At 44.7% G+C, this 57,671-nt stretch carries 49 protein-coding genes (1 of these 49 running past the window's edge); 37 read left to right on the top strand and 12 right to left on the bottom strand.

From position 1 onward, the window contains the following. From QUA44_RS06125 to QUA44_RS30645, 3 genes are all read left to right on the top strand, one after another. Positions 1–1,250 carry the 3' portion of a relaxase/mobilization nuclease domain-containing protein gene (locus tag QUA44_RS06125; protein ID WP_333249029.1) on the top strand. 460 nt of this gene lie to the left of the window's left edge, so the window shows 1,250 of its 1,710 coding nt (coding positions 461–1,710); the start codon falls outside the window, past its left edge; its stop codon occupies positions 1,248–1,250. A gap of 384 nt (positions 1,251–1,634) precedes the next feature. Further along, positions 1,635–1,997, top strand: coding sequence for a hypothetical protein (locus QUA44_RS06120; RefSeq protein ID WP_333249026.1), 363 nt, complete (start codon positions 1,635–1,637; stop codon positions 1,995–1,997). An 83-nt stretch (positions 1,998–2,080) separates the two neighbouring features. Then, positions 2,081–2,344, top strand: a complete 264-nt coding sequence (locus QUA44_RS30645) for a GIY-YIG nuclease family protein (protein ID WP_445243638.1) — start codon at positions 2,081–2,083, stop codon at positions 2,342–2,344. A 293-nt stretch (positions 2,345–2,637) separates the two neighbouring features. Here the strand turns inward: QUA44_RS30645 and QUA44_RS06115 are convergent, their stop codons facing one another. Both QUA44_RS06115 and QUA44_RS06110 read right to left on the bottom strand, forming a co-directional pair. Continuing rightward, on the bottom strand, positions 2,638–3,684 hold the full coding sequence (locus tag QUA44_RS06115; protein WP_333249024.1) for a Fic family protein: 1,047 nt from the start codon (positions 3,682–3,684) through the stop codon (positions 2,638–2,640). 74 nt (positions 3,685–3,758) lie between these two features. After that, positions 3,759–4,832, bottom strand: coding sequence for a hypothetical protein (locus QUA44_RS06110; RefSeq protein ID WP_333249021.1), 1,074 nt, complete (start codon positions 4,830–4,832; stop codon positions 3,759–3,761). Between the two features lie 241 nt (positions 4,833–5,073). On the opposite strand from QUA44_RS06110, the gene QUA44_RS06105 reads away from it, so the two are divergent. Next, positions 5,074–5,697: a siphovirus Gp157 family protein gene (locus tag QUA44_RS06105; protein ID WP_333249018.1), complete on the top strand. Its 624-nt coding sequence runs from the start codon at positions 5,074–5,076 to the stop codon at positions 5,695–5,697. Between the two features lie 235 nt (positions 5,698–5,932). Here the strand turns inward: QUA44_RS06105 and QUA44_RS06100 are convergent, their stop codons facing one another. Next, positions 5,933–6,151, bottom strand: a complete 219-nt coding sequence (locus QUA44_RS06100; RefSeq protein WP_333249015.1) for a hypothetical protein — start codon at positions 6,149–6,151, stop codon at positions 5,933–5,935. A gap of 189 nt (positions 6,152–6,340) precedes the next feature. Between QUA44_RS06100 and QUA44_RS06095 the strand changes: the two genes are divergently transcribed. From QUA44_RS06095 to QUA44_RS06085, 3 genes are all read left to right on the top strand, one after another. Next, the gene (locus QUA44_RS06095) at positions 6,341–9,877 is read left to right on the top strand and encodes a hypothetical protein (protein WP_333249013.1); all 3,537 of its coding nucleotides are present in this window, start codon (positions 6,341–6,343) and stop codon (positions 9,875–9,877) included. A gap of 415 nt (positions 9,878–10,292) precedes the next feature. After that, positions 10,293–12,695: a hypothetical protein gene (locus tag QUA44_RS06090; protein ID WP_333249010.1), complete on the top strand. Its 2,403-nt coding sequence runs from the start codon at positions 10,293–10,295 to the stop codon at positions 12,693–12,695. A 136-nt stretch (positions 12,696–12,831) separates the two neighbouring features. After that, a complete protein-coding gene (locus tag QUA44_RS06085) occupies positions 12,832–13,446 on the top strand; it encodes a hypothetical protein (RefSeq protein WP_333249009.1) in 615 nt (204 codons plus the stop codon). A 107-nt stretch (positions 13,447–13,553) separates the two neighbouring features. Here QUA44_RS06085 and QUA44_RS06080 read toward each other — a convergent pair whose 3' ends face one another. Further along, entirely contained in the window at positions 13,554–13,817 is a 264-nt protein-coding gene (locus QUA44_RS06080) for a four helix bundle protein (RefSeq protein WP_333249006.1), read from the bottom strand. 43 nt (positions 13,818–13,860) lie between these two features. Between QUA44_RS06080 and QUA44_RS06075 the strand changes: the two genes are divergently transcribed. The 9 genes from QUA44_RS06075 to QUA44_RS06035 all read left to right on the top strand — a co-directional run bounded on the left by QUA44_RS06075 (position 13,861) and on the right by QUA44_RS06035 (position 27,309). Continuing rightward, positions 13,861–17,064, top strand: coding sequence for a hypothetical protein (locus QUA44_RS06075; protein WP_333249004.1), 3,204 nt, complete (start codon positions 13,861–13,863; stop codon positions 17,062–17,064). Between the two features lie 119 nt (positions 17,065–17,183). Beyond that, the gene (locus QUA44_RS06070) at positions 17,184–18,179 is read left to right on the top strand and encodes a hypothetical protein (protein ID WP_333249001.1); all 996 of its coding nucleotides are present in this window, start codon (positions 17,184–17,186) and stop codon (positions 18,177–18,179) included. A 23-nt stretch (positions 18,180–18,202) separates the two neighbouring features. After that, positions 18,203–19,288: a hypothetical protein gene (locus QUA44_RS06065; RefSeq protein WP_333248998.1), complete on the top strand. Its 1,086-nt coding sequence runs from the start codon at positions 18,203–18,205 to the stop codon at positions 19,286–19,288. 146 nt (positions 19,289–19,434) lie between these two features. Further along, positions 19,435–19,794 (top strand): four helix bundle protein, encoded by a 360-nt coding sequence (locus QUA44_RS06060; RefSeq protein ID WP_194074431.1) that lies wholly within the window; start codon positions 19,435–19,437, stop codon positions 19,792–19,794. Between the two features lie 369 nt (positions 19,795–20,163). Further along, entirely contained in the window at positions 20,164–20,763 is a 600-nt protein-coding gene (locus QUA44_RS06055) for a hypothetical protein (protein WP_333309569.1), read from the top strand. Positions 20,764–20,932: 169 nt separating this feature from the next. Beyond that, positions 20,933–22,957, top strand: a complete 2,025-nt coding sequence (locus QUA44_RS06050) for a hypothetical protein (RefSeq protein WP_333248991.1) — start codon at positions 20,933–20,935, stop codon at positions 22,955–22,957. Positions 22,958–23,196: 239 nt separating this feature from the next. Next, positions 23,197–23,946 carry a hypothetical protein gene (locus tag QUA44_RS06045; RefSeq protein WP_333248989.1) on the top strand — a complete coding sequence of 250 codons (750 nt, stop codon included), beginning with the start codon at positions 23,197–23,199 and terminating at the stop codon, positions 23,944–23,946. 685 nt (positions 23,947–24,631) lie between these two features. Continuing rightward, the gene (locus QUA44_RS06040) at positions 24,632–27,019 is read left to right on the top strand and encodes an ATP-binding protein (protein WP_333248986.1); all 2,388 of its coding nucleotides are present in this window, start codon (positions 24,632–24,634) and stop codon (positions 27,017–27,019) included. A 92-nt stretch (positions 27,020–27,111) separates the two neighbouring features. After that, positions 27,112–27,309, top strand: coding sequence for a helix-turn-helix domain-containing protein (locus QUA44_RS06035; protein ID WP_333249307.1), 198 nt, complete (start codon positions 27,112–27,114; stop codon positions 27,307–27,309). 79 nt (positions 27,310–27,388) lie between these two features. On the opposite strand, the gene QUA44_RS06030 is transcribed toward QUA44_RS06035, so the two are convergent. The 3 genes from QUA44_RS06030 to QUA44_RS06020 all read right to left on the bottom strand — a co-directional run bounded on the left by QUA44_RS06030 (position 27,389) and on the right by QUA44_RS06020 (position 28,836). Then, positions 27,389–28,012, bottom strand: coding sequence for a hypothetical protein (locus tag QUA44_RS06030; protein ID WP_106331512.1), 624 nt, complete (start codon positions 28,010–28,012; stop codon positions 27,389–27,391). Between the two features lie 197 nt (positions 28,013–28,209). Continuing rightward, the gene (locus QUA44_RS06025; RefSeq protein WP_333248984.1) at positions 28,210–28,617 is read right to left on the bottom strand and encodes a hypothetical protein; all 408 of its coding nucleotides are present in this window, start codon (positions 28,615–28,617) and stop codon (positions 28,210–28,212) included. Positions 28,618–28,656: 39 nt separating this feature from the next. After that, the gene (locus QUA44_RS06020; RefSeq protein ID WP_333078137.1) at positions 28,657–28,836 is read right to left on the bottom strand and encodes a hypothetical protein; all 180 of its coding nucleotides are present in this window, start codon (positions 28,834–28,836) and stop codon (positions 28,657–28,659) included. Between the two features lie 367 nt (positions 28,837–29,203). On the opposite strand from QUA44_RS06020, the gene QUA44_RS06015 reads away from it, so the two are divergent. Next, positions 29,204–30,034 (top strand): ParA family protein, encoded by an 831-nt coding sequence (locus QUA44_RS06015; protein WP_333033761.1) that lies wholly within the window; start codon positions 29,204–29,206, stop codon positions 30,032–30,034. Positions 30,035–30,140: 106 nt separating this feature from the next. Next, positions 30,141–31,286: a ParB/RepB/Spo0J family partition protein gene (locus tag QUA44_RS06010; RefSeq protein WP_333248982.1), complete on the top strand. Its 1,146-nt coding sequence runs from the start codon at positions 30,141–30,143 to the stop codon at positions 31,284–31,286. A gap of 295 nt (positions 31,287–31,581) precedes the next feature. On the opposite strand, the gene QUA44_RS06005 is transcribed toward QUA44_RS06010, so the two are convergent. Then, positions 31,582–31,713, bottom strand: coding sequence for a hypothetical protein (locus QUA44_RS06005; RefSeq protein WP_333248979.1), 132 nt, complete (start codon positions 31,711–31,713; stop codon positions 31,582–31,584). A 2-nt stretch (positions 31,714–31,715) separates the two neighbouring features. Here QUA44_RS06005 and QUA44_RS06000 point away from each other — a divergent pair, with 2 nt between their 5' ends. From QUA44_RS06000 to QUA44_RS05975, 6 genes are all read left to right on the top strand, one after another. After that, entirely contained in the window at positions 31,716–32,657 is a 942-nt protein-coding gene (locus tag QUA44_RS06000) for a ParB/RepB/Spo0J family partition protein (RefSeq protein WP_333248977.1), read from the top strand. A gap of 38 nt (positions 32,658–32,695) precedes the next feature. Next, on the top strand, positions 32,696–33,676 hold the full coding sequence (locus tag QUA44_RS05995; protein WP_333248975.1) for a hypothetical protein: 981 nt from the start codon (positions 32,696–32,698) through the stop codon (positions 33,674–33,676). Beyond that, positions 33,673–34,428 carry an HIRAN domain-containing protein gene (locus QUA44_RS05990; RefSeq protein WP_333248973.1) on the top strand — a complete coding sequence of 252 codons (756 nt, stop codon included), beginning with the start codon at positions 33,673–33,675 and terminating at the stop codon, positions 34,426–34,428. Before QUA44_RS05995 ends, QUA44_RS05990 begins: the two co-directional genes overlap by 4 nt. A 91-nt stretch (positions 34,429–34,519) precedes the next feature. Continuing rightward, positions 34,520–34,792 carry a zinc ribbon domain-containing protein gene (locus QUA44_RS05985; RefSeq protein ID WP_333249305.1) on the top strand — a complete coding sequence of 91 codons (273 nt, stop codon included), beginning with the start codon at positions 34,520–34,522 and terminating at the stop codon, positions 34,790–34,792. A 483-nt stretch (positions 34,793–35,275) separates the two neighbouring features. Then, positions 35,276–36,682, top strand: coding sequence for an alpha/beta hydrolase (locus QUA44_RS05980; protein ID WP_333309566.1), 1,407 nt, complete (start codon positions 35,276–35,278; stop codon positions 36,680–36,682). A gap of 302 nt (positions 36,683–36,984) precedes the next feature. Then, complete coding sequence (locus tag QUA44_RS05975; RefSeq protein ID WP_333248967.1) at positions 36,985–38,856, top strand: helix-turn-helix transcriptional regulator; 1,872 nt, start codon at positions 36,985–36,987, stop codon at positions 38,854–38,856. Between the two features lie 1,073 nt (positions 38,857–39,929). Here QUA44_RS05975 and QUA44_RS05970 read toward each other — a convergent pair. Next, positions 39,930–40,097 (bottom strand): hypothetical protein, encoded by a 168-nt coding sequence (locus tag QUA44_RS05970; RefSeq protein ID WP_333257765.1) that lies wholly within the window; start codon positions 40,095–40,097, stop codon positions 39,930–39,932. Between the two features lie 29 nt (positions 40,098–40,126). Between QUA44_RS05970 and QUA44_RS05965 the strand changes: the two genes are divergently transcribed. Further along, positions 40,127–41,620, top strand: a complete 1,494-nt coding sequence (locus QUA44_RS05965; protein ID WP_333248963.1) for a hypothetical protein — start codon at positions 40,127–40,129, stop codon at positions 41,618–41,620. A gap of 116 nt (positions 41,621–41,736) precedes the next feature. Beyond that, complete coding sequence (dnaB, locus tag QUA44_RS05960) at positions 41,737–43,092, top strand: replicative DNA helicase (RefSeq protein WP_333248962.1); 1,356 nt, start codon at positions 41,737–41,739, stop codon at positions 43,090–43,092. A gap of 35 nt (positions 43,093–43,127) precedes the next feature. On the opposite strand, the gene QUA44_RS05955 is transcribed toward dnaB, so the two are convergent. Beyond that, the gene (locus QUA44_RS05955; RefSeq protein ID WP_333248959.1) at positions 43,128–43,673 is read right to left on the bottom strand and encodes a site-specific integrase; all 546 of its coding nucleotides are present in this window, start codon (positions 43,671–43,673) and stop codon (positions 43,128–43,130) included. A gap of 498 nt (positions 43,674–44,171) precedes the next feature. Here QUA44_RS05955 and QUA44_RS05950 point away from each other — a divergent pair, with 498 nt between their 5' ends. From QUA44_RS05950 to dnaN, 6 genes are all read left to right on the top strand, one after another. Then, positions 44,172–44,519 (top strand): hypothetical protein, encoded by a 348-nt coding sequence (locus QUA44_RS05950; RefSeq protein ID WP_333248957.1) that lies wholly within the window; start codon positions 44,172–44,174, stop codon positions 44,517–44,519. Next, positions 44,491–44,805 carry a helix-turn-helix domain-containing protein gene (locus QUA44_RS05945; RefSeq protein WP_333058391.1) on the top strand — a complete coding sequence of 105 codons (315 nt, stop codon included), beginning with the start codon at positions 44,491–44,493 and terminating at the stop codon, positions 44,803–44,805. The genes QUA44_RS05950 and QUA44_RS05945 overlap by 29 nt, the downstream gene beginning before the upstream one ends. An 89-nt stretch (positions 44,806–44,894) precedes the next feature. Next, positions 44,895–45,143 carry a hypothetical protein gene (locus tag QUA44_RS05940; RefSeq protein WP_333181480.1) on the top strand — a complete coding sequence of 83 codons (249 nt, stop codon included), beginning with the start codon at positions 44,895–44,897 and terminating at the stop codon, positions 45,141–45,143. A gap of 547 nt (positions 45,144–45,690) precedes the next feature. Beyond that, complete coding sequence (locus tag QUA44_RS05935) at positions 45,691–46,932, top strand: hypothetical protein (protein ID WP_333248954.1); 1,242 nt, start codon at positions 45,691–45,693, stop codon at positions 46,930–46,932. A gap of 209 nt (positions 46,933–47,141) precedes the next feature. Next, positions 47,142–48,569, top strand: coding sequence for a DEAD/DEAH box helicase (locus QUA44_RS05930; protein ID WP_333248952.1), 1,428 nt, complete (start codon positions 47,142–47,144; stop codon positions 48,567–48,569). A gap of 609 nt (positions 48,570–49,178) precedes the next feature. Beyond that, the gene (dnaN, locus tag QUA44_RS05925; protein WP_333248950.1) at positions 49,179–50,681 is read left to right on the top strand and encodes a DNA polymerase III subunit beta; all 1,503 of its coding nucleotides are present in this window, start codon (positions 49,179–49,181) and stop codon (positions 50,679–50,681) included. Positions 50,682–50,917: 236 nt separating this feature from the next. On the opposite strand, the gene QUA44_RS05920 is transcribed toward dnaN, so the two are convergent. Beyond that, positions 50,918–51,754 carry an SGNH/GDSL hydrolase family protein gene (locus tag QUA44_RS05920; protein WP_333309563.1) on the bottom strand — a complete coding sequence of 279 codons (837 nt, stop codon included), beginning with the start codon at positions 51,752–51,754 and terminating at the stop codon, positions 50,918–50,920. A 727-nt stretch (positions 51,755–52,481) separates the two neighbouring features. On the opposite strand from QUA44_RS05920, the gene dnaX reads away from it, so the two are divergent. The 5 genes from dnaX (at position 52,482) to QUA44_RS05890 (ending at position 56,548) form a co-directional block, all read left to right on the top strand. After that, on the top strand, positions 52,482–53,897 hold the full coding sequence (dnaX, locus tag QUA44_RS05915) for a DNA polymerase III subunit gamma/tau (protein WP_333248945.1): 1,416 nt from the start codon (positions 52,482–52,484) through the stop codon (positions 53,895–53,897). Further along, complete coding sequence (gene holA / locus QUA44_RS05910; RefSeq protein WP_333248942.1) at positions 53,894–54,850, top strand: DNA polymerase III subunit delta; 957 nt, start codon at positions 53,894–53,896, stop codon at positions 54,848–54,850. The genes dnaX and holA overlap by 4 nt, the downstream gene beginning before the upstream one ends. 720 nt (positions 54,851–55,570) lie before the next feature. Then, positions 55,571–55,750 (top strand): DUF6932 family protein, encoded by a 180-nt coding sequence (locus QUA44_RS05900; RefSeq protein ID WP_333248937.1) that lies wholly within the window; start codon positions 55,571–55,573, stop codon positions 55,748–55,750. Further along, positions 55,734–56,018: a DUF6932 family protein gene (locus tag QUA44_RS05895; protein ID WP_445243727.1), complete on the top strand. Its 285-nt coding sequence runs from the start codon at positions 55,734–55,736 to the stop codon at positions 56,016–56,018. The genes QUA44_RS05900 and QUA44_RS05895 overlap by 17 nt, the downstream gene beginning before the upstream one ends. Continuing rightward, positions 56,015–56,548 carry a helix-turn-helix transcriptional regulator gene (locus QUA44_RS05890; RefSeq protein WP_333248936.1) on the top strand — a complete coding sequence of 178 codons (534 nt, stop codon included), beginning with the start codon at positions 56,015–56,017 and terminating at the stop codon, positions 56,546–56,548. The genes QUA44_RS05895 and QUA44_RS05890 overlap by 4 nt, the downstream gene beginning before the upstream one ends. Positions 56,549–56,882: 334 nt before the next feature. Here the strand turns inward: QUA44_RS05890 and QUA44_RS05885 are convergent, their stop codons facing one another. After that, positions 56,883–57,485, bottom strand: coding sequence for a hypothetical protein (locus QUA44_RS05885; protein ID WP_333248934.1), 603 nt, complete (start codon positions 57,483–57,485; stop codon positions 56,883–56,885). Between the last annotated feature and the right edge of the window lie 186 nt (positions 57,486–57,671).

Below are 57,671 nucleotides of genomic sequence, written 5' to 3'. Positions count from 1 at the left end.
GGGAAACAGACAAGCGAGCTCAGACTACAGGAGAACACAGGCAATTAAAAAGCAAGGGAAACAAGAGTGTCAGGGTGCAATTGCAAGACCTAATTGATGAAGTTACCCAAGACAACCCAAGTATGCCAGAATTCGTTGAGCGGTTGCAGCAACAAGGCGTAGAGGTGCAAGTCGGATTGACTCGAACTGGCTTCAGTAAAGGCATTTCTTACAATTTAGATGGAGTCGCTTTAAGTGGTACTCAGTTGGGTAAAGCCTACACTTTTTGTGGATTGCAGAAGCATCGAGGCGTTAGCTATGACAAAGGGCGAGATAACGCCCTAATTGAGGCTTTAATGCAGCCACAACACTTAGCTATCGCCCCCAGCGAGGCACAGGAAAATGAGTTAGAGTCGTCACAATCCGAGTTAGTAGCAACCCTATCTGCAACAGCAAATGAGTTAGAGTTGCCACAATCTGAGCTAGAAACAACTACACCTGCAATTCCTGCAACACCAAATGAGTTAGAGTTGTCACAATCCGAGTTAGTAGCAAGCGCACCTGCAACTCCTGCAAGAGCAAATAAATTAGAGTTGTCACAATCTGAGCTAGAAACAACCGCACCTGCAATTCCTGCAACAGCAAATGAGTTAGAGTTACAACTGTCAATCCTGCCTGAAATGAATGAAACTCAGTGGCAAAAAGTCCGATCGCATCTAGCAGTCGAGTACAGTTTACCTTTAGAGTTACTCGATTTATTGCACTCTCATTCTTGGCTGTATGCCGCCTCTGAAAAGGCTGTCTTTACGGCACGGACGCTTGACGGGGAAGCCCGGTTCGCTTTTGTTCTCGATGAAAGAGGCAACTTTATTACAACCCATCCCCTATCATCTGAAGCTGCTTTCTGGGTAGCCACTACTGGAGAAATTGAGCGAGCTGTGATTGCCTGTAACCCAATCGAAGCCCTTTCAATTTTGCTTATTGAACAGGATAACTCTACAACAGCACCAGCGACACTTTACCTAGGAATTGAACGAGCTTCACAACTGCCGATACAATTTTTACAAGAACTCGATAGCGTTATTATAGCGATGGCAGAAGAGTCTCAGCTCGCTCGAAATGCGAGCGCGCTGCTACCGAATGCAAAACTTGTTAATCCACAGTCAAGTTGGAATGATATCTGGATACAATTAATTGAGCAAGAACAGCCAACTCACAAACAAAATAACCAACAGTATAAACGGCGCACCCAAGATATCGAACTGGATTAGTTATTGCCACTTAAAATTTTGACTTATATTAAATAAAAGCGCTAGCTAACAAATTTCATGGTTTCGACATAAATTCCTGGGTAGTTCTGCCATATCAGGGTTTTGATAACGGTGGGTCAACCGTTTTATCCCCCCAAGTATCCTTACTAGGTAGGACTACCAATTACTGATTACTGCCACTAATTATGACAGCTTTTTTAACGTATTTATCAACTATTTTGGCGTAACTATTAAGTAAATTGAGACGGTGCTTGCTCAAATAATTTGTGAGTCAACATGGGTAAAAATAAATTATTTATACATTTTATCGTACTCACTAACATTTACGAAAAAACAAATTTATGAGCGCTGTCGCGCCAAAAAATAAAGTATCGGAGATAAAAAATGGAAGTATCGCAAACCAACACCTACTACTTCAATAATTTAACCTTGGTCCACCAAACAGAAAACCAACTGTACATTATGGGAAGGCAAACAACACTGGTCTTAAATTTTCAACAAACAAGCTATCAAACGCTCGACAAAATAATCCACGCTCTACGACTTTTAAGAGACAAAAAAGTCCTAGACAGAAAGTCAATTATCGAGCAAGAGCTGCTGGCCTTAAACTTCCAATTCCCTCTCGAAAGCAGTAACCGTAGCAACAACGACACCAACAATGGTAGTAGCAATGGTAGCAGCAATGGTAGCAGCAATGGTAGCAGCAACGACAGCAACAAAAACTGCGAGCTAAAAATCGACTGGTAATTCAATTATGCCGGAGAGACAAGTTTGTTTCTCCGGCCGCCAATAGCAAACATTAAAACCACATTCAAAAATGGCAAACTTTCATGGCAGGATACGTGTATCTTCTGCACTTTGAAAAGCCGATATGTTCAACTCATCCAGCCCAACACTACGTCGGCTGGACAAAAGATTTGGACGAAAGGCTTTGGAAACATAAAAAAGGCAGAGGTGCTAAATTTTGCGCCGCTGCCCGAGAACGCGGAATAAACTTTGTCTTGGCAGAATGCTGGGTTGCAGACAAAAGTTTTGAAAGGAGAATCAAAAGGTCAAAAAATCACAAACGTTTTTGCCCTCTGTGCAAAAATTGAAAGGAAAAATCAGCTTTTTTGTAGGAAATGCAATCCCACTAGGACGAAATATAACAGTTTTCAAACATTGTGAGATACAGTTGACCGATTACCTTTTTCCCATTACCAAGAAGCCAATTTTCCGATCTACACCGCTTTCATGAGCTTGCATAAATAGTTGCAACTGGGTGTTAAGTTTCGTACTTAAACTCAACACCCAGTTGTTTGTGCGTAATTCCTGTATCTATTAGACATCTCCCATAACGGTGGAACAGGCCCAACGGCCTGTTCATAACTGTCTTTTTGGGAGATATCTATTGCTTTCGCCAATGCGCCTCCACCCCTCGTCCCCGACATTCCAAACGCCCAGCATCTCTCTCCCGGCGCAATAAACGCCGAATCAAATCAATTCCCACTGTCGGACACCTTTCCTGCAACTCTCTAATTGAAAATTCTTGAGGCAAATTGTTAATCGCATCAAATACAATCGCCGTTTTAGTTCCTTTTGCGGATGTAACATATCCCACCCGCTGCTCAAACTCCCGATAAGCTGATAGCAGCATGACTCCCAAGAAATACTCCCACCAAGGTAACAGGTTGTGCTGCCCTTCATGCCATCCTTGGGAAGATTGGTAAAGCGTATCGTAATAGCTTTCCTTAGTTCTCTCCACAATCCGTTCCAAACTAATAAATCGCCCCACCTCATAACCGGCTTTGTAAAGCAGCAACAAAGTGAGCAACCTTGCCATCCGCCCGTTTCCATCTAAAAATGGATGAATGCACAAGAAATCTAAAATATAAGTTGGAATCAGCAATAAAGGTTCTATCTCGCCCGATTCCCAGAGGCGATTAAACCGTTCTTGCAGGCGTTCCATTGCCGCAGGAGTAGCATAAGCGGGAGTAGGTTGAAACCTCACCACTTTAGTCCCGTCAGGATAAGTAGCGCTAATTTCATTATCCACTGTTTTCCAGCGGCCGCCTGTATTAACAGCAAATTGGTAAAGGTCGCGGTGCAGTTGTAAAATGACACCTGTACTAAAAGGAATGTGGTTATAACTGGTGTGAATTGTAGTTAGCACGTCCCGATAACCCGCAATTTCTTGTTCTGAACGATCGCGCGGCGTTGTTTTTTCAGTTACTAATTTCTTAATCCGTTCTAGCGGCACAGTAATGCCTTCAATGCGGTTAGAAGATTCGGTACTCTGAATAACCGCAGCTTGGCGCAAAGTGCCTAAAACTTGTGGGGCTTGTTGTTTGAATAACTCCTGCTTTCCCTTGTATTCTCCAACTAAGCGAATCGTTTGCAGAAGTCTTTGGTTGAGCTGTTGACTTTCAATGAACCCCTCTTCAAATGACAGCATATCTATTTTATCTCCTTTGTATTAATTATAAACATTTATTGCAGTCAATAAGTCGGATATTGCGTGCGCTCGCATCAAAACTTTGAAACCAGATCGCAAGCAGAACCGACACCAAATCCAGGTAAATAAGTAAGGCGATAGTTGCTTTTAGCCATAACCCTTGCCTCTCTTGTTGTCCAAGGTTTGACGCTTAGCAAATCGGGCTCAGTTTCCAGTTGCTTTAAATAAGAGCGATCGCCCGTTACAAAGGCGATCGCAATCGCCAAGAACTTGCAACAGCTCAAAGGAGCCTGAACCACCTGCTTTTCAGTAAACCTAACCACAATCCAATTCCACTCTAAGAATAATTGATTGCGGCGCATATCCCTGTCAGCATCGCAGCAGTGAGTGGGCTTCTTAGATTTGCCAGCATAAGGTTCATCAATCTCGACATCAATTCCGAGTCCAGATGGAGTGTGAATTACAGTAAAATCTGCTGAATAGCTCCTCTGAGATAACGGAATTTTAAACTCTGCTGCTTGGACAACTTCCTCGAAATATTGCTGTAAGTATTGCAAAAAGCGTTGTTCACTCACTCCTTGCCGAGCTTGAGATGTGCCATTAGGACTAACGCGAAGTGACATCAAATCCTTGAGCAATCGATTTCTGGAATCTAACTCAAGTTTTGCGCTTTTTAAACCTGTCTGCAACCCTTCTTTTTCCACCTTAAAATTAGAAAATTCTTGCTGTTTATTCGAGGATAAATGTTGATGGAATAATATATTTTGTTGCTTGTACTCAAGAATTTGCTGTTTATACCTGGATAGCAGTTTTTGACGGCAACCAAACACATAACTATAAGCAGCCACAATTAAACATGAATAAGCAGCTACTACCAACAGCATTTCCCACCACAGCCAACCCCAAGAAATAGCTAATAGCGGAAGTGCGATCGCACCATAGAGCCAAAACACCCAAATTAACCACAGCAACTTGACAGGTAACACCACAGGTGGTTGAGGCGGAGTCAGCAAAACAACAGGTTGCTCGAATTGTTGAGTTTCTTGAAGTTGGGATGAGGTGGCACAACTAGAACTTGCCTCTGGCAAAGGATATTGATGGCAGAATTGCATTACCACTTTTGGGTAAAAAACTATAGGATAATTCATAACTTTAAATACTCCTTTTTTTAAGAGCGCGGTCGCGCTATTTTTAAGAAATTTTTTTGAATTGTATGCAAAAAATCACCCAGTCAAGCTCACAAAATTTAACTCATTCTCAACCAGGTAGCCAGATTCAAAAGGACCCACAAATCTCTCTTAAATCCGACGCGGCAACAATAGCTGCGCTTACTCAACTCGAAGAACGCCGCGATTATTATCACACCTGCATCAACGGAGGATACTAAGCATGAATTTAGCCACAGCGACGCTTGCTCAAAGTTCAATAACTGCGGCTCAAGTTTGGCATCAACTAGAATCAGCAGAAAGCTCAGAAGAAATTGACCAACTGCTGCAATCCCTTTGGCAAACCCAAGAAACCCAGGAACTTGCTGTTGATGCCCATGCCGACTTAGCCGACCAAATTGATGCCGAGATTGCAGGAATTACAGCCCGGATGCAGTATTTGATAGAACTGCATTCAAGAGCTCTCCACAAACTCCAGGGGTGGAGAGAGCGGTTAGACAAAACCGTTCTCTACTTCAACGAGTGCGGCGTGTTAACTTCAGAAGTTATCGGCAAACACCGCCGCATTACTGTTAAGGAAAATCCGCCTACCTGTGAAATTTTGATTGACCCATCTCAACTGCCAGAACCCTATCGCCGAGTCGAAACCAAAACCGTAATTTCTGCCGACAAAAAGGCGATTTCAGACGCTTGGAAACAAGGAATGCCTGTAGATGGCACTAGGGTTTTCCGCAAGCGCAAAGTGGTTTACAGCTTGCTTCCCGGTAACAATTTACACTCTCTTCAAGCCAACCAGACGCTTGAGAGTCGTTCTTCGGATAAAACGCAGTCCAAAAAACGGCGTTAGCCATCTTTTTAGGTGTCAGGAATACCTTGGTCTGACACCTAAATTATTAGACATATCCGAATTAGACACCTCCGAATTATACCATTTCTGAAAAGTCATGCAACAGTAGCAACAGTAGGTTGATTTCGTGAAATAAACCCAACGATGCAAATTGTAGCAAGACTTTTTAGAAATGGTATTACAATGTGACACGTTTGTTTTGTAAGAGCGAAGACTTAATTTCGGTCGGTATCTCTTATAAATCAATCCAGTATTGAGGGTTCTCCACTTGTTCTTCGGTGACGTTGAACAACGTTGATGCTCTACCTTTAATAACCCCGTCAGCATCAAAACTCAAACCGCCAAACTGCTGACTGTTTTCACCTTCTCCAAAAGCAACGCGGGCAAGTGCATCGCTATCAGAGAAATAATCCCGTTGGCTTTTCATAGCCGTAGTTGTGCGAACTACTTTCATTTTTTTTCTCCACATTGGGATTGTCATTCTGATTGTAACACGCTACTTCTTTCTTCTAAACCCCTCCAATTGGAGGGGGTGAATATCACTCAGTAGCAGGAATTTGTGAAGGAACAACCTTGTCAAAATCTGGACTATTGCTGTGCGTAAGTCCTAACAATGTAAAAACTCTAATTCAGGAGCTAATCAATGAGTAGAAGAAAACTTACCCCAGAATATCGCTCCACAGAATGGGTAGCTGGGGAAGGACTAAAAATCCCAGTCTTTGATATGTCCTTGACTGACGGTAGAGTAAAGGGGCGGTACCAAGCTGAATCAGAAGTGCTGCGTAACTCCCTGCTTGAACTGCTTTTTGAACCTGAAGAATTAGCATCCCTAACCATCGTTAAACCCGACCAAAATGATAGCAGCTTCGACCCTCTCAAAAACATCGATTTCGGAGATGGTATTACCAGAAGAGTGGCTTTCAGCTCCGGCAAAAATGTGTACTTTGCAGACATTGAACTCTCAACCAAACTGTTGAGCGTATTCAAAACCCAACCCGACCACGCCTGTCGTTACGGCTCACTGTTAGTTAGCAGTTGCAACCAAGGAGCCAAATTGTTAGATAGCTCCCTTGACGGCGAAACCTTGCGACTCAAAATTGTTGATTCTCAAAGCGATGACCAAAGTGAAAAAGCGAAAGCTCATAAGTGGCAAACCGGAGACTGTCACGGTAAAATTTCACCGGCACTAGCCCAACAATTAGGAGGGAATTACAACCGACCTTTTCAATTCAGATTTGCCTGGATGCAGGAATGGGGACAAGAAGACTGCCACACTCCAGAAATTAGCTTTCTTGCCAAAGGAACGCTGTTGCCTGATGCTAATTTAACCTCCGACTTGGGTTATGATATCATCATGGATCGCTCCTCTATCAAAGGAGTTGCTAAAGAGCAATTAGCTGAACTTATCCCCTGTGGCGACTACGAATTTCCCAAAGCTATACTGGGAAATCGAGGCAACGCCAAAGTAACTGAATACGAAAATTCCTGGCAATTTTCGATTTGGTATTCCGAAGCAGCTATTCAGGCTGACATCGCCACACCAACTAAAGCTGAAGCCCAAAAGCTAGCTGACTTGCAAAACAATCGGCTGCAACTTGCCAAATACTTAGTGGAGCAGCACGACAAAAAAGCTGCTTTTCAATCTAGCCTTCACGAAGACAGCAGCGGATTAGAAGACGAAACAGATGAAAAAGCCCAGCGCAACGAATCCCGGCTAATTTCAATTTTGAGGAACGACAAACTCGGTCAACTCCTCGACTTTCCCAAAGTCGTCGATTTCATGCAAGAACAACTGGCTAAAAAGTGGAAAGACTTAGCAATTAAGGGAGCAATTCATCACGGTTCAGCAATGGCTCAACCTTGTGAAAGCCTCAAGCCCGGTACAATTGTTGCCCCCCACTTGCGACACGGCACAGAAGTCATCGTTACCCGATACCCAATTGTCAGTAAAGATAACATCCGCCGCTACACAGTAGACAACAAAAGCCATGCTGAATTAACGCAGTACAAAGGGTGTGTTTTCATTCGCTCTGACCAAGCCATGCAGCATCATCAATGCGATTTTGACGGCGATCAATTAGTGATTACGCCTGCTTCCCGAATGCCCAACATCGCCTCTGAAACCAGGCACGCTAATCAAGAGAATGAGTACGATGCTGTTGAGAAGCGAGAGAAAGTTGACTACACTAAAGCTACCGATAGTGATGGCGATCGCAAGTATACCAAATTGCGGCAAATTGCCGTAGCGATCGCCCAAAATAAAATCGGCTGGGTGGCTACCTTAATCGGGAGAGTGCAATCGTCAGCAGCAGAACCGGGACAGCCAGAAAGTTTATTCAATCAACAGAAGCGGCAGCTTCTTGGAAAGCTATTTGATGCCCTGCAAATTGAAGTGGACAGCCCCAAAAGTGCTACTCGTACCGAAGACCACCACCCCACCTTATTGTCCAAGGCTAAGCAGTGGTCAGAACAGCACCCAAGCTACCTATTTGATTACAAAGACGACCCCAGGCTTTACAAAACGGTGCCATTACCTATAGGAGACGGCACCGCTATCAATTGCATTGCTAGGGAGGCTGTTAATCCAGAGTGGGAACCGACTCGTCTAAAAAGCCGCCACCGCGACGAGTTTCGCTACTTGTTTGAGTCTCCTTCTGACTTAGATGAGCGAGAAAAATGGGAGAAACATTATGTCAGGTGGGCGCAAGATATTAAGGAACGCTATCGAGAAAGGATGGGTGAAATTCACTTGGAGTGCGGCGGCGATTCTAAGGCAATTAAAGAAGCCGTCAGCAAGTTATACGAGAGCTTAAGAGCCGATGTGACCGAAGCTTTTCCCAACGCTGAAGAAAGGTTTTTAGCTGCTAGTGCTATGTGGCACGTCGAAACCGCAAATCCCAACTTAGAAGTTCCTCGCAAAGCTTGTAAGGAACTTTCTCGCCAACTGCTGATTGAATTCAACCTTGAACCTGAGTACGAGCGACTGCACGAAGCAATGCCAAAAGATACTTACGTTTTGAGCGTCCCTTTCGAGGAATTTGAACGGGACGGCAGCAATAAGACTGTCAGGGATAAGAAGCGACACCCAGTTGGCAAAGACTTAGCTGGACATTGGAAAGAATTGTTAGACAGCAAAGGCATTAAATATGAAGCAACTTTGCATTCGAGCCTGCCAATGGTCAATTTTGCCTTAATTGAACCCAGCGACAAACTGGTGGGAATTCTTGAGAAGAAGTTTTGCGAAAATGTCAACGACATCGACAGTTTAGACTTAACTTACCGCGATGGTCTTGGTCGCACCAAAGATGTGAGTTCACGTATTGTAGCTCCTGCTGATTATACTTGGCTTGAGTCCCAAAACCAAACACCTAAAGCAGCATTGGTTCTCAATTTGTTTACAGATGAAATTTGCCAGCAGTTGCAAACCTTTCAGTTTGACAGAGCTGAACTGATTGGACAGAAGTACAATGACTTGAAAGATGTTGACTTTAGCGCTCCAAAATGGAGGCAGAAAACATTGACTTTTGAGGTGGGTTCTGTTAGCGGTACCGATTCAAGGCGCGACGGCAGCCCTATTGTCCTCCTTGACGGACAAGAATTAGCTATGTTCTCTGCTAATTCACCTAAATTGCCGATCGGCACTACCTTTGAGGCCACTATTGAACCCTCGCCTAAAGGCAGCGCTCTGATCTTAAACATCAACCCTAGTTCCGTGCGACTAATTGAATTAGTTGAGGAACTTGCAGAAGTCGCGCCAACCCCTTGTCAAGGGCGATCGCAATCCGTATCCCCAACCCCTTGTCAAGAGCGATCGCAATCCGTATCGCCAACCCCTTGTCAAAACAAACCGCCGTCTCAATCCCAAGACATTGCTGCCAGCCCCGCCTACCTCTCACAATTGCTGAAAGATGCGATTTGTGAAGCATATAACCAAACTGGAGAAACTACAATTCCTGTGGGAAACTGGACAGCTTTTATTAGCAAATCTCGCAATAATGTTAGGTGTTTAGTCAGAGATGAAACTGATAATCCGGTCTTAGCTGCTGACTTGAAAACAGGTCAAATTATTAAGAAGCTTTCGGAAAATAGCAGCGCTCACTTTCTCAAATATCTCTTAAAAGTCGATGCTGAATTAGCTTCGGAATCTTCAAAATTTAGAGTTGCCGACGCACAACTTTAACGTAATTTCGGAAGTCATATTATGTCCGCTAACTAGACCGTAATTGCAATTCTATTACTTTGCTATGGCGAATTGACAAATACCGGCTCATGCAAATCATAGAAAAAGCGCAAACCTTTTCAATGCGTGTTGCCTAAATGTATCTTGCTTATCGGAGGTCAAAGTCGAATGAGGCAAGAAAAGACACATTCGACTTTGACCTCCCTTGAGGACATTTGTACAACACACATTGAAGCTTGCGGTTTTATAGGTATTTTGACGGACATGATATGACACTTCTTTTGCTCCCGCTTAACCTTCCCCCTCCGATTGGAGGGGGTCACTTTAACTCTCCAAAACCGCTCTTTAGAGTGAAGTCACTAGCCACACTGCTCGAATTTCATGGGAAATATCCACTCACCCCGCCACAAAGATTATGCCCACAAAAACAGCATCCCGAAGCCGAAGCCAGGGAAATTACATCACCCCTAACACAGCGGAGGGCAAGAAAATCCTCAACTATCTAAGAAATCGCTGCGAGAAAGCTTTAGATTACTGCCAGGAAAATGGACTCACCAGCGTAGAAGATTTTGCCGATGCAATTGAAGAACTAACGGAAGCCGACGGCAAACCTGGCATTAGCGTGGAGGTCAAGCACAACGGACTCGTCCTCAGTTTGAGCGATCGACCTGAGTACGGCTCTACCACAGGAAAATACATGATGGAACACTTGGGAGAGCCGGACGACAACCGATTTACTAAAACAGGAATTGAAGCATTACTCGATTCGCCTCGAACTAAAACAAGGTCTAAAAAAGACAATTTACTAGATGAATTGGATGATGAGCAACCCTCCCCCAAGTCTAAATCTAAAGCTGCAACTAAGTCTAAAAAAGACGATTTACTAGATGACTTAGAGGATGAGCAACCCTCGCGTCGATCGAAATCTCAAACGGCAAACAAGTCTAAAAAAGACGATTTGCTAGATGACTTAGAAGATGATGAACCATCGCACAGATCGAAATCTAAAACCAATATCAAATCCCAAAAAGATGAAATAGAAAATTCGGATGACGACGAGCCATCACCCAACTCTCAAACCAAAAGAAGATCCCGAAAAGATGACGTAGAGGAGTTGGAGTCGGAAGAACCACTGGTTAAATCTAAAGCCTTAAGCCGCTCTCCGAGAGATGAACTAAGTGAGTTAGATGAGTTTGAACTCGAAGCACCTAAACCCAAAGCTAAGTCTCAAACTAAAAGCCACATTCAAAACTCTGAGCGAGAAGATTTGGAAGAAGAAGAATTATCAGCTAAATCCCAAACCAAAAGAAAACTTCAGACAGATGAACCGGTAGAAATTGCTGAATCCTTAGCAGTCACACCTTCCAAAACCAGAACTAGCCAACAGCGACCTCAAGGCAAAAAATCAAACGACCAGAACATCGATAGTATCCTCGATGCTGCTGTACAAGTCAGTGGTAGAACAGCCATTTCTGGAAGTGAGGTAGAAGGTACAACTGTCAGCGGCATGAGTGCTCAAGTTGCGGTTCTCGCTACTCTGATTGGCAAAAAAGCAGCTTCTCAAATTATAGAAGCTGCTCTTGGGGCTGGAAAAGAGCGCCAAGTTGCCGATATTGTCAAAAGGCTCAAAGCTCAAAGCCAACGGGCTGACTCCCTCTCCCAGCGAGTTACCAACTTGGTTGAAGCGGATTCAATTGCAGATGCAACGGTTGAATCAGAAGCTTTACCAATAGCTGAACCGGAGCCCGAACCGGAACAAAACATCTTACCTGAACCCGATGCCGAACTTGTGTCAACACCCGGTATGCTCTTAGCTAAAGCTGTTAACAAAGTCCACGGAAAAGTTGATAAAATTTCCGGCAGTGTGAGAGACAACAATTCTGAAAAAACGGCTTCTATTAAAATTGACACAGAGGCGAGTTTTGAAGAACAACTCGTACAAATAAATGAAGCACTCAACCGACTTGAAAAGCGACTCGATACCCTAGAAGAGCGAATAGAAGCTTTAGAGAACAAACTTTCTCTTCAAAGCGAGACAGGCGTTCAAGCTGCGGATGCAAAAGTAGAACCGCCCGACAGCTCGACTCCATCCCTCAGCGACCAATTCGTACAAAACGCAACAGAAATAGGTGAAACAATTTCATTAGAATCAACAATCCCAGCTAGCAGCGCTAACGCTACTGCTAAAAAAATCACTGTGACAGCCCAAAATCTTACTCAGGACTCCCAACTTGCAGCAACACTGGCAAAAATTTACAGCTTAGCTGAAGAAGAAGCAAATGCGGAAGGCATTGGATTAGAAGATGGGGTTGATTTGGGAGAAGCCAAACTTTATGTAACAAATTTTGACTCCTCTACCGCTATCAGCTTAAAAACGAAAGAAGGCGAGGAAATGTTCTCAGCAGTACAGGATAAAACTGGAGAGTGGAAAGTGACAAACGACTTCTTGAAACCTGAAGAAAAAGAAGAACTCGACCGCTTAAAAATTTTTCAACAAGCTGTCAACCAAGAACGTTTAGCTGAAATGGTAAAGAGAAGCAATCAAGATGAAGTGAGCTTTACCGATTCCCAGGGCTCGCGCCTCGACTTTGAAGTCGAATTCAGCGATAAATCCAAGTCGAAGGGTACTGTCAAAGGCTTTAATTCTCACAGCGAGATAGTTTTTGAGGCCAGCCTCCAAAAAGGTAATGTTGAGGTACTTTTGTGCGACATTCCACCAGAAGTAGTAGAAAATCTCCTATCCCAACAGCAACTTGCTCAAAACCAGAACTCCAACAAGCAGGAAGCGAGAAAAACTGAGGCCGAGATGGAAATTTGAAATAACTTATTTCACTTGCACCCTCCAAATGGAGGGGGTCATTGTCACTCTCAAGAATCACCGTAATTGGTGATTTTGCGGGCATTAGATGCAACTAAAATTGGCATTAAAGCACTAATTTAATCGAGATAGTGACATGGCTACTTACTTAGAGCAGACAAGAACTGAACGAAATCGCAACTCATTATTACGCTGGTTAAAACAACAGAAAATTCAAGTGGGCGACATTCCCTTCCTCGGCATTTGCCTAGCCTCACTCATCTACTTCAGCCTTCACGACCCGCTCCTAATAACAACTTTAGGCTGCTCCAGCATAGTCTTTTTGAGTTGGTGGCACACCGCTAAAGCAATCCCAATTGTAGAGCGATATATCGGCTGCAAAATTCGATTTTGGCACATTACCACTGCCATCATCACCTCCACTGCACTGTGCTCCGTGCTCGATTCCCCCGCCAACGCCATCTTCCTCTCCGGCTTAGAAGAATTTATGACAGAGCTAGCAGAAGGAGCCTCTTCAGCGGGAGGCGAAGCCATTGATGCCGAGGTCATCGAACTGATTTTTAACCTCATTCGCGGAGCATTTCTTTTATTAGTAGCATCCGCGTCTCTTTTTGCTTACAACCAAGCGCAACAAGGCAATGACTGGCGACCAATTGTCACCCAAGTCGCCTTAGCTTTTGCCATTGTAATTGCCATTGATGTAATAACTTTCCTCTTCGTTGGCAATGGCGGTGGCGGAGGTGGAGCTTAGGGAAGAGTGGGAGAGGGGGAGAGGAGGAGAGGGGGAGAAGTTTGAAAACTTGCAACAACCCGATAAAAACTAGAGGGCTTCAACATCAGCTTCAGCTTCAGAATCACTTAATTTGGATACAAAGCTCCTTCATAACGCCGTTTACGCCATGCCTCAGACAAATTGGCACAAACAGAACGCGAAGACCGACGAATTTGATCGGTCAATGAATATCGTTTCTCAACAGGAAACTTTTTAGAGAGTTCAAAAATCTGCATAGCCACATCTAATGCAAGTTGATACACTTCTAAATTTCGGTGGGATTGAATTGGTTTTCTGTTCATTTCAAACTCTAATTTCTTAACTCCACTTTCTATTATCCCCTCTCCCAATCACCCCCTCTCCCTCTCCCCCACTCTCCCCTCCCCTATTACCATGCTTAAAGACCCAGATAAAGACTTTATTTCAGTCAACAAAATTATTGGCAAACAAGCCAGCATCGGTATTATTCCATCGGAACAGCTAATTCCGTGGATGCTAATCACCGTAATTTCCTACATCCTCACCAACGGCTTACTCAGCTTAGGAATGCCTTGGTTTTTCACCACTACTTTCTGGCTAATTGTAAGCTGGTGGCTCCTGACAGGTAACAAACCTCACCTTTTTGTAGACAGGTTTAGACCTCCGCCGGGGAACGAGTGGTACAACGGCAATCTTTTATACCTTTCTCCCCTTCCCCAACACCGACCAAACCCGATTCGCCACCGAATCAGCGATTCACAAGTCCGAGTCAAACTTAAACCCAAACTTGCTCCCAATCAACAAGGAGGTAACAGCCGACTTATGCCCTTCCAAAACTACCAAAACCTCCTGTGTTTAGTCACTATCAAAAAGGATGGTCGAGAAGTTTCTGGTTACTTACTGAATGAAGGCAGCCAATACCAAATTGTATTCGGATTCGAGACGGCTGGCTTTCACAACATCCTGTACCGCCATGAAGTAAACAACGCAGCTACCGCTTTAGAAGAGGGACTAAAAGACATTCCCCTAGGCGAAAAAATGACCTTTCACACCGGCTGCTACAGCAGCGATTGCCTTCGTCAGCAACAGTTAACTGAATTGGCTGACAACTGTCACCTCAAACCCATTTCTGTACTCGTTAGGAACGAACAGAAACGCATTCAAGAACTAAACTTAGCAGGCTCCAGACAAATGTGGAACCAAACTATTTTCTGCACTTGGACATTCGACGCTCAATCTGGCTCCAAATCCAATGACCCTCTGAGTAAATTCATCAATGGAATTATCAACACAGCCAACAGCATTGCTGCACAATTTACAGGCAACCAACGCATCTACTCTGAACGCTTTTACAAACAACTGCTGCTCGACGCTTTCGAGCAAGGCTACATCCGGTGGGAACTCTTGCTAAACACCAAAATCGGACTGGAAATTCAACCCATGAATGCCAAAACACTGTGGGGGTGGCTGTGGCAAAAATTCAACAGCGCACCCGTACCCCCTATCCCCCAACTTCTCACCTTAAAAGAAACCGCGTCGGACTACAAACTAACCGAAACCATCAACAGTCACAAACACGCCTGCACCATTTTAATTGAAGGTATGAGCGGCCGTTCGAGCTGCCCGGAACACAGAAAAGCTAGCTCACGCATTTTGCTCCCCGGCAGAAACGCAGAATGCGGCGTGCTAACAATGGAAGAGGGCCCCGGCGGCTGGCTCAATACCAGAGAGCAACTGCAATGGCTCTGGAAAATTATGAGTAACAGCTACGTCCGCGACACTGAAGCCGTTGTCGAAATTAGCGCCGCTCCCAACTTTATTATTCAAGACAACTTAGCAAGGCAAGCTAAACAATCTAAAAGTGCCAAAAAACGCGCTTTAGAAAAAGGTCAAGGTCGCGATGTAGGAGCAGAAGTCAAACAGGAAGAATCCTTTGAAGCCCAGAAAAAAATGTACAAAGGTGCAAGAGCAATTCACGCTGCTGTCACCTTCTTAGTCTACCGACCAACGCCGGAGCAACTAACACACGCTTGCCAAATGCTCTCCCACAGCTTCGGCTCTGCCAAGGTATTAAGAGAGCGCAACATTGCTTGGCAACTGTGGCTAGAAACTTTGCCCATTACTGTAAGCTGGCTGTTGCACAGCAGTTCGCTAATTAACGAACGCCGCCTCACCTTAGACACCGAAACTGTCCCCGGTATTTTGCCCTTAACTGCTGTTAGAGATATCGACTCAAAAGGAGTTGAATTCATCACCAAAGGCGGCAAACCCGTGTACGTTGACCTCATGCACAACCAAACCAGCCGCGCCGTTATAACAGGTGAATCCGGTTGCGGTAAAAGCGTTGTAGGATGGCGATTTGCGGTCGATGCTTTAGCCGCTAATATCCCAGTAGTGGGTATGGACATCTCAGCAGGAAGCGGCAGCACCTTTGAGACAGCAGTGAAACTGTTAGGCGACGACGGTGCGTACTACGACATCACCTCTGGCAGCTCGAATCTACTCGAAATACCCGATTTGAGGCGTTTTGACAGAGAAGAGCGATCGCGCCGATTAGACCAATGGAAAGAGTTTATCAGAAAAGCGCTAACTATTATCAGCATGGGCAAAGTCCACGACCCCAAACTAGCGCAGCGAGTCGATGCCATTTTGCTCCTCACTCTGAAAAAGTTTTTGGAAGACCCAGAAATTATCGAACGCTACAATACTGCCTTTGAAAAAGGCTGGAAATCTCCCGAATGGCAAGAAATGCCAACCCTTACAAACCTCCTAAAGTTCTGCACAAAAGAGCAACTCAATCTGCAAAACTTTACCGACTTAGACCGCATTGCCATCAACCAAATTATCACTCAATCGAAGGCTTTACTCGCCTCACCTTTAGGGAAAGCCATTGGCAGACCCAGTACATTTTCACCCGAACCCGCTGTTAAGTTTTTTGCCCTTAGCGGCCTGGGCAACGAACAAGACCAATACTTGATGGCAATTAACGCCCATGCTGCTTGCATCCGCAACGCACTTTCTCACCCTAAAAGCCTATTTATCGGAGACGAACTTTCGATTTTGTTTAAGAAAGACGGATTTGCTGAAGTAGTAGGCGAACTCTGTGCAGTGGGTAGAAAGAATGGCATTTCAGTGCTCTTGCTATCCCAAGATATCGACAGTATTTGCGACTGTAGTGCGGGAACTATGATTATGCAAAACATGGTGTATCGAATTACCGGAAGATTGACATCAAACGGAGCCACTTCTTGGATCAAAAATTTGGGATATCCGGCTGAAATTATTAGCCAAAATGCCACAGAAGCTTTCCTTCCCAGAGCTGCCGACCTTTATTCAAATTGGCTAATTGAAAAAGGAGGTCGTTTCTGGCAAAGCCGATACTATCCAGGCGAAATGATATTAGCAAGTGTGGCTAACAATCAAGCTGAATTGATGGCTCGTGCGCGAGTTATGGCTCAATATCCCAATACGCTAAAAGGGCAATTGCTAGCACTAAAACAATTTGCCTCTGAATATGTACAAGCCGTTAAAGAAGGACGTTCATTAGCCAATATTGGCAAGAATGCAGTCACCGATATCAAGGAACACAAATCCCATCAAGACCTCATGGCTAGCTAGAACGTTTGGGGGATTGAGAAGTAAGTTGATTTTTGCCATATAAATTATGTAGGAATTGGTTGAATTAAAGTGATGACAATTTTTGCTCAAATCACTGCAAGCATAACGGAGAAAAACCGATGAAATCACCGAAATTTATTGTCAAACTTGCCCTCGGCATTCCTGCAATTTGGCTGAGCTTAATACTAAATTCTGTTGAAGCAAAAGCTCAAACCTCTGACAGCAATCCGACTGCTACACAGCTTCCAAGCTTAAGCAATCCTAACAGCAGCACTTTCAACCGCTCCAGCTTCACAATTCCCAATCAACAAATAGAAAGCCAAATCCAACAATCAGCTAATAACTTCTTGAGCAACCCGAAAGAAATAGGAGGTATAGAAAACACAATTAGCGACATAACAGGCGAAATTTCAGATACCATCTCCACCATCTCCGACAGCATCTCAGGCATCTGGGACAATTTGTTAAATAAAGTCGAAAAATTTAGCAGTGAAATAGAGTCAACCCTCTCTTCATTCCTAGGAGAATTGAAAGTTCCAGACCTAAAAGAAGCAGTTAAAAGCATAATGGACGGCAACACCTCCGAAAGCGAAGGGACAAAACTATCTGCTGCTTTAGAGAAGAGACCGCAAGATTCTTACAGCCTCAAAGAGAATACCGCAGAACTCGCAGAAAGAGAAAGTGCTGTCAGTGAAGCCAATAAAGCCACTCTCAGTAAAGAGGCTCAACAAAAACAAGCTCAGATGAAAGAAATTGTCCAGCAAAACGTAGAGCAAACTAATCGCGAGAGCCAAAATTCAATGGAATTGGGTGCTGATTCCGAAGGTCAAGATGTCACCCAGAACATTATGAGAAACATATCTCAACAAAGTGCGATCGCAGCTAAGCAAGCAGCCTTATCAGCAGAAAATCAAAGTGCCTTAGTCATGCAGGGCCAGCAAGCTCAAATTGATCGCAGTTTTGCCAACATTCTCAACGCTCAACAAGCTGAAGAACTCAACGAAATTAACACAGCCCAGAGACGGCAGGATGCTGCGGCTGCTACCGCTTCTTCTACTCAAGCCGGACTGTTTCAAATGCCGGGAGGCATCACCCTGGGGGCAAGCGAAGACTGAAATCACAACAAGGAGACACCGCGATGCTGACACAACTAATCGCCCAAACTAGCACAGCAGGACAAGCCCTGGACACTCTATCTGATGCCATAGAAGTCTCTCAAAAAACCGTCGAATCGTGGAATTTAGTTTGGTTTAACACCTTCAACACTCAAGAATCCTCTCTCTGGATTGCCTTAGTTAAGCTCGGACTAATTCTGGCGGGAATATCTGTTACTTACCTCGCTGTCACCAGTGGCAAAGAAATCATCGAAAAACAGTCTTGGTCAGAGCTAGTAGCCATGTTTATCTGGCCACTCGTAATTGTAGTATTTCTCAGCAACAACGGTAAAGTCTTAGCTGAGAGCATCAAATTCATCAAAGCTGTAGGCAGCACTCAAGTGCAAGAAATTATGAAGATTCAAGTCGGAGAAATGACCTTCAGAACTGCCCTGAGCGACGTTAACCTTACCAGTGCTGGCAAAGAAGAGATTGAAAAACTCTACAGCGAATGTCAGGGCAAAGTTGGATCAGCTTTAGTGGAATGTTGGAACAGCAAAAAACAGCCAGCTCAACAAATCCTCCAGGCAGCCGAACAGCAAAATGGAGGACCTCTCAAAAGCTTGCAGCGATTTGTCGAAAACTTAGGCAATGTTGCCAATCTTCAGGATATAGGAAATGGCGATTTTGCAGGGCAAGTTTTTAGGTCTACTGTCTTGCCCATCATTCGCTTAATTCTTAGATCGGTACAGTGGGCATTTGTCAACATTTTAGAAGCAGCATTGTTGCTAACAGCTCTATTCGGACCGATTGCAATGGGCTTGTCGCTATTGCCGCTGCAAGGAAAACCAATCTGGGCTTGGCTAATAGGATTTATGTCATTATTTGGAGTGCAATTGGGGTACAACATCGTCGTTGGATTAGTCGCTGTAGTGATTGTCAAGTCCGATGCAGAGTTAGTTACAGATATCGCCTTTTTATTCTTTTTAGCTGTGTTTTCTCCCATTCTTGCCGTGTTAATAGCCAAGGGTGGAGGAACTGCTTTGTACAGTGCGATCGCCAATAGCACCAAACAACTTACAGATATTGCCAGTAACGCGATCGGCGTTATTGCTGGAAAACTGATCTAGGGGAAGGGGAAGGGGAAGGGGAAGGGGAAGGGGAAGGGGAAGGAAATTGTGATAGATTTTTCTGGGCTTAGATTATCATAAAATTTGTAAAAACTTCTAGCCTTTGATTCCTCAACTCTCTACCCTTTAATTTAAGGAGATTAATTATGTCATCACATCGCGAACAATTTATTTGGCAAAGAACAGCCAAGTTAGCTGTGAAGTGTTACGAGATTACCAAAAAATTTCCCAAGGAGGAACTGTATGGTCTTACTAATCAGCTTCGTCGAGCTGCGGTTTCTGTACCTGCCAACATTGCTGAAGGCTATGGACGCAATACAACAACTGATTATGTCCGATTTTTACACATAGCTGAAGGCTCATTGCGAGAAGTTGATACCCATGTATGGATAGCCACTGAGCTTGGCTATATCAATCAACAAGATAGTGATGTCCTCTGCCAAGAAATTGACGAGTGCCTTCGCCTTCTTTTGTCTGCTGCTAGAAAATTAGCATCTCGTACTTAATAAGGGGAGGGGGGAAGGGGAAGGGGAAGGAAAGATAAATAAACTGAATACTGATAGCTAATAATCTCCTCTGTTTTTCCTTCCCCTTACTCAACTCCGAAACTAGCACTAATTAGTAGCAAGTAAAGCTAATAATAACCTAGTTTTTCCTTCCCCCTCCCCTGTTTTCCCTCCCCTCTCTCCCTCTCCTTCCCCTTCCCCTTCCCCCTCCCCTTCTCTTAACCTTCCCCTTCCCCTTCCCCTTCCCCTTCCCATAAAACTATGAAATTTCCACAATCACAACCCTTACTCCCTGAATCTAAAAACACCTTAGCCTTGTGCTTTGTCCTGCTAACAAGCTTTGTTTTCCTCCTGACAATTGCTGTTTTAGTGAATACAGTCAGTTTGAGAGCCTTATCTCAAAGAAAAGTTACCTTTGTCCAGTTAAAAGACGGAACCGCAGCCCGAATTGCAGAACAAGATGAACTGTACAGAGAGCCGAAAATCATCCAAACTTTCGTATCCAGTTGGGTAAATTTAACCTGGGCTTGGTCAGGCAAAATTCCCGGCACAAATGACCCCGACCCCGGCATTAAAGTTAAAGGCAGTGCCAAAGTTCCTACAACTGCTTGGATGGGTTCCTTGATGATGGAATCAGAGTTTGGTAAAGCTTCCCTTGTCGAACTCGCCAAACTCGTTCCCAACACCATCTATTCAGGAAAAACCCGCTCGGGAGTCTATATCTCTCACATCTCAGAACCCAGAGAAATAAAAAGAGGAGTTTGGGAAATAGATGTAATTGCTACTCGCGTAGTGCTAGAGCAAGGCATTGGAGAAAGCCGAGAACAGTTTAATCGAACTTTCACCGTCAAAGCCGTAGAAATTCCCAAATCCCCTCTCAAAGAAAACGCTAATGAATTAGAGAAGACTATTCACTCTTTGAGAGCAGCCGGATTAGAAATTTCCCGAATTGTCGAATTCAAACCATAGAAGAGGAAAGAGACATGGAAAGAGGACGAACCGGCAAGTGGGTAAATTTAAAAACCTACCGTAACAACTAAATAATTTAAACACTTAGTATGTTTCATCCCTTTGCTTGAAGTCTTCTCTCTTTGCTTTTTTATGTACAGTTAAACACAACACATTCAACTCTAAAGCCATGACTAACAAAAGAAATGGATTAACCGAAAATCCAATTAATGCCACTCCTGATAATAGTACCACTACAGCCAATATGAATCATACAACTGCATCAAGTGAATATACCCCTAATAATGATGACGATAACATCAATTCCCCTATTTCCCCTTCTCCAAACCCTTCCCCTTCTGACGATGATATTGATGAAAACTTCATTGCTAATTTCGACCCCAATGCACCCCTAACACTTGAAACTCAATATCAACTCGCTCAAGATGAGGAAAGACCACTGCCGCCGCCTGTTTCCGAAAGAGGCGTTCCTAGAGCAGTGACAATACTGCTATTGACTGGTGGAATACTATTGCTAGGACTGCTGATTTGGCAATTTATCAAGCCTAAATCACCTCGCGAAGCTATCGCACAATCAACACCAAAAGAAAGCTCTTCTCCCACCATTAAAGATGAAAAACCGGAGTTGCTGGCTAAATTAGCTTACCAAGACCAACAAAAACTGTTAGCCGAAAAACCGCAAAAAACCGCAAAACCCAAAACAGAACCGTCGCCCAAACCGTCAAGAACCCCGCGAACTCCTCGAACTCCGCGTCTAGTCGCTACCCGGAGCGCTGCACCGCTACCTACTCCTCTACGCGAACCCCTACCCGTACCCAGAACAGTAGTGCGGACGGTAACACTACCCGCACCCATACCTCAAAGAGTACCCTCAAGAACACCCGCACCGGCCCCCATACCCAAACCGTTACTACCCCCACCTTTAATTCCAACTCCAACAGAAGAAAAAATCGACCCGTTTGAGCGGTGGAACCAACTCGCCCAACTCGGACAAATTAGGGGAAATTTTGACCCTAACCGAATAGCGAATGCCGTGAGTGCAACACCAAGCACTCCAGCGACAACAAGTGCTACCGCCGCCGCTAGTACGAACCCAACTCCAACAAGTGAATTCCTAACAGTCAATATCGGCAACCAAAAGTTGCAACCCTCATACGTTTCTTTGGAACAAATCCCACAAGAATTTTATAACCGCCCAAATAACGCCACCGGGGAAAGGCTACACCCGGAGTTTCCCCCAGCAGAGGACAGCCTCGAAACCACCGACAACTCCCAAAACTCGACTAACCAATTAACTCCGGCTGCCCTTTCTCCCCAAACAAGTTCCGATTCTACCGATAGCCCAATCGAGACTGCGGCTCGACTGAGCGCGAGCCGAACATCCTTGCCTGATACAGAATTTCAAACCCTTTCCCCAGAAACTGCTCCAGAAGCAGAAGCCTTAACAAATTCCCCAACTCTGGAACAAGTCAACTCTCCAGGGGTAAAAGGCATTCTCAACCGCACGCCCCAAACGGGCTCAACCTCCCAAACAGCTCAGGTTCCCCTGGGCACCACAGCCAACGGCGTAGTTTCGATTCCCCTGCTGTGGGATGAAAGCTCAAACAAACAGCAGGGAGACAAATTTGCCGTCACCCTCACAGACAACGTAACGGCAACTAACGGCTTTATTGCTTTTCCTGCGGGCACGGTTGTCATTGCCAAAGCCAACACCGTCAGCAAAACCAATCGCATGGTACAAGCTACTGCTGTGGCACTCGTCTACTCTGATAGAAACGGTCAGATTAAACAGCAGCCCATTCCAGAAGGCGCAATTTTGATTGCAGGAGAGGGCGGAGGGCCGTTGATTGCTTCAGGCTACTTCGACCCAGGGAACGATATTGCCGGACAGGATATCCTCACCGCAGTGCTGTCGGGAGTTGGACGAGTCGGTCAAGTGTTCGCAGAGCCTAAAGTCAGGAGCTCTAGCAGTATTAGCGGTAGGTATGTCCGCAGTACAACCACCGTTGAAAGTCGAGACCCCCAAATTTGGTCAGCCGTCCTCGATGGCTTCTTCAGCCCCCTAGCAAAACGGATGGAAAGCCGCTCAGATAGAGCAACTGAAGAACTTTTAAACCGCCCCAATGTAGCTGTGGTTAACAAGGGAACCCCGGTTTCTATTACTGTTAACAGCTTTCTCAACATTTACCGATAACGGAGCCGTCGTGAGCGGGGGAGTGGGGAGTGGGGAGTGGGGAGTAGGGAGTAGGGAGTGGGTGGTTTTACTCAGCCCGCTCAGGAGTGTAATCAATGCACGATATCAAATCCGTTACCATCGGAATTCTAAAGTTGAGGTCAATGATTCTCCATCATTCCCAACTCCCCATTCCCCATTCCCATCATTCCGGTGCAACCAAAATTGAATAGCTTTGTCAATATCTGCCGATAACAATTATGAATGCTACAATGCTTTTCCCAAGAATTAAAACTCTCAGTTTGTCAATCCTTGCAGCAGTGTTCGCTACTGCAAGCTACCCCGACTGTGCTTTTGCTCAATCAAGAGCAACAGGCTATCAAACTGTGGGTCGAGATATTGCCGTCAATAGTGCGATCGATATTTTAGTCTATCCCGGTCGCGCAAGTGCGATCGACTTCAGCTCAACCGACGAAGCTCTCGCCTACGTTTTAATTGCCGACCCCTCAAAAATAGTTTTCAGCACCGACGCACAGTTGGCAAGTGGCAAAGCCAAAACTGTTTTCTTGCGTCCCATTCAAGCGCTCAATTTTCCGGGAGCTACCACAGCTACCATCACTAACCTTTCAATCAAAACTGTAGATTCAAAAGGGAAACAGCGACTTTACAACTTCAACATCGTTCCTACCAACAAAGAACCAGAACACTTAGGAATTCGCATCGCTCCCCTAAACCCTAGAATGGAGCCGACTTTGAACGTTGATAGAGGTCGTGCACCCACAGCATCAGATGTCGAAAAAGGATTGCTAATTGCCATTCAGAAAGGCTACACAGCAGCCAACGACCCAGTAGTCTACAGCGTGCGACAATTTTTAGCGTTAGTAAAAAATCAGAATCTATCGGCGGCCGATGCTGCTGCACGAGCCGGAGTAGACTTGTCTGTGATTGTCGAGCTAGCCAAAATAGCTTTTGAATCAAACTACCGCTCACACAAACCTACTCATATCTAACCAATATTAGACAGAGTTAGGCAAGTGCATTCGTTCCGGGGTCAACCACAGAGCGGGATCAACGGCAATCCATCAATTTAAAATCTCAAATCTCAAATCTCAAATTGTTCCAATTACCCATTACCCATTACCAGTCTAGAGCGGTTTTAAGCACGCAACTTGGGTTAGTTGAGATGCAAATCCTCTCCTCAATACTGCCAAGCTGAGTCAGGCGGGAGCCAGTGTCGCTAACCGCTCGCTCTGAGAACTTATGGCTTTTGACTGATTCAGATTGGTTTGAGGCTGCACTATTAATAGGAATTAGTCAAACAGCATAACGAGACCGAGCGGGGATGTTAAACAGTTGACAGTTGACAGTTGACAGTTGACAGCGAAGTGATAAAAACAGAGATTTAAACTCCGTTCTTATCACAATCTGCCTAAAGGCAGGGGCTTCAAACCCATGCTATTTGGTGAGTGAGAAGAGGAGAACTCTTCTACTTCTGGTGTTACTCCCCTCTGAAGAAGAACGTTTTTTTCCTCATTTCCCACTCCTTTTTTTTAACCAATGTTCCGCCCAAAAAGCTCAGTTCAAAAAAAGTCTGCCCTCCCGCTGCGCGTTGTGCTTACAGTCCCCAACGCTCTCCTGATTTCGACTTTACTATGTCTGACGGGATGGCTTTCTTTTCAAACAGGGCGGCAGACAATGAATGACTTAGTTGCACAGCTATTGGGAGAAGCAACGAGCCGCATCTCTGACCGCCTTGACAACTACTTAAAAGAAGGGGTTGGGGTTGGGAAAGGAGAAGGGACTTATAAAAAAATGCAAACTGGTTCGGTAAACCAACTTCCCCCAAGTCAAACAGCCGGAGTCACAATCAAATCAAATGGGGAAAGAAATGGGTCCGACTCTCCAAAAACAATATTCCGTCAACAAAAAACAAATTCTGCTTTTCCCACCCCAACCTCAACATTCAACTTGCGCGATTTCCACATCAGCCCTAACTGTCAAGTCTTTATCTTAGACCGAGAGGGACGCTCTGTTGCTTGGAACGAGGTAACTGAACCAAAACCGTCTATTTCTGTTGACTCCCAGCAGCGAATTCGCACCCAAGCTCTGCAACAACAAGTAATCCAGCTTTCCACAGAGTATTTGCTTAAACATTATGGCAGCCTCGCTGCTATTAACAGCAGCCAAAATCTTAACTTTACCGCCAGCAACTCTAGATACTTACTGCAAGTCAGACCTTTTGAAAACTCTTCAAGCTTAAACTGGCTGATTGTAGCAGTTGTCCCTGAAACCGATTTTACGGACAAAGTTCAGGCCAATACTCGCAACACTATTTTGCTCGTACTGCTGGCTTTGATTCTTTCTATCTGCCTTTTGCTGTCCATTTCCCTAAGAATAGAACAGCGGCTGCTGCGGTTAATTTCGGCAACAGAGGCGATAGCTGGCGGCGACTTCGACTCAACAGTTTCAGGTAGCGGCGTTGCCGAACTCGAAGCCCTAGCTTGTGCTTTCAAGCGCATGAATTCCCAGTTAAAAGCATCTCGCCAGCGGCTAGAAGAATATTCCGGCGATTTAAAGCGGCAAGTTGCACTGAAAACAAAGGAACTAAAACAAGCTAAAATTGCAGCCGAAAGTGCCAATCGCGCTAAAAGTACCTTTCTGGCTAATATGAGCCACGAACTGAGAACGCCTCTGAATGCGATTATCGGTTTTGCTCACTTGCTTGTGAACTCTAAAAAAACTGCACCGGAACAGCAGTCGAGTTTAGATATTATCAATCGCAGCGGCGAGCATTTGTTGAAATTAATCAATGATGTTTTGTCGCTGTCTAAGATTGAAGCTGGTCAAATTACCCTCGAATCAAATGCTTTTGATTTGTACGGTTTGCTTGATGACATCGAAGGGATGTTCCAACTCAAAGCTCAGTCATCGGGATTGCAGCTTGTTTTTGAACGCAGTTCAGATGTACCGCAATACGTCCGAACTGATGAAAGCAAGCTGCGCCAAGTTTTGATTAATCTGTTGGGTAATGCTGTTAAATTTACTGAGACGGGTAGGGTGAAGCTGACTGTAAAATGCCTTCAGCCTCTGGCAAAAAAACCGCTATCCAAGTTCTTTCTTCTGTTCTCTGTGAAGGATACAGGCCCAGGCATTGCTCCTGACGAGGTTAGCCGTTTGTTCAAGCCGTTCGTGCAAACTGAAGCTGGCCGGAAATCGCAAACGGGAACGGGCTTGGGATTGCCAATCAGTAACTCTTTCGTCAAGCTGATGGGTGGCGAGATTAAGGTCAAAAGTTCTGTGGGGAAAGGAACGGTTTTTAGTTTTTACGTTAAAGTCAGTCATGCTACTGAGAGCGAAGTTTATGACAGACTGCCGCAAAAACGAGTGAAGGGGTTGGCATCGAACCAACAAATATATCGCATTTTGGTAGCGGACGATGAGTCGGCAAATCGGTTGCTGTTAACTCAGATATTGAAGTCGGCTGGTTTTGTTGTGTGGTTTGCGAATAACGGAATTGAGGCTGTTAAGTTGTGGCGAAAGTACAAGCCGCATTTAATTTGGATGGATTTGAGGATGCCTGTTTTAGACGGTTTTAAAGCTGTTCAACAAATTCGAGCTCTGCCTGACGGTTCTAAGACTAAGATTATTGCTTTGAGCGCTAATGCTTTTGTTAAAACCCAGGAACTTGCCTTGTCGAATGGCTTTGATGATTTTGTTGCCAAACCGTTCCGAGAAACAGTAATTTTTGAGAAGATGGCGCTTCATTTGGGTGTTCGCTATATCTATGAAGAGGAGTCGCCGAGGAAGTCCGAACAGGATGAGCCTGTTATGCAACTGACTTCTGAGTCGCTGTCTGTGTTGCCGAGGAAGTCGATTAAGAAGCTTTATAAAGCAGCCGCTTGTGGAGACGAGCAAGCGGTAAGGCTGTTGATTGAGCGAATTCCGCTGTCGCAGAAGCAAATTGCTCTGGCTCTGACTAAATTAGTTGACAATATGAGCTTAGATATTATCAGCGATTTGACTCTGAAGTGCTTTTCGGCAGATTGTACGATCGCCAAATCCCAAGACAGTTCTCAAAGTTAACTCCCTGTTTAGAACCCGTACCTCAGATATCGATATATGAAGTTCGTTAGTCTACGATCGCGCGTATCAGAGTAGCGCGCTACTAAGCTAAGATACTACTGTCACTAACCCACATCTACAGAATTAAGCCATCCACTGAGCAAATCGCCATTATGGAAACTTGGTTAGAGATGCTGCGCCGACATTTTAACTACGCACTTGGTCAAAGGCTTGACTGGTTGCGTAGAACCGACTGTCAAATTGATAGATGTGGGTTAGTTTCAGAACCGATCGATCGAACGTTTGAATAGTGCTGCACTGACCAGCACGTTAGAGTCAATCACGAATCCGAGCTCACTCATTGAGAATAGACTGTAAAATTTCTGGAGTTTATAGACACGGAAGGGTGGGGCGAGTCAACTGAACAATTTGCATTAAAATACCTAGAATGAGTTGAATATTTTCAATAAAATGCTCTGTTGTTTCAATATAAACCGTACTTTTTTCGAGTTTCATAAACTTCCAAATACTGCCGGTTGTAACGGCACCATAAACACAAGAAATACTGTTGTTTTTTTGAAGATTAAACATCTGGGCTGCCAACATTTCAGCAATGCACTGGGCAATTCCAGATTTGATATTGTCATTCTTGGCTTCGACAAGTGTAAACACAGGGGCGTTTAAAGATAATTGTTCTGGTGAATGGCTAATCATAAAGTCACAGACACCGTTGAGTCCTTTGACTCGATCGATATTGAATTCCGTACCGGAAAAGAGGCTGATTTGACGATCGCAGCGCCTGCGGAGTTCAATCAATACCGGAGCGACAATCATCTCAGAGCGCGCTTTTTCCGTGTCGATTCCCAAGGCTAAGGGAATATTTTCTGCTAAGGTTTCCTTTAAAAGCTGACTGGGTTCGATCGGTTCTACAGCCGTAATAACTTCAGAGACTTCTCGAATTGTCAATCCGAGTTTATTTTTAATATCATCTAGGGAAAATTCGCTATAAGACATAGTTCCACCTTTCACTCCGTCGTTCTAACTTTATACTTAGATTTAGATAAACACATTGCCATTTACCTGAATTTTCTCAGTCAGTGTTTTAACCTAAGAGCGTTTTTTAGGAGTGCAAGCATCCTGCTCGCTTGCATTTCTATCTCGCGAAAGAGAACTCCGGCTCGCACTCCTGTTTTTACTAAATTGGGATAATCCTAACAGATACAACAATAATAACCTTTGTTCCCCCTCCCAGTTCGCTCTGAATCTCCAACTGAGCGCCAATCTACTCTGTCCGCTGCCACATTCCACCCAAACTCAATCCGCTCACTTGCTGCTGCGGATCGAAGCAGCAAGTGAGCGGAGAGTCGTAAAGATAGATGCAGACTTGAAAAATCCAGCTTTAGCTGTTGGGTGATATCGAAGAAATTTTCTAGAATATTAATCAGATCGCAACCCGATCCTTCCCCAAGAAATTGCAGGGTGGTGTTGACCGCTTCATCGAAGTTTTCCAAAGTTAGTGAGGCGTTGACAGCTTTTGCCGTAGCTTCTTGTTCGGCGATCGCGATTCTCCAATAAACGGTTTTGCGCTTCTTGTTCGGCGACTCGTTCTTGTTAGGCACTCCCGGATTGCTGCTTGGGTACGATCGCGTTCAATAACACTACCAATACAAACAGTCGCCGTTTTCACGCATCGCCAGTTCAGCCAAACCTTGATGCTTTGCTTTCCGGCAGTCGTCAAAAGCCACCATCCCCCAAAATTGACCTTCGACAAAAATTGGAACAGCGTGTAAAGCTTTCAAACCAATAGCTGCTTGCCCACTGCGAAACGGTTCTGGCATCTGCTAGCATCTCTTCCCAGAAAGTTGGATCGTGCTCGCTTAGCTCAGATATTGATATATGAAGTTTGAGTGCATTTCGGTAGATTGTACAAGCATCATCCCAAGATGGTTTTCAAAGTTAACTCGGCGGTTATAACGTAGCTCAGATATTGATATATGAAGTTCGTTTCAATCGAGCGATCGAACTCACATCCTTTTCAACTGTCTTGTCTGGTACTAAACTTGACGAGATTCTGCTCGCTCGACTAAATATTAACTTGCTGTTTCAACGGGGGCCAACGGTAGTTTACCACGAGGCTCTCATATATCGATATGTGATGCCTGCTCTCGATATATCATACTTAAATCATCTACTTAATTCAAAACCATGCAAATTCGACTAGCAGTCATCAGCAATGCTGGCGGCACTGGCAAAACCACACTTTCAGTTCACCTCGCCTACGAACTGGGGTTAAGGGGTTTAAAAGTAGCCATTATGGATCTCGACCCCCAAGGCTCCCTGACCCTTTTTTGCGGTCTAAATCCGCCAGAGCCAGAACACACACTGTCCGCCATAATGCGAGAAAGCTTCAATGGCTCTTGGCCTCTTACTCCTAGCTGGAGTTCCCACACCAATAATATAACCGTTTGTCAAGGCGGAATGACGCTGACGCAAACAGCAGACGAGTTAGTTCTGCACAAGCGTGGCGCTTATCTTCTAGGCGATTGCCTGAGCGACTATCCAATGGATCACGACCTAATTATCTTCGACTGCCCCGCTACCCTCGGCCCCTTGCCCTTGATGGCACTAACTGCTTGCACTCATATAATAGTGCCCGTACAGCTCGAACCAAAATCAATTCAAGGAGCAGCTCACCTGCTGGAGTGGTACTACCACCATTGCAAACAATTACGCCTCAAGCCGCAACCAGAAATCTTAGGGTTTGTACCCAACCAATACGATACGAAACGAGCCGTCCACCGACAACTTTTAGAGTCCTTGCCAGCCCAGCTAGAGCAGATGAATATCCGCGTTTTTCCACCTATTCGGGACAGTGCAGAATTTGTCAATGCCAGCGGTCAAGGGTTGCCATTACACCTTTATCGCCCGCTTCACCCAGCTTTAGGCGACTTCAAAGAAATTGTTAAGCACCTGGCTACTTTAATGGGAAATGGAGTTGCTCCGGCTATTGCCAAAAAAGGAAAAAAAAAGAAATAGTGTTGATTCACAATCACAACTTGCTTAGCGAAAACGAATCCTTCGTTTTTGGCTTATAGCCCTGAACTGACTTCTTCCAATCCCCAATTTAAAATCTAAAATCGCTATGGCCACCCGTAAAGCTCCCGACTTGGGAAATTATTTTTCATCCGCCAAGCAGTCAATGCACCTCTCTGAAGCTGAATCCGAGATTCAAGAACTCAAAGCAGAAATTGAAGAACTGCGAAAATCGGGTTCAACGGAATTGGAATCTCAATTGACTGCCCTGCGAGAACAATTAGAGTCAGCAAGCGGTATCCTCTCCATTTCGCTCGATCAAATTGTGCCCAATCCAGAGCAACCCAGACAGACTTTTTTGCCAGAAAGTATCGAGTCCATGTCCCGTTCCCTCGCTAGTGACGGACAACTGCAACCCATTATCTTAATTCAACGGGGGGATTTGGTGATATTCGATGGAGAGCGGCGCTGGCGCAGCGCTAAAAATCTGGGCTGGGAAACTTTACAAGCTGTGATCGTTCCAGAACCCGCGGCTTTGCACCGCAAAGCACTGCTGACTTCCCTGCACCGGGAAGATCTCAATCCCCTCGATAAAGCAGAAGCTATTGTGCGGGAGTTGTCTGAAAATACGGGTTTGGAAGCTGCAACTATCCCCCGCATTCTCTCGACAGTGGTGCGACGCTTGAACGCGCAAAAACGGATGAACTTGGTTTCCGAGTTGGTGACGGTGGCACCTGACGAGCAGCAACAGGGTTTGGCCGCTTTGGGTTTGGATGAACAAGAGTTGGCCGTTTTGCAGACACTGTTGGATTTGCAGCTCAATCCCGCTTCTATCGATGCCAACATTTTCCCGATGCTGTCTTTGGCTGATGACCTTAAGACTGCTATCAGGCAATTAGGACTTAAAGGGGTTCATGCAATGGCTCTGTCTAAACTCTCTGCGAAAAATTTAGTCTTGCCAGAGGAAGAAGCGCAGCCGATTAGAGTTCAAGCAACCGATCGAGTTATTGCCGAGAAATTGTCGGTGACTCAAACTCGTAAATTGGTGCAAGAAATTATCAATTCTAATCTGGATGATTTCCCAGGGGCAGCCCGCCAATTCAAGCAGGTTAAGTTGGCAGCCGGGAATTTGAAAAAGCTCTCACCTCAAGTGTTGGAGCAAGCTGAGGTTGACCAACTTGTGGAGTTGCAGGAGGTTTTGCGCCAAAAGCTGGCGGAAATTGAGGCGGTTTTAAAGCAAAATACTGAGAAATAACGGCAAAGTTTCGATCGGTCTGCTTGCTAAAATCGATCGAGTGGAAACACTCGCCGTTTTCATCGCTCCGTATGCCTCTAACTAAATCGATTACTACCAAATTTAAGGGTATTTCTGTAATGGCGAGTTCGCCAATAGGTTCGCTGAAAATGCCGTTATAGGCCCGAGTGGGAAACGCCAAGGTTTTTTCTTCTGGCATTTGCTAATTCCTTCGCTTTCTTCCTCTTCTTCTTCGTAGTCGAGGATGAATTCACAGTCGGTGGGGATGTCTGTCCAACCGTAGGCGTTTAATGTTTTATGATACGGCTCGATCGCATTCTTGATGCAGTTGGCGCAGTTTTATTATATCCGGGTGGCGTTCGTCCGGGTTGTGGAAGCGGTTGTAAGTGTCGGTGAGTCCCTGGTTGGGAGCTCTACGGGGGAACATCGATGAATCAAAAACGCGACAATCAGCCTTATCAAATCAAAGGGGTTGAGGCTCTGTTAGGAACCAGCGACAGCGAAGATGTCGCATCCTCCCTTGTCTCAATACACAAAATTGTCCTGCCACCGCAGCAACCGCGCCGCTATTTCGAGCCGACAGCTATGCAAGAACTGGTGGAGTCAGTCAAGCAGCTAGGGATTCTGCAACCGCTCCTGGTACGCCCCATAGATGGCAACAAGTACGAATTGGTAGCGGGAGAACGGCGCTATCGAGCCGCGTCGTCGTTAGGCTTGACTGAGATTCCTGTTGTGATTCGGGAACTGACAGACGCAGAGGCCCTGCAAATTGCACTGCTGGAGAACTTGCAGCGGGAAGATTTGAATGCGATTGAGGAAACCGAGGGGATTTTGCAATTGCTGGCAATGAAATTAAACTCTACCTCTTCGTCAGTTATTGCTTTGCTCGGAGCGGCCGCGCACCCGGAACGCACGGGTGTGGATAACGTTATCCACAGCTCGGACTGGCAAATAGTAATCGATATATTTGCACTCGTCGGGAAGTACACTCCAGAGAGTTTCCGAACCAATCGCCTCCCGTTGCTGAACCTGCCAGATGATGTGATTGGAGCGCTGCGGAAAGGACAGATTGAGTATACCAAAGCCAGAGCGATCGCCCGAGTTAAGGATAGCTCAGAGCGCTCCCAATTACTAGAGGAGGCGAGCGATCTCGACCTCTCTCTGACCCAAATCAAACAGCGCATTGCCGATTTAAAAGCCCAAAATACAGGGGAGGCGACTGCACCGGATCGCTCGCTTAAAAGTCGCGTAGATGCAGCTTTGCAGCGAGTGAAAAAGTCTAAGGTTTGGGATGACCCCAAAAAGCAAAAGAAACTAGAGAAGCTGTTAGCTGAACTGGAAGCATTGGTGGGTGAGGGATTGGAAAAATGAAGCGGATCTTAACTAAAAAGAAATAGGTTCTCCAATTTATGTCCGATGAATTCCCCATAATTATTGTCACCCCTCAAGCTTACGAACTCTCTAATCAGGAAGCAATGGGGAGCAAGTATAAGTTTTGGTTTGAACACCCAAAACTCGGCCGCTGCCTGTACAAACAAGCAAGACTTGATTTAGGCGAAGATTGGGCAGAAAAAGTGGCCTCCGAATTGTGCGAATTACTGGGAATTCCTCATGCTAATTATGAACTGGCCGCCACGAGTGAGGGGAATCTCGGTGTAGTCTCTTCTTACTTTTTGCCTAACGGTGGCACCCTCGTTCATGGTAACGAACTTCTTACTCCCATCGTGCCAAATTACCCCACCTTTGCAACCTACAACCTGTCACAACATACAATTGATCTAGTGTTGAAAATTATCTCTGATGAATCTGTGAATTTACCTATTGGTTGCACAGTACCCAGTGGCATCCAAAAAGCTGTAGAGGTGTTTGTCGGCTATCTCCTGTTAGATGCGTGGATAGGCAATGGCGATCGCCACCACGAAAACTGGGGTGTCGTCCGAAATAAGGCAGTGCCTACTACATCCGAAACAGTAAATCTAGCACCCACTGCATCTGAAACAGTAAATCTAGCGTCCCCTACATCCAAAACAGCACACCTAGCACCCAGTTACGATCATGCTTCCAGTCTGGGGCGCGACCTCTCAGATGAACAAAGGCACAAACGCTCAGTAGACGCTTATGCTAACAAATGTTTCTCAGCGTTTTATGGCAACGTTGATGACAAAAAGCCCCTCAAAACTCTTGATGTATTTGACTGCGCTGCACGTTGTTATCCGAATGCAGCGCATATATGGATTGAGCGAATTGAAAGTATCTCAAAGGTGAATCTACTAGATATTTTTAATCGAATTCCTAACACTCGTATCTCACCGATTGCAGCCGAGTTTGCCCAAAAAATTCTTGAATTCAATCAACACAGACTGCTTAACTTGAGGAAAACGCTACCGTGAAAACACACTCAACGCTTTTTTTGGCTTGGCAAGATCCAAACAGCCGTTCCTGGTTTCCCATTGGCAGGCTAACATTTGACGGAACGAACTACCAATTTACCTACACGCAAGGCGTTTTAGAAGCTCAACAGAAGTGCGGTTTTGAACCCTTGCCCTCGTTTCCGCGCTTAGGTGAAGTATATACATCAACCTACTTATTTTCCGTATTTGTTAATCGGCTGATGCCGAAAAATCGCCCCGATTACCCAAGTTTTATTCACTGGCTAAATCTGACTCAAGATGAAAGCGATCCAATTGCCATGCTAGCCCGCAGCGGTGGGCGGCGAGAAACAGATACTCTAACTGTTTTTCTCATTCCTGAACCAGATTCTGAAGGGCGGTATCGCCTTCACTTTTTCTTGCACGGACTGCGCTACTTGCCACAATGTGCGATTGAGCGAATTAACTGTTTAGAACCTGGAGAAAAGTTGTGGTTGGCTCACGAATTTCAAAATGATTATGATTCTAAAGCATTGACTTTAAATACAGAAGACCACCATATTGTCGGGTATTGTCCGCGATATTTGAATAGTGAGATTTTTGAAGTTCTATTGAGGAATCCCAGTTTAGTAGAGGTGCGCGTAGAGCAAGTCAATCTACCGCCGACACCACTCCAGTTTCGCCTGCTGTGTAATATAACTGCTCAATGCTATAATGACTTTCGCCCCTTTTCAAGTTATGAATATCAGCCCCTCAGCAGCTCTTGGGTTTAATAACTGCATCTAAATAACTAGACAATACTGTATATAACTCGACAAAACATAGCGAAAAGGTCAACAAGATAGCTTCACATTAGAAGGAACAATCAAGATTGACCATCGAAAGATTCAACTACCCAAAATAGGACTACTGAAAACCTATGAAGATCTACCAACCGGATTAACTCCCAAGACAGCAATAATTAGTCGAACTGCCCAGCGCTGGTTTGTATCATTAACTTGCTCTTGCTGTGGACATATTCAAGAAATGCCGCTCAAAGAACGTGTGTTTAACTGCTCGGGGTGCAGCATCAGCATCGACGATCGCGATCTGAATGCCGCACTGAATCTCGAACATCAAGCTTTTATACTAGCTTAAAAGTATACCGGGTGCAGCTTGCGCCTGGAAGCCTGCAAAGAGTGTTAACCGCTCCCATGCCCTCGTTGACGCAGGAAGTAGACTTCAATCTAGCTTGTCTAGATTTGTGTAGGTTCTATCGAGCGGTACTGGAAAACCCCCGCAACTTCGAGTTAGACTCCTCTTGCCAAAGTTGAGCCAAACATTCATCACCGCAAGTCGCTCAGGAGCCTTTTCGCAATCCGGCCTGCTCGATCAGCGCTTTCTTCCCCAATCCGGTCTCACCGGAGTGCTACTGATGTTGACTCCCGCTTCCACGATCCATTCGTAGCAGGCTTGACCCTCAAAGAAGTTGACTAATCACAAGTTAGCTAAATCGATCGCCGATTAAGGAGAGTCGGATAGCGATTTTGTAAACCAGTTTCGTAGGTGCTTGGGTTTAAAGTGTACTCTAGTGGGGACTTACGGCGTAATAGTTAAAAATCTGGCTTTGGGAAAAAATCTGTGCAACCTAAAAATAACGGCAAAAAGCTAGTCTCATTGGTATCGTTTCTAGTCTCGCTGTTCATCCCTTCTTTTATGAGTGCAGTTGGATTATTTCTCAGCCTCTGGGTCATCGTACCAGCGCCCACACTGTCCCTGTTTCCTTTGGCAGTGGGAGCGCCAGAAATTAGCCCTTGGCTTGTGGGTATTAATGCGATCGCCCTTTTGCTAACCATCTTCAGACGACAACAAGGCTGGCTCTACAACACATCCCTGGTCTGTAGCCTGCTTGCCCTGATCCTCAGCCTGCTCCCCCTGCTACAGTTCCCCGCAGCCAATGCACGGATCGCGGCCGAAGTCCAAGCAGTTTTAGGGACAAACTATTTAGCAGCCGTTCCTCAAGTTGAACAGGCACAACTACGCCCTCAACCGTTTATCCTAGCAGATGCCTTCCGGGGAATTCCCCTTCGGGAAGTTCGCATTTCTGAAGGCATTGTATTTGCCAACCCCGATCGAGTGAAACTGCAACTAAATGTTTACCGGCCGATGCAAATTGGTAGATATCCGGCGATCGTCATCCTCTACGGAGGAGCTTGGCAAAGAGGCACTCCAAATAGCAATCAGGAATTTAGCCGCTACATGGCAGCGAGGGGCTATTGTGTAGTAGCAATTGATTACCGCCACGCTCCCCAGTATCGGTTTCCGGCTCAGTTGGAGGACGTAGAAGCCGCTCTGTCGTATATCAAAACCCATGCCGATGAGTGGGAAATTGATATAGACAGAATTGCTCTGATGGGAAGGTCAGCCGGTGCCCATTTAGCATCACTTTATGCTTATCGTTCAACTACAGTTCCAGTTCGGGCAGTAGTGAATTACTACGGGCCAAATAACCTGCTCCGGGGATATTATGACCCACCTTTTCCCGACCCCCTAAACGTCCGAGCCATTCTGCGTGACTTTCTGGGAGGAACCCCCGACCAATTAAGAGAGCTTTACCTTCAAGCTTCTCCCATCAATTATGTTAAACCCAACCTTCCCCCTTCTCTACTGGTTTATGCAGGTCGCGACCATATAGTTGAAGCCAAGTTTGGACGCTCTCTCTACGAACAATTACGAGCGACTGGCAATCGTGCGGTAATGCTCGAAATTCCTTGGGCTGAACACGCCTTTGATGCGGTTTTTAATGGTGTAAGCAATCAACTGGCTTTGTATTACACAGAACGCTTTTTGGCTTGGGCACTGAAGTCTTCTGATTATACCACATCCGGGTCAGCTACCCCCTTTATGATGGGGAGAAAGAAACTCACTCGATCAATCGCAGGAGAATCTGCGCGATCGTTATTTTTCCCTCAGCAGGATTGTCAGCTTCCGGCTATCAAGGCAACAAGCCTTGACTTCCGGCTCATAAAATATGCAAAAAAGTCATAATTTCAGTTGCGAGAGTGAAAATAACGATCGCAATTATGAAGTTACCCGCCTCGAAAAATTATTAGTTATACTGTGGTGACAATTTCTGACGACGACCACAAATGATAAAACGACCTCAAAAAAGAGCTTTTGGGGGCGCTCGACTGCTTGCTTGCGAGCGATCGCCCTCAAGATCTCAAAGCGGTGCTATTAACTGATAAATATCTAAACTAGCAAAAATACACGCGAGAGTTGCGAACATCAGGAAAGATTCTATACACAAACTCACGACTCACCTTGCCAAAAACCACTACCTACTTATTATGTTAAACGCTGACACTCAAGAAACCTTCAAAATAACAGTCATTCGTTTGATAGAAGAATATATTTTACAAAGAATTACACAACTCGACCCAAACGCCGTCACAACTGAAACTGGACAGGTCACATCTCCTCGCAAATGTCAAGCTTTTTTTGCGTTTCTTCGCAAGTCGGACGGTCTAAGTTTTTTAGAACGGTCTTTAAAAATCCCTGATGAATTTTGGCAAGCGAAATATCAATGGCTGCAACAAGCTCGCGAACTTGCTAATAATGAGGAGGAATTGCAGAACTTATTAAATCATGAAATTCAACCCGATCTATGTCTAGATCAACACATCAACCCCAATTCCTCCCTAGTTATAAATAAAACTACTCCGCCATCAAATAAATTGTATGGCAGTCAAAGTGAAACAGATTTCAGTAACAACGACTTCAACACTGTTTTTGTTAATAAAGATTATATTACTAACTTATGCGCCATCAAGACAGCTACTGAGTTATTGCAGAAGATAGACTTCCTTAACATTAACTTGTCAACCATAGAAAGTATATTCGGAGTCTCGTCAAAACCAGACATATTCGCAGAATCCCAACTGGCAGAAATTACAGGCCTGCCCACACCAGTCCCCTTCAGAGCTAGTGTAGAATCTAACTACCGCCTCGATAAATGGAAAAAAGATTCCAATAACCAGGGTGTTTTTGAAACAAGTTGTCAGACTAACCCCAAAAATCGGGTGGAAGTTTTCCTGGTCGGGGAAAATAATGATATCTTGGCATTAGAAGCAGCCCTCCAAGTCATCGATTTGATGGGAATTGAAGCGGCAAAAATCCAGTTAGTTTTTGCCGCTCACGTTTTTAACCAGTCCAACCTTTTTCAGTCCTATTTCACTCTGAAGGGAACCGATATCATTCAGCAAATAGGCTGGGACAAGAAACATCGGTCAACGGTTGCTGACAAGCTATCTCAAATTGCCAGTATTGCCTTTCATCTGGGAAAAATGTTGATGCAGTGTACCTGGGTTGAAGGCAAGCCAAAAGGCAATAAAGTTGACGCTAGCGTTAGCATTTCTCCCCTTTGGGTGATTGAGGTCGATTTTAGAGGACAGATGAATATATTCACTGGAAAAGTTGACGACCCTGTAGAAGTTTATATCGCCGTCCGACCCGGACCTTGGGCTGAGAAATGGCTCAATAAGATGGGAGCCAAAGCAGGGATAGCCCTCCATCAATTTGGTTGGCTAGCCGCAGAAATTTTGAAAATCAACCCCTACCATGATGAACTGGCACTGAAGCTGGCCATTCACCTAACAATGGCTAGCCGCATCAAGATGCGGGATAAAAACCAGTACGAACACAAAGTGGGGAGCTTGTTAGAAGCTGTGGAGCTAGAAGCCCGAATAAATGCCGCTCGCCAATTGAAGCGGGAAGCCTACGACTTGAAGCAACGATGGGATAACGCTCTGAAGCTATTGACGAGTATTGGCTGGCGGGTCATTTTTGATGATAGCACCTACCCAGACTGGTTGAGACCTGTAAGTCTTGCTGAGAAACCCTCTGGCTGGAAAAAAGAGAAAATCATTGATCGACTGTGGAGAGCAAAACTGACGATTATGCCACCAGAACCTATTCCTGCCCTGTTAGCAACCAAAGCGAAGCCTAAGCCCAAGCAACTCAAACCTGCTGCCCCCTCTTCAGCCTTAATGACTGCTGCTCAAGTGCGCGAAGCCCGCAAAGCAAAGGGATGGAGCCAAGTGAAACTGGCTGGGTGGTTGGGAGTTTCACAATCTTTGGTAACTAAGCTAGAACGTGGCGAGCGCCCTATGAGTCGGCAACTGGACACTAAGCTGCGAGAAGTATTGGATATTCAAAACTAACCTCAGTTCTTTCTCCCATGAAACCCACATTCCGCAGGTTGACCTATCGAATTGAGCGGTATTTTTTATGAGTAATCAGACCTAAAAATCAACTAATAACGATCGCACTCGCGCGAATCCAAGAGAGTTGGGTCACTGATGGCCAACTCTCTTGGATTCGTAGCAGTTGCCAAGGCTCCACCGGATCTCAACTCGGTAGTCTATGAGTAATGGTTATCTGTTTGGGGTCTGTTTCTGAATCGGTCTGCGGTTTTGGGTCTTCAAAGCTATTCGGTGAGGAGCTCGCATCACCCTTAACTAGAATTAACTGAGGGTAGGTACTGTCCATCAACGTGAATAGAACTGGTATCTAGATGGATGCTGCTCGTACAGATATCAAACAAGTCGATAAAAAATTCAGTTGGCTTACTGAGTTTAACAAAGTGACTAATTTTGTTTCCCAAATTCCGTAAAAACTCACCGAAGAGCACCATTCTCAAGAACCGACCCTAACCCTTGATTTTCCGTTGATGCGATCGCCAAAAACCTAGCTTTTATAGGCTTAATGACATTGGTGCAATATCTCAGTAAAAACCGATTGTGACAGTAGAGGGTGCGGAATGTGGGTTAGAAGTTTTGCGTAAATTCTAGTTTCATTACGGCCAGCCTTCCGGAGACTGGTTTTTTAAGTACAGAGTTCAGTACAAAGTTTAGTACAAGCTGTACTAAAAAAATTTCTCGGAAAAATAGCCTTTAAATACTTACTGTGTAAAGGTTTGAGCTTTAGTACAAAAACACCCCATCGCCCGACCAAAACGCCCCATCGCCTGACTAAAACGCCCCATCGCCTGACCAGCTATTTTTGAAACCCTTACTGTACAAAGGTTTCAGCCCTTGATTCGCCCCTTGATCAGTTTGATAAAACTGATATGGTACTAAATCCCATTACGGTGGGTCTGGCAGTATTGGAAAGATGGTCGCGCGCTGACCCTGCAACAAATGCAGACCCTGCAGACAGTCTTTGTAACTTAATTGGTTGAATAGCGCTACCTCGCGGGGGTGCGCTAAAACTGTCCACTTTGTTCAAAAAGACCTCAACCGCTGCGGATACCTTCGCGACCTGCCTGAACGCTGCTCGTCGTGTAGAGCGACACTGCGGAGTGCATCCCACCTTCCACAGGCGATCGCTCAATACCCCCCTGCCCACTTAACAACAGCCTCTTTCGCGCGAAAGAGGCTGTCACAGTCGCCTGAAGGGACATTTACGCTCATTTTTACCCCAGAACAAAAAATGGTTGCAGATACAACTACCTGGCACAAACCGCCATTCGCCCGACACGCCGCAGTTTACGAAGCCCTAGCCGACATACTAGAAGGCGCTACCCCCAGCGCCCTCAAACTCGCCCTTTACCTGTACAGAACCTGCATCGGCGGCAAACCAGAGGAAATCGACATCAATTGCATCCCCTTGGGCGAAAAACGAGCCACAAGAGTCCGCAACGGCAAGCCCTACAGCCCCAACACCAGGCGGGCAGCCCTCAAACAACTCGAAAAACTTGGTTTGGTCAAAATCCTTAAAAACTATGGGTGCGGCATTTTCCGCATAGCAGTGCAGCACCTGGGCGACGTTCGCCCCTTCACTCACACCAATTCAAAATTCCAAAAACTGAGCAAACCGTCAAAAAATCGACTGAACCAGCCAAAAATTGAGCAAACAGGGGGTTCAAACCCTGATGGTGCCGTACTCTTTACAGAGGATAAAAAAGGACAGCAAAGCACTGAAAATGTTGCTGCTGTTTTTTTAAATTTTTCTCAAGAGGAAGAAAATTTAACATCACCAGATAAAAAACCACAGCTTGTAACTGGGATCAAATCTAAAAGCACTGAATTAAATAAAAATTCAGAACAAGAACTAAAAACCCCTAGTGAAAATAAATGTTCCGCCCCAACCGCTGAATGTCTGACTATTAATTCAGATAACAGTCAGGCAGTCGATGTGGCAATGCCTTGCACTTCAGAACAAATAGGTTTGACCTCTAAACCCCCGCAAAAACTGCTGACAGAACTCAACAGCCTCGACAATCCAACAATCTCTGCCGCCAAATCACCAATACCTACCAATAAAGCTGTTCCGTTAAGTCCTGAAATATCTTCGCCCGTTACTCCCCAAGTTCCTGAAACTGTAGAACCAATTGCAATTGCCAATTCCGATGCGACTGAGATTGTCAAAGCCGTTCCAATTACTAATCCTGATGCGACTGAAATTATCGAAGCGGTTGCAATTGCCAATCCTGATGCAACTGAAATTGTCGAAGCCGTTACGCGAGCCACAGGAGGCATGAATTCTGAATTAAAAATTTGTGTGCTCCAGCACAGCTTAAACGAAATCCAAGCCGCCATAAACTTGCTGCAAGTCCGAAGCCAAACAAAGCAAATATCCAACCCTTCAGGGTGGGTCGTTGATTGTTTGCGCGGTCGCTGGTGGGAAAAAACTAACGGTTTTCAAAACTCGAACCCAACAAATGTTGTTTCGTCTCCAGCTTCAACCGGCTCTTCTCCAACTCCAAAAAATTCTCCTTCTGCACAGACAACAAGAATAAATGAGGATTATATTGACCCTCAGTATATGCCATTAGAAACTCACCGAACGTTATGCGAACAGTTCCAGCAACTAGGCAAAGAAGCTTTCGCAGCGCTAGGTATTCAGCAGCAAATTTACTTGCAGTGGATGCAGCGATTTCCTCAGCACGTAAAACAAATTTTCAACAAATTATCTACTACTTAATTATTTAGCTTAGCTGTGAAAACAGTGATGATTTAACCCATGTAGACAGCTTCTAACCCTTTAGACAACTTTGAAAACAGTTCAAGTAACAACAATCTCAAAGGAGAATACCAGATATGGCAGTCAGTTTTTTTGACAAAATTATGCCGAGCAACATTGATGCAGAGGAAGCAGTTTTAGGCGGAATTCTGATCGATCCAATCGCCATTAAAAGAGTCGAAAATATTCTGCGTCCCGAAGCGTTGGCAATTACAGTCCACCAACATATTTATCGGGCCGCTTTAGCGCTGCACTCTAAGGAGCAGCCCACAGATTTGATGAACATCACCACCTTCCTCGACGACCACAACCTGCTGGAAGTAGTAGGGGGTCAAACCAAACTGGTAATGCTCGTAGACCGAACTGTTTCAGCCGTCAACATCGACCAATATGCTTTGCTAGTCGTGGACAAGTTTGTCCGGCGCGAACTCATCAAAGTTGGCAATGACATCGTACAGCTTGGCTACGAGACTTCCACCGAATTGGATGCGATACTAAATAAAGCCGAGGAAAAGATTTTTGTCCTCAATAAGTACAAAGAAGAGCGGCAAAAAGCTATGAGGCCTCTTTCGGAATACTGCCACGAACTTTGGCGATATCTAGATGAAATTGAGGAACAGCGCTTGGAGACTGCTAACTACTGTCCTGGAATCAGCACGGGGTTTTATGACCTCGACGACCTCTTGGGAGGGGGATTTTACCGAGGCGAATTGATTGTCATAGGAGGTCGCCCCGGCAGCGGCAAAACAGCTTTGGCTTGCGCGCTTGGGTACAACATTGCTTCCCTCCCCAGGAACGGTCGGGTTTTGATGTTTTCGATGGAAATGCCGGGTCGGGACTTGGCAGCGCGGTTAATGGCACTTGAGAGTGGGGTGTCGGTGAAAGATATCAGGCAAGTTAACCTAGCTGGTAAGTACGAAGTGCTAGCTTCGGCTTTGGGGAAAGTTAGCGATGCTGATTTTTGGATAGACGAAAGTTTGGAACCGTCTCCCTTGGAGATTCGTTCCAGAGTTAGGGAGTTTGTTTGTGAGCGAGGCCCCTTGGGTTTGGTAATTGTTGATTACTTGCAATTGATGGTGAATTCGGCGGATGAAAATGTTGTCAATAAAATCAGCGAAATTACGCGGCAGATGAAGATTTTAGCTCGCGAGGTTGATGCGCCTGTTTTGCTGCTTTCTCAGCTCAATCGGGGGGTAGAGACTCGCACGAATAAACGTCCGAGTTTATCGGATTTGCGTGGTTCTGGTGGAATTGAACAGGATGCGGATGTTGTGCTTGGAGTTTACAGGGACGATTATTACAATCCTGATTCTCCTGATGGGGGAACGGCTGAAATTATTGGATTGAAAGGACGGAATAGCGGAACGGGAACGGTTAAGTTGCTGTTTGATGCTGAATGCTGTCGGTTTCGGAATATCTATAAACTCCGGTAATATTAAAGGACAGGAAAATATTGAGCTCTGTCGCCTCACTTCAAGAGCCCAATCGCCTTGACAAGCTGTTCCGGCTGTACCTCCAAATAGCGCTGGAGACTAGACAAATTTTTGTGTCCCGAAATCTCCATAATCACCCGCAGCGGCACCCCCGCATTGCTCAAATTAGTCAGCGCCGTCCGCCGCATCGAATGTGTTGAAGCCCCCTTAATTCTTACCCGCTTGCAAGCTTCTTTAAAAATCAAATCTGCAAAAGAGCGCGTCAAAGGCTTCGTACCCTCTCGCCCCGGAAACAAAAAACCTACATCCGGATTGTAAGCGTTTAAATACTTAGCCAGTATAGGATGGAGCGGCAGCGTTCGCGTTGCTGATTTCCCCTTTGTCGTCGCTTTCCGCAACGTGACTGACCCCCCAACAATGTCGTGAGTTGTTAAAGCTAACGCCTCTGAAATGCGGCAGGCGCAGTAAAAAGTTACAGCAAACAAAAGCCTGTCCCTTGCTGTAATAAAACCCCGGTCAAACAGTCGGTCAATTTCTGCGGGCGTCAAAATCTTAGCGCGCCCATTCCCTTGAACCTTCACGGCGCAGCCCTCAAAGGGTAAGTTCTTTCATTATTGGACGAAAGGGAGATTACGTCAAGTAGGCTAACTGGCTTCTATTCTTTGATGCCCAACCAAATCCGGCTTAATCGCTTTCTGGGCAATCGGAGGCGCTTGTTGCAACTTACTCCCGCTTATTGCTATTCAACTGACTCGAATTTTCGGGAAAGTTGATAATCGGCAAGCTAGCGATCGCGTCGATGAGGTCTCTGAAGGTAACAGGTTTAAGGGCTGTCATAACACCGCGCCACCAAGAAAATTATTAGTAACTAATCTAATTATACTATTGTTTGATTCTACCTGCAACCTTTTTTGCTGGACTGATAGCCTAGCCAGAGTTGGGCTTTGAGAATAGTTCGTCAAATATAGATTCTAATTGATTGATTTAAGGAAATATCGCGCTGCAATTTCTTTATCAAGAAATTGGCCTAAAAACCTATCAAAACAAATCTGTTGCAGTCGATGCACAGTTGAGAACTCATGTCAATCTCAAAAGGAAAGCGAGATTTGATTTCGGGCCTGCCACTAAAACATTTGAATGATATACCACCTTCAACTGAGTTGCCCGCAAATTTTGCCAAAATTCATCCCCCGCGCTTTGAGTGTGGCGAGATGGTGCGCTGGACTGATGTTGGCGAAGAAGGTGATTGGGGAATAGTTATTGGCAAATTTTACAACTACGAACAGCGCCGTTGCTGTTGGATGTGGTGCTACATAATTTGGTTGGCTCCTGATTCCAAGAGTACAGCTTGGTGTCAATTTGATACGGCGTGGGAAGAAGATTTAGAGAGGTATGAGGATGAAAAAGCCGCATACTTTGACAGATAGAGAACGCAATTTGATTGCCATTTACAGCCAATGCCAATTGGGAATGACGCCGAAACAGTTTTATGTCAAGTGGGGGGTAAGTTACGAGCAAATTGCCTCCATTTGTTCCCGCTCTGATTCGACGGTACAGGGTTGGTTTAAACGCGGAAAAAATCGAAGATTTCCTACTGCTGTTGATTTGCGCCATTTGGCAGTAATGGATTTTCTGCTGGAACACTTTGAGGAGATTCCCGACGTACTGGCGAACTTGCTGTGTCCGCATTCCGAAGATAAGAAGGTGCGTTAGAAGAGAATTGGAGCGGTTTAAAGCACAAACCTAATTAATTGTCAAGGTCAGCGTGACCTGTCTTGAAGAATATTCTCTCAACTAGCGTAATGGCAAGCAAGGAAAAAAGAACGCAACCTATTACTGTCGCTGGTGAGGTTAAAATGACTTATTTTGAGAGATTGCATCCGTGGTGCATCATTAAGCTGCTTCCTAATTGTCAGCGTATTGTTGTGGCGCGATTTCGCAGCAGGAGGGATGCAGACGATCATTTTCGGGTTTTGCAACGGTTTGTCAAAGAATTCACATTTGTGATTGTTTTTGACATCCCACCAAAGCCTACTTTGCCTAAAGAATAACGACGCAGCTCTGTTTAAAATCGAATTAATCGAGATACCTGCGTTAGATTAATATCAGGAATTACCCACAGACTCTATCCGTAGGTGCACTTGGCGCACGTTACCGCTATGAGTTGTGTTAAGCCAATTTTTGCGTAAGTCCTGAATATATCGGCTTTCCCGCAAATTCTCCCAGTTATAGAAGCAACTGATAACTGGGAGAATTTTTTATCAATTAGGTGCTGTTAACTCGATAGATTGTCAAAGGCAGGCTTGTTAAAGTGTACTAAGTGTATAGCTTGTTATTCTAGTCTTGATTGACGCGACCTAGCGATCGCATTTTGTATCGATTTCTCTAATTATATGAGTAATAATCCTAAAGTTGATAGCTGTACGCTCCTAGGGCTGGCTGATACCAGTATAGTTGGCGATCGCAACTGAGCCTCCCCTCTAACAACAGCTAAGTCATTTCCTGCAATTTAAGCAATAACTATTGGTTGAGGAAACCTCTAAATTAAAAGCTATTCCCTAGCGGGAGAAGTTAAGGGATAACCAACTTTTTACCGTTATGAATACTAATAATTCTAATATTAACCCCCACAAAACCTTTCCTGAATCAGCCAGCCAGCACTCCTCTCAAATCCAAGAAGTAGTTGCAGTAATTTTCCCTTTCCTCCCGGATGTACCTGCTGAAGAACATCCCTTCAGGTTAAACGATATCGTTAAAACTGGCAACCAATACGGTACTGTTACTTCTCTCAACAAAACTGAAAAACCTGTGACAATTACTTGGGACGCAAGTCCCGGCGAAGATTCATTTTCTTGGACTTATAACCTCGACGAAATCCGCGCCCTCACAATCTCCCTCGTTCCTCAGTTTATCCCTAAAAAGACTGCTGGAGAACTTCCCACTTGCACAACCATCGTACTCGCTAATTCCGACCAGGTACAATTCAGCAATGCAACTCGTTTCAAAGTAGAATCGCTGAGCGAACACCACATTCTCATCTCTACTCTCGACCAATCTTATCTCTTTCCCATCAACTTGTTTCCCGGGTACCCGACAAGTTGTACTATAGATATTCCTGCACCCCAGCAATTAAAAGACGCCCGCTGTTTGTCTGTCAATGAACTCAGAATCAGAGCTAAGACGCATTTAGCTCTTGAAGTACCCGACAACTTCTTAGAATTCGTTATGCCAATCTACAAACAGCAGTTAAAAGAAAAAATAGCTCAACAATTGAGCGAAGAAAATTACCAACTTCTCGACTTTGACATAGCTTGGGAAGAAGCCTGGAAGCAGCAGTTAGAAAACCTAACAAAGAAACAAGGCTTCTACGGATTTAGAGAGGGAGATTGCATTTTACAGCACCGAGAAGGATTTCAACGAATGGGGAGAGTCCAACACTTGAACGTTGAAGAGCCACGTCCATTTCACATCCAGTGGAACAGCGGAGAACTCCTAAGTTACAGCTTGAGAGAACTCAAAGGTTTGGGTATTGCCCGCATCAAACCTATTGTTAAATTATCGCCCAATGTGGCTTATCAAATTAGCGAAGATGGCTCTTACTTTACAGCTTGGATTGGGTTTCGTACTAAAGCACTAGCTAAAGCATGGCTAATACCTGTCAAAAAGCTAGTCGGCCACCTTAGCAATTTAATTGATTGCCAAATTTCGGAACTTCAACATACAGGTTATAAATACGAGTATGCTGTAGAATGTCCCCGACATAAAACATTAAACAAGCGTTTAGAAGCTCTCGCCAAAGTTGCTGAACTTGATTTAGAAAGGACGCCATTTACGAGATGAGTGGGAAGTAGCAAGCATTTCGTAGGGTGTGGACGGTTCTTTTTTGCTGGGACAAAACACAGAAAAATTTCCTATTTGTCTTAAAAGTTTTATTAACAAGACTTAGGAATCTTCCTTGCCCGGAATCTAAAAAACCTACTCTTGAAAGACTCCCCCGTCAAGCTAACGCTTAATCAGAGGTTGATTAAATTAGTAACGGACGCTAACTAATGATTCAAACCTTACTCGAACAACCCCAAAAACTTACACAATTTCCCTTCACGCTCAAACCGCAACAGCAGCAAGCCCTCGACAAATTGAGAACCTTTCTAACCACTACCGAGTCATTCTTCTTGCTGTGCGGCTACGCAGGAACTGGAAAATCCACAATCGTCTTTCAAATTATCCAAGAACTCTTGAGTCAAAGCAAACGCATTGCCCTCACAGCACCTACTAACAAAGCAGTCGGCATCCTCAGAAAAATGGCAGCGTCTCAAGGCATTTTCGGAGTTGATTTTATGACAATACACCAACTTTTAGGATTAGGCATGGTCAGAAAAGAACAAGAAAAAGCTTTGGAACAGACAAGTTCCAGCAGCCTTCACCTCTACGATATCATTTTCCTCGACGAATGTTCGATGGTTGGAAGCGAATTGTGGAAATGGATAGAACGCAATTTTGAACGCACATTCTTCAATCACCGCAAGCTAATTTTAATGGGCGACCCCGCTCAACTCAATCCTGTAGGAGACAAAAAGTCGCCTGCTTTCAGCATTACCAATAAAGCTGTACTGACCAAAGTTGTCAGGCAAGCAGGGGAAAGCCCTGTGCTCGATTTTATAACAGAATGCCGATCTTTTGTCAATAGCAAAGCAGACATATTTTTGCCACACTCTAAATACAAAAAAGGAGACAAGTCAAACGGTGCATTCAAAGTCAAATCAGAAACGCTGCTACAATATGCCGTCAAAACGATCAATCTAGAATTTAGTCAAAATCCCGATCGTTTCAGAATTCTGTGCTGGACTAACAAACGAGTCAGATACTACAATCAGCTTATCCGAGAACAAGTCTACGGTCAAGCTGCACCCCAATTTGTACCGGGAGAAAGGCTAATTACCAAAAAACCCGTCATGGCACCTGACGGCAAAACCGTAATTTTGCCGACTTCAACGGAATTTACCGTCAAGGAAGTTGAGATTAACCAGCACGGAGGCTATCGAGTTTGGCTGCTAAAAATTGTGACTGATGACGGTTTATTTCGGCAAATCTTTGTCCTGCACGAGTCGGAAAATAAGCGCTACCAGGCTGAACTTAAAGAAAAGCTAAAGAGTGCTAAACGCAATGGATTTCTTTGGAGGAAATATTACTGGTTCAAAGATGACTTGTTTGCTGAAATTGACAATTGCTTTGCTCTGACTATTCACAATTCGCAAGGCAGCACTTTTGATGAAGTTGGCATTGACGGAAGCGACCTTTTCAGCAGATTGTTAATCGGTCAAGATTTGAGCAGTCAACAGAAACTTAAAGAGTACCATCGACTTTATTATGTCGGTGCAAGCCGCTGCCGATATCGGATATTATTTGTTTCCCCCAATAACTCGTACTCAAACAATAAAATTCTCAAGTACAATGTAAACTTCTCAACCAAGAGGTAAAGTCCTCAACTATAGCAGAAGGAAGAAGGAAGAAGGAAGAAGCAGTAATAGCAATGGTTTCAGCGATTAAGAATGTCCTAACCGTCTTGGCTGTTGCTATAACAGGTAAAGTCCTCAACTAACAGGTAAAGTCCTCAACTAACAAGTCCATACCTTTCTAAAAAACAGTCACTAACGCTAAACTTTCAGAAAGCTTCTCCATCGGGACTTACGCTGCATAAGTCAATTTTCACACTATCTGTAGTAGTAACGTGTGCCATCAGCACCCTACAAGTAGAGTCTGTGCGTAAGTCCTATTTATAAAATAAGAAGAAAGGGAAACGGAAAGGCAAGGCGAAGCTGAAGGTAAAAATGGAGAAAAAAACTTTAGTTGTGGGTTGATAGCAACGCTCAAAAAATCAATAATTGTATCGATACCCACCGAGTTAGATACAAAATGTCTACCCTTCAATCCTATGTTTTTAAGCGTGGGCTCCTTCCCCTTATCCTTTTCCTTCTCTTTCCCCTTCTCTTTCTCCTTCTCCTTCCCCTTCCCACTCCTCTTTCTCAACAACCTGAATAAGTGCTGCTACCGCAGCGGCCAATCGCACCCCTGACACCAGGCTAATTATGGCAAAATCTCGACTAACAGGAACACCGCCTCAAGAGGAAAATTTGGAGAGAACAGTTAAGAAAAAACGCTCGACTGCAAGAGCCAATAATTCTGCCAAAACTGTGAAGAAATCAGTCAAAGCAACAACTGAAACTGACTCGGTTTGCGAACCCTTAACAATCTCTCCACAAAAAGTAGAAACCTCGCCAACTTGCACAAATTTTGCAGCACTTCCAGCAGTCGATGCTCCTTCTCTAGAAACATTGCCAAATGAGGCAATATTGCCTTCCCCTTCTACTCTCCCATCAGCTATTGAAGTTGCCTGCAATTCAAGAGAATTCAACGATTATATACAAGCCCTGAAAGGCATCATTCCCAGCAATAGCAGCCATCCCATTTTGTCCAATATTTTGATTGAAGCTGATGCAGAAACTCAACATTTGCATCTAACTGCCTACAACTTAGAATTTGGAATGCAAGTGAGCTTTGGTGCGAATGTCAATCAATCTGGAAAGCTTACCCTCCCCGCACCCATACTTGCTGACATTTTGGGAAAATTTCCTAACGGCAACCTCACTTTAAAGAGTTCTTCTGAAATTATTAAAGGAAGCGACGTTCCATCAGTCAGTGCCACTCTGAGTGCGTCAAGAAGCAAGCACGCCATTCGCGGGCTAGCTGCGGACGAATTTCCGGCTATCCCCAGCGTTCAACAGAAACTTGTAACGCTTCCTGCTAGCGTATTAATTTCTGTCCTAAAAGCTAGCTTATTTGCTGTAAGTTCTGAGGAAAACAAACGCATTTTAACAGGAGGGAATTTTCAACTCAGTCACGACGCAGACAGAGGACTCGATCAACTGAGAGTTTGGACGACAGATGGGCATCGGGTAGCAATGGTTTTAGGATTGAACGAAAGCAGCAATTCCCATCTTTTGAGCAGTCAAATAGTTAATTTTACTGTCCCTGCTAAGGTACTCCGGTTATTGGAGCGTTCTTTGAATTCTGCTGACAAAGTTACGATTTACTATGAAGGTTTGCCAGACCAACCTAGTAATTTTGTCGCATTCGAGTGGAATAATTGGCGGTTGACAACGAAGTTGCTAGAAGGGCAATATCCAATTTGTGACCAAATTATCGCTCCCTATCGGCATCAATTTAGCCATCAAGTGGTGGTTGAGAGGCTGAGCTTTTTAAAAGCCTTAGAGAGGTTAGCTTCTCACAGCGACAAGTCTCACCTAACAGCTATTTTAGAATTCGATTTAGATGCCCAACAATTGCGAGCATCACTCAACAATACTCTCAGTTCAGGAACTGAGACAGTTGATGCCAAGCTATGGGGTTGTGAGTTTTGTCTCAAGTGCGACATCCGCTATTTGATTGATACAGCCAAAGCGATTTCCAGCTCTGATTTGCGGGTGTTAATGGCAACTCCTACCGCTCCCCTACTGATTGCACCGTTTGGAACGCCTGCATCGGGTACAGAGGCTTTAGAGTGCGAATATATTGTCGCTCCGCAAGAATAGTTGAAAGGTGGGGAGGGGCATCTAAATTTGATGCTCTCCCCTACCGCAATCGTATAGCCAAAACTACGCAGAGTGTTCGTATATGGTGTAATAGGAGGCAAACCCCCGATAAACAGCCCCGTCTGTGGTGTTGCGTAAATTATATATAAATCCTACAGATTATGAAGTGCTGTATCATCAGTTTGACCGACCTCATGCCGTTCCTGTGGCGATCGCCCGGAAAGCCTAAAAATGGTTTACCGAAGCGTCCCCAATTCAGATCTAATCATCCCGCTCTCCTGCACAAGAGCAAATGCTGCTTCCCCCAAAATCCTGTGTGCAGCCGTCGTCGGATGAATGCCGTCCCAAAACAAAAATTGATCGGGACTACCACAAACACCTCCACCCGATAAACACGCACCCGTCACATTTGTCAAGCCATATTTAGCCGGATTCGCGATCGCTTCCCGATAAAGCGCATTAGCATCCAGAGTCGCAATCTTTAAGCCAGAATGCTGTTGATTTAATACCTTAACCGTTCGCCTCAAACCCTGATTGTGTGCTTGTGTTAATGCAGTGAGCCTTCCAGAATTAGCGCCTGTTCGCGTCGCCGGTAACTGCCCCAAATCTGGTAAATTTGCCAACAGGATATTTTTGGCACCCACACCAGCAAGAGACGCGATCGCCCTCGCCACATTTTCAACGGGAAGATTCGCATTATTTACCCCCTGCAAATAGTCATTCGCACCCGCCCACAGTACATACACCGCATGAGGATTTGCCTGTTTTTGGGAGTTAGTCCATGACTGAACTTGAGTTAACAAACCTGGGACAAGGCTATTGCGATCGCTTCCGGTTGTTGCACCTCCAGATGCAAAATTAGTGACTCGTTCAGGCGGCAATTTCAGGCGCTCGGCAAAATACTCTACCCAAACCTTACCATTCGAGTAACGCCCTTGAAAGTAAGTCGAACGAGGCGGATATTGACCCCCGCTCGCTCGAAACACCATTCCCATATCCGAAAGGCTGTCCCCAAATACATAGAGTTGATTGACAGCCTCAGAACTTTGAGCCGATAGGATGAGTGCAACCATAAAAGACAAAAGCGCAATAATTACTGCAAAAAACGTTTTTTTCAACATTGGTAAAATTTTTAAATAACTATTTAATTTTAATTTAGATTGAGCATATTTTTGCCCTATATATACGTGATTGCGAACGAAATAGCGATTAATTAATTAATCACAAAACAAACTCACTTTGTTACCTTATATATGTATGCTTTCTAATACGAAAAAATGTTACTTTTGACCAAATAATTACTAATTTGCCCTCCGAGTTTTGCAGTTTTCGAGGTATAAACAAACCAATTGTAATTACGCGCTTCGCCATTCGCTATTTGTAATTAAAGCTCGCAATAAAGAATTGTAAATTAACAATTACGACTTGTTCAGTGAATGAAATTTTACTAAGTGTAATTGTTGGAAATTGCAAATTAATAATTACGACTTGTTCAGTGGAAGGAACCTCTACAGATTGTAATTGTTGCGAAGTTCGCATTAACAATTACGACTTGTTCAGTATTGGAAGAACCTACTAATTGTAATTACGAAGTTCGCATTAACAATTACGAATTATTTTGACACTTTTCTAATGGTATCTAGCTCATAGCGCTGTGGAGGGGACGTAACCGTACATATTTTGGGTAATTACCCCATAAAGTTAGGCAAGAGTCGAACAACCGGACGATCGATCGAACTGCTGCTGGATAATGCCTCCCCTATCGGGGAATAGTTACCAGAAGTATTCTAACGACTCAAAATGTACCAACCACTGCACCTCAAATACCGCCCCAAAAACCTGCAAGAATTAGTGGGTCAAGACACAATCAAAACAACCTTGACCAATGCCATCACCTCCGACAAAATTGCTCAAGCTTACCTATTTACTGGCCCCAGAGGAACAGGCAAAACCTCAACCGCTCGCATCCTTGCTAAATCCCTCAATTGTTTGAATAACAAAAAGCTAACCGCCACTCCTTGCGGGGAATGTTCAAGCTGCAAAACCATTGACTCCTGTTCAAGCTTAGACGTAACTGAAATCGATGCTGCTTCACATAATGGCGTGGATGATGCCAGAGAATTAATACAACACAGCAACTTTGCGCCAGCGATGAGCCGTTACCGCATTTGGATTTTAGACGAGTGTCACCAACTCAGTACCAGCGCTCAAAATGCTCTCCTCAAATGCCTTGAAGAACCTCCGGCTCATGTGGTATTTATTCTCTGTACGACTGAAGCACATAAAGTCCTGCCGACAATTATCTCCCGCTGCCAAACTTTTAACTTCCGAGCCTTGTCAGTTGATGCTATTGTCGGACAATTGCACAAAATTAGCTCCGCTGAATCTATTGAGATCGCAAGTGAGGCCATGCGGGCGATCGCTCGCACCTGTGACGGGGGGTTAAGAGATGCCCTGCAATTACTTTCTCAGCTTTCACTGCTAAACTCAGAGATTACCCTAACTCAAGTTGCAGAAGTATCTGGCAGCATCAGCGAGCAAGAGTCGATCGCCCTTCTCAAAGCCATTCATTCTGGCGATACCTTAAGCGTACTGCAATCTTCGAGAACGCTCATTGACAGCGGCAAAACCCCCAAACTGATTCTCAGTAGCTTGCTAGCAGCAATGAGAGATTTGCTCATTGTCAAATCAACGCGCCACTGCCAGAATTTAATTGCAGGGCCAGTAGGCTACTCACAACTGCGATCGCTCGCTCTTCATCTCGATTTTGAAACAATTGATGCGGCTTGTACACAATTGCAAAAATCAGAATTTCAATTGAGAACTAGCACCAATGCTGCTACCTGGTTAGAAGTCTGTCTGCTGAACTTGATGCTGTCAAGCAAACCCGCTGCCCCCGAAACGCGGTTGCCGGCAACTTCCCAATCTAATCAGCCTGACAATTTTGATAAAACCCCTCAAAAAATAGAGGCAGATTCTCCTGACTTTGAGACAACTTGGGCGCAAGTAGTAGCAGCAGCGAAACCAGGAAATCGTAGCCTCTTAAACCGCGCTCAAATTGCCGAACTTTCGGCTGATTCATGTGTGTTAGCAGTAGAAAGAAAATACGCGAACAAGTTTCAGAGTCACCTTGAATCCGTGCAGCGTATCGTTACTAAAGCTTTAGGCCGCTCTGTTACTGTAACTGTCAAACAACAGGAGGAGTTAGCAGCATGATTAGCATCCTAATTGGGAATGATACTTACGCAATTGAACGAGAAGTTGAAAAGTTTAAGACTCAAACTCATCCTCTATGGCGAGATTTCAACATCCACCGCAGAAATGCTTCTTCCCTGGATGCAGCCCTCTCTGCTGCTGCTTCAGTTCCTTTCGGCGGTGGAAACAAACTTATTGTCGTTGAAAATTGCGATTTCAAGCAATTTGGAGAAACGGGGCTAGAATTGTTGCAAATTTTGCCCCAATTACCTGCGACAACGCATTTAGTCTTCACTGCTGCTGTTATCGACAAACGACTCAAGGTAGTCAAGCATTTATTGCTGTTTGGTAAACTTAAGGAGTTTACTCTCATTCCCCCTTGGCGTACTGATTTGATTGAAAGTGCGATCGCTGCTACTGCTAAACAGAAGAATCTCTCAATTGCCAGAGATGCTGTCAGTTATCTAGCGGTAGCCATTGGCAACGATTCTGCTAGAAGAGTCAGTGAACTAGAGAAATTAGCCATTTATGCAGCAGGCGCTCGCATTACGAAAGAAGCTGCTAAAATCCTCGTTCCAGCTACCACAGCCAACTGTTTTCAACTTGCCGAAGCTCTTTTAAAAGGTCAAGCAGTGGCGGCAATTAAGGTGCTTGATGAATTGCTCTCTAGGGCAGAGTTTCCTTTGGCAATTATCGCGACTCTTCAAACTCAGTTTAAAACTTGGTTGTGGGTAAAAGCTACTCTGGATTCCGGCGGCAAACTTTCTGATAGTGAAATTGCTAGTATGTGCGGAATTAGTAACCCCAAACGGCTGTATTTCCTCAAGCAGGAGGTTAAGGAAGTATCTGCTAACTGTTTAAGTCGATCCCTCTCCATTTTGTTTGATTTAGAAATTGCTCTCAAAACAGGAGATAAGCCTGACTCGATGTTGCCTGCTTTGCTCAGCATCACTCAACTCACTCACCTTAAATAACAGGAAAGCGCTGCCGAGTTAATTCGGCAGCTTTTCATTAACGGCCTTGTTAAAAAAGCTGTTGTTTCATTACTTATCCAAGTTATTTTTTAACATTTTTGGCGTAATATAATGTACAATAATTTCAGATTTGTTGCCAAATTTTACTGGAACTAAAGTCTAAGAGAGTCGCTTGCATCGAGCGGACTAAATAAAGTTTTGCTCGCTTTCCGCTTACCATATTTTTTCTGTAAGGTAATTTCGTCAATGCGAGTTACAACCGACCCAGCAGGTGGAGTTGTATTGTTGGCCCAGATGCTTGGTGCAAGTCGTAGCTGTATGATGTGACGTTGCCAAATACATCTGTCATCGATTTGACCTGTTCCAAGGCATCATAAACTACTGATTGACTGTTACCTGGGGAGGTTCTGATAGCGACGATTAGGCCCTCCGAATCCTCGTCGTATTCCATCGTTTAGGTGTGAGTTTGACCGTTGAGTCTAAATGTAGTTGTGGCGACTTCTATTTGACCGTATTGAGTCGGAATATTCGGAACATTCGGTGTCGAATTAGACCTGAAAGTTAACTCAAAACCCTGCATCGCACCAGTCGCTTCTGTTACAACTTATTAATTATCACTCATAGCGATGGCTTTTTGCCTGCATATTCAGGTATGCTGAGGAAATCAATAGCTATAAAAACCGACAATAAAATTGTGTTAAAATGTAAAGGTGTGAGGGCATGATTCCCGAATTTGATGAGAACGGCAACTTGCCACCAGGAGTGTATTGGGCCGAATGGGAAGAATTCAAAGATCGCTTTGGAATAACACCACTTCGTACTCGCATGATAGATGGTTTGCAAATGGCATTCTTAGCAGCTAAAGGCAGCAGGATGCAGAACAATTTACATCAATGGTAGTTTTATTACTAGCAAACTAGCTCCTCAAGATTTTGATGCTTGTTGGGATAGAGAAGAGGTTGATATGAATTATCTGAAAACTCATGCTCCTCGACTGAGAAATTATGCAGATAGAGCCGCACAGAAAGCTCTTTATCGCGGTGAAATCTTTCCGTCCGACCAGCCAGTCGGTAGTTACGATCTAACTTCCTATGAATTATTTCAACGGGACAGAGAGCTGCATCCTAAAGGAATTATTGCTATAGATTTAGTAAGGTGGTCGCCATGATTAGAAATAAAAAGCAATATGAGTATACCCAAGAGTTAGCGAAAAGATGTGAATCTACGCTAGCCCAGTATGACGCCCAAGATGAAGAGGTGAAAAAGAACGATCCTTGGTGGTTAGTGATGCGTGAATCTATCCAAAGTCATCGGGATACTTTTAGGGCAGAAATAGCTGAGTATGAAAGATTGGTGGAGTGCGATCACACTCAAGACCTCAAAATTGAAGTAGATTCGATTTTAGAGCTGCCAAGAGTCTTAATTAAAGCTCGAATTGCTGCGAAAATGACTCAAAAAGAACTTGCGGATAGACTGGGGCTGGAAGAAAATCGAATTAAGCAATACGAAGACTCAGATTATCAATGTGCGAGTTGGGTGGAAATTATCGATATTACTGAAGCTTTAGCGGTTGAGCTGAAAACAGCTAGTTTTGTGGTGGATTTTCAGGAGATGGAAGGGAGGAAAAGTTCTCTGGCTGAGTTTGTAGAACGACAGCGAAAGCAGTTAGAATTTAAAGCTCAGAGAGTCGAAAAATAGTCATTATTTATTGTCCAATACGGTTCATTTAAGACAGTCCGTTCAGTAAAACGATGTGAAAAACAGACGGGATTGCTTTCCTACCCTTCACCGAACGCCTTCGGCGAACGGATCGCGAAAGCTAACGCGAAGACGCTCGCAATGACAAAAACAGTTAACCCAAGCGTATTGAGTTATTGTCTAGATATCGGAGCAGTTTTTGAGGGTACAATCGCACTCTCATCTCTATTTGTATAAACTTCCGAGCCGCAATAAACTTACCCACTCTGATCATTATTACACTTCCCAGTGAAAATCAGTTAACCGATCTACTCAAAAAACGTTTAAAAGCAGCTCACCTTTCTTGCATCATCCAAACGAGAAAGCCCAAGATTTGCTCAACCGGAGGAAGCGGATAATCTGTAAGGTCAATGGACGCGCATTGCTCTTCTAGTTTAAGAAACCGCCAAACTGTACCGCTAGTTACCGTTCCGTAAATCGTCGATATCGGCTGTTGCTTTTGTTGGTTAAAGCGTTGAGCTGCAACCATTTCTGCAAGGCATTGCCCAAGAGCCGGTTTAAGGTCTTCTTTTTTGGCTGACACCAATACAACCGCAGGGGCTTTAATGTATAGTTGTTCCGGGGAACGACTCAGGAGAAAGTCAACATACCCTGTGAGTTCAGCCTCCGGTTCTACATTGAATTCCTCGCCTGAAAAAACGCTAATCTGTCCTTGAAGCTGGCGTTTTACTTCCAATAAAACCGGATTGATTATACCCTCAGAACGAGCTTTTTCGCTACTCACCGCGATCGCCCAGGGAATCGTTTCTTTAAGAATATCCTGTAGTAAAGGGCTAGGAGTGACAGGGGAAATTTCTGGTAATAAACGCGAGCCTTCAATGATTGTGAGATGGAAATCATCTACAGCTTTGCTGAGAGTAAATTTACTGTAAGGCATAGGTTTATTATTCTTAATTGGATACTATAACACTTCTGGGTTAAATGAGGTACATCTGGTAATTGGTAATTGGTAAGCTGTCGCGTCTTTAAATTATATACTTCAATCCTTGGTGCGATTCGTTTAGCCGAAACCCGAAAGGGGGGATGGCTGGCAGCGATGGGGTAAGCCCATTAGGGTTAAAGG

This window comes from Microcoleus sp. N9_A2, assembly GCF_036701775.1.
GTDB lineage: Bacteria > Cyanobacteriota > Cyanobacteriia > Cyanobacteriales > Microcoleaceae > Microcoleus.
The sequence above is the reverse complement of the archived record's forward strand: the minus strand, read 5'-3'. Positions and strand labels throughout refer to the sequence as shown.

Bases quoted from the DNA above. Each gene is read 5' to 3' on its own strand.
- QUA44_RS06120 (WP_333249026.1), top strand. From the start codon at position 1,635: ATGGAAGTATCGCAAACCAACACCTACTACTTCAATAATTTAACCTTG.
- QUA44_RS30645 (WP_445243638.1), top strand. From the start codon at position 2,081: ATGGCAGGATACGTGTATCTTCTGCACTTTGAAAAGCCGATATGTTCA.
- QUA44_RS06115 (WP_333249024.1), bottom strand. From the start codon at position 3,684: ATGCTGTCATTTGAAGAGGGGTTCATTGAAAGTCAACAGCTCAACCAA.
- QUA44_RS06110 (WP_333249021.1), bottom strand. From the start codon at position 4,832: ATGAATTATCCTATAGTTTTTTACCCAAAAGTGGTAATGCAATTCTGC.
- QUA44_RS06105 (WP_333249018.1), top strand. From the start codon at position 5,074: ATGAATTTAGCCACAGCGACGCTTGCTCAAAGTTCAATAACTGCGGCT.
- QUA44_RS06100 (WP_333249015.1), bottom strand. From the start codon at position 6,151: ATGAAAGTAGTTCGCACAACTACGGCTATGAAAAGCCAACGGGATTAT.
- QUA44_RS06095 (WP_333249013.1), top strand. From the start codon at position 6,341: ATGAGTAGAAGAAAACTTACCCCAGAATATCGCTCCACAGAATGGGTA.
- QUA44_RS06090 (WP_333249010.1), top strand. From the start codon at position 10,293: ATGCCCACAAAAACAGCATCCCGAAGCCGAAGCCAGGGAAATTACATC.
- QUA44_RS06085 (WP_333249009.1), top strand. From the start codon at position 12,832: ATGGCTACTTACTTAGAGCAGACAAGAACTGAACGAAATCGCAACTCA.
- QUA44_RS06075 (WP_333249004.1), top strand. From the start codon at position 13,861: ATGCTTAAAGACCCAGATAAAGACTTTATTTCAGTCAACAAAATTATT.
- QUA44_RS06070 (WP_333249001.1), top strand. From the start codon at position 17,184: ATGAAATCACCGAAATTTATTGTCAAACTTGCCCTCGGCATTCCTGCA.
- QUA44_RS06065 (WP_333248998.1), top strand. From the start codon at position 18,203: ATGCTGACACAACTAATCGCCCAAACTAGCACAGCAGGACAAGCCCTG.
- QUA44_RS06060 (WP_194074431.1), top strand. From the start codon at position 19,435: ATGTCATCACATCGCGAACAATTTATTTGGCAAAGAACAGCCAAGTTA.
- QUA44_RS06050 (WP_333248991.1), top strand. From the start codon at position 20,933: ATGACTAACAAAAGAAATGGATTAACCGAAAATCCAATTAATGCCACT.
- QUA44_RS06045 (WP_333248989.1), top strand. From the start codon at position 23,197: ATGAATGCTACAATGCTTTTCCCAAGAATTAAAACTCTCAGTTTGTCA.
- QUA44_RS06040 (WP_333248986.1), top strand. From the start codon at position 24,632: ATGAATGACTTAGTTGCACAGCTATTGGGAGAAGCAACGAGCCGCATC.
- QUA44_RS06030 (WP_106331512.1), bottom strand. From the start codon at position 28,012: ATGTCTTATAGCGAATTTTCCCTAGATGATATTAAAAATAAACTCGGA.
- QUA44_RS06020 (WP_333078137.1), bottom strand. From the start codon at position 28,836: ATGCCAGAACCGTTTCGCAGTGGGCAAGCAGCTATTGGTTTGAAAGCT.
- QUA44_RS06015 (WP_333033761.1), top strand. From the start codon at position 29,204: ATGCAAATTCGACTAGCAGTCATCAGCAATGCTGGCGGCACTGGCAAA.
- QUA44_RS06010 (WP_333248982.1), top strand. From the start codon at position 30,141: ATGGCCACCCGTAAAGCTCCCGACTTGGGAAATTATTTTTCATCCGCC.
- QUA44_RS06005 (WP_333248979.1), bottom strand. From the start codon at position 31,713: ATGTTCCCCCGTAGAGCTCCCAACCAGGGACTCACCGACACTTACAAC.
- QUA44_RS06000 (WP_333248977.1), top strand. From the start codon at position 31,716: ATGAATCAAAAACGCGACAATCAGCCTTATCAAATCAAAGGGGTTGAG.
- QUA44_RS05995 (WP_333248975.1), top strand. From the start codon at position 32,696: ATGTCCGATGAATTCCCCATAATTATTGTCACCCCTCAAGCTTACGAA.
- QUA44_RS05975 (WP_333248967.1), top strand. From the start codon at position 36,985: ATGTTAAACGCTGACACTCAAGAAACCTTCAAAATAACAGTCATTCGT.
- QUA44_RS05970 (WP_333257765.1), bottom strand. From the start codon at position 40,097: ATGTCCCTTCAGGCGACTGTGACAGCCTCTTTCGCGCGAAAGAGGCTG.
- QUA44_RS05965 (WP_333248963.1), top strand. From the start codon at position 40,127: ATGGTTGCAGATACAACTACCTGGCACAAACCGCCATTCGCCCGACAC.
- dnaB (WP_333248962.1), top strand. From the start codon at position 41,737: ATGGCAGTCAGTTTTTTTGACAAAATTATGCCGAGCAACATTGATGCA.
- QUA44_RS05950 (WP_333248957.1), top strand. From the start codon at position 44,172: ATGTCAATCTCAAAAGGAAAGCGAGATTTGATTTCGGGCCTGCCACTA.
- QUA44_RS05945 (WP_333058391.1), top strand. From the start codon at position 44,491: ATGAAAAAGCCGCATACTTTGACAGATAGAGAACGCAATTTGATTGCC.
- QUA44_RS05940 (WP_333181480.1), top strand. From the start codon at position 44,895: ATGGCAAGCAAGGAAAAAAGAACGCAACCTATTACTGTCGCTGGTGAG.
- QUA44_RS05935 (WP_333248954.1), top strand. From the start codon at position 45,691: ATGAATACTAATAATTCTAATATTAACCCCCACAAAACCTTTCCTGAA.
- QUA44_RS05930 (WP_333248952.1), top strand. From the start codon at position 47,142: ATGATTCAAACCTTACTCGAACAACCCCAAAAACTTACACAATTTCCC.
- dnaN (WP_333248950.1), top strand. From the start codon at position 49,179: ATGGCAAAATCTCGACTAACAGGAACACCGCCTCAAGAGGAAAATTTG.
- QUA44_RS05920 (WP_333309563.1), bottom strand. From the start codon at position 51,754: ATGGTTGCACTCATCCTATCGGCTCAAAGTTCTGAGGCTGTCAATCAA.
- dnaX (WP_333248945.1), top strand. From the start codon at position 52,482: ATGTACCAACCACTGCACCTCAAATACCGCCCCAAAAACCTGCAAGAA.
- holA (WP_333248942.1), top strand. From the start codon at position 53,894: ATGATTAGCATCCTAATTGGGAATGATACTTACGCAATTGAACGAGAA.
- QUA44_RS05900 (WP_333248937.1), top strand. From the start codon at position 55,571: ATGATTCCCGAATTTGATGAGAACGGCAACTTGCCACCAGGAGTGTAT.
- QUA44_RS05890 (WP_333248936.1), top strand. From the start codon at position 56,015: ATGATTAGAAATAAAAAGCAATATGAGTATACCCAAGAGTTAGCGAAA.
- QUA44_RS05885 (WP_333248934.1), bottom strand. From the start codon at position 57,485: ATGCCTTACAGTAAATTTACTCTCAGCAAAGCTGTAGATGATTTCCAT.